The 56,534-nt window shown below is 65.8% G+C and carries 49 protein-coding genes, 4 tRNA genes and 1 pseudogene (1 of these 54 running past the window's edge); 21 read left to right on the top strand and 33 right to left on the bottom strand.

Annotated features, from left to right (window positions below; translation table 11 throughout):
- The 3 genes from rpmI to uvrA form a co-directional block, all read right to left on the bottom strand.
- On the bottom strand, positions 1-91 hold the 5' end (the start) of the coding sequence (rpmI, locus tag HMPREF2791_RS05640; RefSeq protein WP_034999913.1) for a 50S ribosomal protein L35. 104 nt of this gene lie to the left of the window's left edge; only the first 91 of its 195 coding nucleotides appear in the window; it begins with the start codon at positions 89-91; its stop codon lies off the left edge, out of view.
- A 33-nt stretch (positions 92-124) separates the two neighbouring features.
- Positions 125-697 carry a translation initiation factor IF-3 gene (gene infC / locus HMPREF2791_RS05635; RefSeq protein ID WP_082855650.1) on the bottom strand — a complete coding sequence of 191 codons (573 nt, stop codon included), beginning with the start codon at positions 695-697 and terminating at the stop codon, positions 125-127.
- Positions 698-947: 250 nt separating this feature from the next.
- Positions 948-3,806: an excinuclease ABC subunit UvrA gene (gene uvrA, locus HMPREF2791_RS05630; protein ID WP_070844686.1), complete on the bottom strand. Its 2,859-nt coding sequence runs from the start codon at positions 3,804-3,806 to the stop codon at positions 948-950.
- Between the two features lie 85 nt (positions 3,807-3,891).
- On the opposite strand from uvrA, the gene HMPREF2791_RS05625 reads away from it, so the two are divergent.
- The 3 genes from HMPREF2791_RS05625 to HMPREF2791_RS05615 all read left to right on the top strand — a co-directional run bounded on the left by HMPREF2791_RS05625 (position 3,892) and on the right by HMPREF2791_RS05615 (position 7,841).
- Positions 3,892-4,485: an MBL fold metallo-hydrolase gene (locus HMPREF2791_RS05625; protein WP_070844685.1), complete on the top strand. Its 594-nt coding sequence runs from the start codon at positions 3,892-3,894 to the stop codon at positions 4,483-4,485.
- 86 nt (positions 4,486-4,571) lie between these two features.
- Entirely contained in the window at positions 4,572-5,612 is a 1,041-nt protein-coding gene (locus tag HMPREF2791_RS05620) for a DoxX family protein (protein WP_070473155.1), read from the top strand.
- 75 nt (positions 5,613-5,687) lie between these two features.
- A complete protein-coding gene (locus HMPREF2791_RS05615; protein ID WP_070844684.1) occupies positions 5,688-7,841 on the top strand; it encodes a HelD family protein in 2,154 nt (717 codons plus the stop codon).
- 4 nt (positions 7,842-7,845) lie between these two features.
- Here the strand turns inward: HMPREF2791_RS05615 and HMPREF2791_RS05610 are convergent, their stop codons facing one another.
- The 6 genes from HMPREF2791_RS05610 to rpsA form a co-directional block, all read right to left on the bottom strand.
- Positions 7,846-8,289, bottom strand: coding sequence for a universal stress protein (locus tag HMPREF2791_RS05610; protein WP_070473149.1), 444 nt, complete (start codon positions 8,287-8,289; stop codon positions 7,846-7,848).
- A gap of 59 nt (positions 8,290-8,348) precedes the next feature.
- Complete coding sequence (locus HMPREF2791_RS05605; protein ID WP_070473146.1) at positions 8,349-8,807, bottom strand: universal stress protein; 459 nt, start codon at positions 8,805-8,807, stop codon at positions 8,349-8,351.
- 15 nt (positions 8,808-8,822) lie between these two features.
- Positions 8,823-10,922, bottom strand: coding sequence for an excinuclease ABC subunit UvrB (uvrB, locus tag HMPREF2791_RS05600; RefSeq protein WP_070844683.1), 2,100 nt, complete (start codon positions 10,920-10,922; stop codon positions 8,823-8,825).
- A 41-nt stretch (positions 10,923-10,963) separates the two neighbouring features.
- Positions 10,964-11,314, bottom strand: a complete 351-nt coding sequence (locus HMPREF2791_RS05595; RefSeq protein ID WP_070844682.1) for a DUF4259 domain-containing protein — start codon at positions 11,312-11,314, stop codon at positions 10,964-10,966.
- Positions 11,315-11,382: 68 nt separating this feature from the next.
- Positions 11,383-11,976, bottom strand: a complete 594-nt coding sequence (gene coaE, locus HMPREF2791_RS05590; protein WP_070844681.1) for a dephospho-CoA kinase — start codon at positions 11,974-11,976, stop codon at positions 11,383-11,385.
- Positions 11,977-12,082: 106 nt separating this feature from the next.
- Entirely contained in the window at positions 12,083-13,546 is a 1,464-nt protein-coding gene (gene rpsA / locus HMPREF2791_RS05585) for a 30S ribosomal protein S1 (protein ID WP_070844680.1), read from the bottom strand.
- 300 nt (positions 13,547-13,846) lie between these two features.
- Between rpsA and HMPREF2791_RS05580 the strand changes: the two genes are divergently transcribed.
- Positions 13,847-15,079 carry a YkvI family membrane protein gene (locus tag HMPREF2791_RS05580; RefSeq protein ID WP_070473138.1) on the top strand — a complete coding sequence of 411 codons (1,233 nt, stop codon included), beginning with the start codon at positions 13,847-13,849 and terminating at the stop codon, positions 15,077-15,079.
- Between the two features lie 414 nt (positions 15,080-15,493).
- Here the strand turns inward: HMPREF2791_RS05580 and polA are convergent, their stop codons facing one another.
- Positions 15,494-18,097: a DNA polymerase I gene (polA, locus tag HMPREF2791_RS05575; protein WP_246815259.1), complete on the bottom strand. Its 2,604-nt coding sequence runs from the start codon at positions 18,095-18,097 to the stop codon at positions 15,494-15,496.
- Positions 18,098-18,249: 152 nt separating this feature from the next.
- Between polA and HMPREF2791_RS05570 the strand changes: the two genes are divergently transcribed.
- Positions 18,250-18,323 (top strand) — tRNA-Leu (locus tag HMPREF2791_RS05570).
- A gap of 153 nt (positions 18,324-18,476) precedes the next feature.
- On the opposite strand, the gene HMPREF2791_RS11575 is transcribed toward HMPREF2791_RS05570, so the two are convergent.
- Positions 18,477-18,698, bottom strand: a complete 222-nt coding sequence (locus HMPREF2791_RS11575; RefSeq protein ID WP_210383731.1) for a hypothetical protein — start codon at positions 18,696-18,698, stop codon at positions 18,477-18,479.
- A 117-nt stretch (positions 18,699-18,815) separates the two neighbouring features.
- Here HMPREF2791_RS11575 and HMPREF2791_RS05565 point away from each other — a divergent pair, with 117 nt between their 5' ends.
- From HMPREF2791_RS05565 to HMPREF2791_RS05530, 8 genes are all read left to right on the top strand, one after another.
- Complete coding sequence (locus HMPREF2791_RS05565) at positions 18,816-19,025, top strand: helix-turn-helix transcriptional regulator (RefSeq protein ID WP_063937319.1); 210 nt, start codon at positions 18,816-18,818, stop codon at positions 19,023-19,025.
- Positions 19,025-19,528 (top strand): hypothetical protein, encoded by a 504-nt coding sequence (locus HMPREF2791_RS05560; RefSeq protein WP_070475566.1) that lies wholly within the window; start codon positions 19,025-19,027, stop codon positions 19,526-19,528. The genes HMPREF2791_RS05565 and HMPREF2791_RS05560 overlap by 1 nt, the downstream gene beginning before the upstream one ends.
- Before the next feature lie 82 nt (positions 19,529-19,610).
- On the top strand, positions 19,611-20,066 hold the full coding sequence (locus HMPREF2791_RS05555) for a MarR family winged helix-turn-helix transcriptional regulator (RefSeq protein WP_070475569.1): 456 nt from the start codon (positions 19,611-19,613) through the stop codon (positions 20,064-20,066).
- Entirely contained in the window at positions 20,063-21,274 is a 1,212-nt protein-coding gene (locus tag HMPREF2791_RS05550) for an MFS transporter (RefSeq protein ID WP_210383732.1), read from the top strand. The genes HMPREF2791_RS05555 and HMPREF2791_RS05550 overlap by 4 nt, the downstream gene beginning before the upstream one ends.
- A gap of 22 nt (positions 21,275-21,296) precedes the next feature.
- Positions 21,297-21,932, top strand: a complete 636-nt coding sequence (locus HMPREF2791_RS05545; protein ID WP_070475572.1) for a hypothetical protein — start codon at positions 21,297-21,299, stop codon at positions 21,930-21,932.
- 116 nt (positions 21,933-22,048) lie between these two features.
- Positions 22,049-22,948: an ABC transporter substrate-binding protein gene (locus HMPREF2791_RS05540; protein ID WP_070475575.1), complete on the top strand. Its 900-nt coding sequence runs from the start codon at positions 22,049-22,051 to the stop codon at positions 22,946-22,948.
- Positions 22,949-22,950: 2 nt separating this feature from the next.
- Positions 22,951-23,916: an amino acid ABC transporter permease gene (locus HMPREF2791_RS05535; RefSeq protein ID WP_070475577.1), complete on the top strand. Its 966-nt coding sequence runs from the start codon at positions 22,951-22,953 to the stop codon at positions 23,914-23,916.
- Positions 23,916-24,689 carry an amino acid ABC transporter ATP-binding protein gene (locus tag HMPREF2791_RS05530; RefSeq protein WP_070844678.1) on the top strand — a complete coding sequence of 258 codons (774 nt, stop codon included), beginning with the start codon at positions 23,916-23,918 and terminating at the stop codon, positions 24,687-24,689. The genes HMPREF2791_RS05535 and HMPREF2791_RS05530 overlap by 1 nt, the downstream gene beginning before the upstream one ends.
- A 2-nt stretch (positions 24,690-24,691) precedes the next feature.
- Here the strand turns inward: HMPREF2791_RS05530 and HMPREF2791_RS05525 are convergent, their stop codons facing one another.
- From HMPREF2791_RS05525 to HMPREF2791_RS05495, 7 genes are read right to left on the bottom strand one after another with little or no spacing between them, the layout of a single operon-like run.
- Positions 24,692-25,429, bottom strand: a complete 738-nt coding sequence (locus HMPREF2791_RS05525) for a TSUP family transporter (protein WP_246815255.1) — start codon at positions 25,427-25,429, stop codon at positions 24,692-24,694.
- On the bottom strand, positions 25,429-25,905 hold the full coding sequence (gene coaD, locus HMPREF2791_RS05520) for a pantetheine-phosphate adenylyltransferase (RefSeq protein WP_070844677.1): 477 nt from the start codon (positions 25,903-25,905) through the stop codon (positions 25,429-25,431). Before coaD ends, HMPREF2791_RS05525 begins: the two co-directional genes overlap by 1 nt.
- Complete coding sequence (gene rsmD / locus HMPREF2791_RS05515) at positions 25,906-26,484, bottom strand: 16S rRNA (guanine(966)-N(2))-methyltransferase RsmD (RefSeq protein ID WP_070844676.1); 579 nt, start codon at positions 26,482-26,484, stop codon at positions 25,906-25,908.
- Positions 26,485-26,502: 18 nt separating this feature from the next.
- Positions 26,503-28,605, bottom strand: a complete 2,103-nt coding sequence (locus HMPREF2791_RS05510) for an ATP-dependent DNA helicase RecG (protein WP_070844675.1) — start codon at positions 28,603-28,605, stop codon at positions 26,503-26,505.
- Positions 28,606-30,138, bottom strand: coding sequence for a DAK2 domain-containing protein (locus HMPREF2791_RS05505; protein WP_070844674.1), 1,533 nt, complete (start codon positions 30,136-30,138; stop codon positions 28,606-28,608). It lies immediately after the preceding gene.
- Positions 30,139-30,162: 24 nt separating this feature from the next.
- Positions 30,163-30,804 (bottom strand): uracil-DNA glycosylase, encoded by a 642-nt coding sequence (locus HMPREF2791_RS05500; protein ID WP_210400159.1) that lies wholly within the window; start codon positions 30,802-30,804, stop codon positions 30,163-30,165.
- Positions 30,804-31,766, bottom strand: a complete 963-nt coding sequence (locus HMPREF2791_RS05495; RefSeq protein WP_070475593.1) for a thiamine-phosphate kinase — start codon at positions 31,764-31,766, stop codon at positions 30,804-30,806. Before HMPREF2791_RS05495 ends, HMPREF2791_RS05500 begins: the two co-directional genes overlap by 1 nt.
- Positions 31,767-31,800: 34 nt before the next feature.
- Here HMPREF2791_RS05495 and HMPREF2791_RS05490 point away from each other — a divergent pair, with 34 nt between their 5' ends.
- Entirely contained in the window at positions 31,801-32,730 is a 930-nt protein-coding gene (locus HMPREF2791_RS05490; protein ID WP_070844673.1) for a DUF3515 domain-containing protein, read from the top strand.
- Positions 32,731-32,944: 214 nt separating this feature from the next.
- On the opposite strand, the gene HMPREF2791_RS05485 is transcribed toward HMPREF2791_RS05490, so the two are convergent.
- Positions 32,945-33,985 carry a D-alanine--D-alanine ligase family protein gene (locus HMPREF2791_RS05485; protein WP_083290305.1) on the bottom strand — a complete coding sequence of 347 codons (1,041 nt, stop codon included), beginning with the start codon at positions 33,983-33,985 and terminating at the stop codon, positions 32,945-32,947.
- Between the two features lie 21 nt (positions 33,986-34,006).
- On the bottom strand, positions 34,007-35,005 hold the full coding sequence (locus HMPREF2791_RS05480; protein ID WP_070844672.1) for an NAD(P)H-dependent glycerol-3-phosphate dehydrogenase: 999 nt from the start codon (positions 35,003-35,005) through the stop codon (positions 34,007-34,009).
- A 102-nt stretch (positions 35,006-35,107) separates the two neighbouring features.
- On the opposite strand from HMPREF2791_RS05480, the gene HMPREF2791_RS05475 reads away from it, so the two are divergent.
- From HMPREF2791_RS05475 to HMPREF2791_RS05465, 3 genes are read left to right on the top strand one after another with little or no spacing between them, the layout of a single operon-like run.
- Positions 35,108-36,118 (top strand): NUDIX hydrolase, encoded by a 1,011-nt coding sequence (locus HMPREF2791_RS05475; protein ID WP_070475604.1) that lies wholly within the window; start codon positions 35,108-35,110, stop codon positions 36,116-36,118.
- 27 nt (positions 36,119-36,145) lie between these two features.
- Positions 36,146-36,610 carry a YbjN domain-containing protein gene (locus tag HMPREF2791_RS05470; RefSeq protein WP_070844671.1) on the top strand — a complete coding sequence of 155 codons (465 nt, stop codon included), beginning with the start codon at positions 36,146-36,148 and terminating at the stop codon, positions 36,608-36,610.
- A 5-nt stretch (positions 36,611-36,615) separates the two neighbouring features.
- Positions 36,616-37,077 (top strand): hypothetical protein, encoded by a 462-nt coding sequence (locus HMPREF2791_RS05465; protein WP_070475610.1) that lies wholly within the window; start codon positions 36,616-36,618, stop codon positions 37,075-37,077.
- Positions 37,078-37,080: 3 nt separating this feature from the next.
- Here HMPREF2791_RS05465 and leuD read toward each other — a convergent pair whose 3' ends face one another.
- Together leuD and leuC are read right to left on the bottom strand one after the other, a co-directional pair.
- On the bottom strand, positions 37,081-37,671 hold the full coding sequence (gene leuD, locus HMPREF2791_RS05460) for a 3-isopropylmalate dehydratase small subunit (protein WP_070475613.1): 591 nt from the start codon (positions 37,669-37,671) through the stop codon (positions 37,081-37,083).
- Between the two features lie 12 nt (positions 37,672-37,683).
- Entirely contained in the window at positions 37,684-39,105 is a 1,422-nt protein-coding gene (leuC, locus tag HMPREF2791_RS05455; protein ID WP_070844670.1) for a 3-isopropylmalate dehydratase large subunit, read from the bottom strand.
- 61 nt (positions 39,106-39,166) lie between these two features.
- On the opposite strand from leuC, the gene HMPREF2791_RS05450 reads away from it, so the two are divergent.
- Positions 39,167-39,856: an IclR family transcriptional regulator gene (locus tag HMPREF2791_RS05450; protein ID WP_070844669.1), complete on the top strand. Its 690-nt coding sequence runs from the start codon at positions 39,167-39,169 to the stop codon at positions 39,854-39,856.
- A gap of 37 nt (positions 39,857-39,893) precedes the next feature.
- On the opposite strand, the pseudogene HMPREF2791_RS11835 reads toward HMPREF2791_RS05450, so the two are convergent.
- A pseudogene (locus HMPREF2791_RS11835) lies at positions 39,894-40,064 on the bottom strand (Y4yA family PLP-dependent enzyme); the annotation flags it as partial.
- Positions 40,065-40,247: 183 nt separating this feature from the next.
- Here HMPREF2791_RS11835 and HMPREF2791_RS05445 point away from each other — a divergent pair.
- Both HMPREF2791_RS05445 and HMPREF2791_RS05440 read left to right on the top strand, forming a co-directional pair.
- The gene (locus HMPREF2791_RS05445; RefSeq protein ID WP_083327912.1) at positions 40,248-42,839 is read left to right on the top strand and encodes a YhgE/Pip domain-containing protein; all 2,592 of its coding nucleotides are present in this window, start codon (positions 40,248-40,250) and stop codon (positions 42,837-42,839) included.
- A complete protein-coding gene (locus tag HMPREF2791_RS05440) occupies positions 42,836-45,025 on the top strand; it encodes a YhgE/Pip domain-containing protein (protein ID WP_070844668.1) in 2,190 nt (729 codons plus the stop codon). Before HMPREF2791_RS05445 ends, HMPREF2791_RS05440 begins: the two co-directional genes overlap by 4 nt.
- Before the next feature lie 87 nt (positions 45,026-45,112).
- On the opposite strand, the gene HMPREF2791_RS05435 is transcribed toward HMPREF2791_RS05440, so the two are convergent.
- Positions 45,113-46,807 (bottom strand): alkaline phosphatase D family protein, encoded by a 1,695-nt coding sequence (locus HMPREF2791_RS05435; RefSeq protein WP_070844667.1) that lies wholly within the window; start codon positions 46,805-46,807, stop codon positions 45,113-45,115.
- A 136-nt stretch (positions 46,808-46,943) separates the two neighbouring features.
- Between HMPREF2791_RS05435 and HMPREF2791_RS05430 the strand changes: the two genes are divergently transcribed.
- Complete coding sequence (locus HMPREF2791_RS05430) at positions 46,944-48,782, top strand: purple acid phosphatase family protein (protein WP_070844666.1); 1,839 nt, start codon at positions 46,944-46,946, stop codon at positions 48,780-48,782.
- 73 nt (positions 48,783-48,855) lie between these two features.
- Here the strand turns inward: HMPREF2791_RS05430 and HMPREF2791_RS05425 are convergent, their stop codons facing one another.
- The 9 genes from HMPREF2791_RS05425 to gltX form a co-directional block, all read right to left on the bottom strand.
- A complete protein-coding gene (locus HMPREF2791_RS05425; protein WP_070844665.1) occupies positions 48,856-50,298 on the bottom strand; it encodes an FAD/NAD(P)-binding protein in 1,443 nt (480 codons plus the stop codon).
- Positions 50,299-50,308: 10 nt separating this feature from the next.
- Positions 50,309-50,884 (bottom strand): HD domain-containing protein, encoded by a 576-nt coding sequence (locus HMPREF2791_RS05420; RefSeq protein ID WP_070844664.1) that lies wholly within the window; start codon positions 50,882-50,884, stop codon positions 50,309-50,311.
- Positions 50,885-50,964: 80 nt separating this feature from the next.
- On the bottom strand, positions 50,965-51,786 hold the full coding sequence (locus HMPREF2791_RS05415; RefSeq protein WP_246815257.1) for a PhzF family phenazine biosynthesis protein: 822 nt from the start codon (positions 51,784-51,786) through the stop codon (positions 50,965-50,967).
- A 63-nt stretch (positions 51,787-51,849) separates the two neighbouring features.
- Positions 51,850-51,922 (bottom strand) — tRNA-Glu (locus tag HMPREF2791_RS05410).
- A 64-nt stretch (positions 51,923-51,986) separates the two neighbouring features.
- Positions 51,987-53,120 (bottom strand): alpha/beta hydrolase, encoded by a 1,134-nt coding sequence (locus HMPREF2791_RS05405; RefSeq protein ID WP_246825447.1) that lies wholly within the window; start codon positions 53,118-53,120, stop codon positions 51,987-51,989.
- 162 nt (positions 53,121-53,282) lie between these two features.
- On the bottom strand, positions 53,283-54,515 hold the full coding sequence (locus HMPREF2791_RS05400) for an alpha/beta hydrolase (protein ID WP_083327911.1): 1,233 nt from the start codon (positions 54,513-54,515) through the stop codon (positions 53,283-53,285).
- A 63-nt stretch (positions 54,516-54,578) separates the two neighbouring features.
- Positions 54,579-54,651 (bottom strand) — tRNA-Glu (locus HMPREF2791_RS05395).
- 30 nt (positions 54,652-54,681) lie between these two features.
- Positions 54,682-54,753, bottom strand: a tRNA-Gln gene (locus tag HMPREF2791_RS05390).
- Positions 54,754-54,910: 157 nt separating this feature from the next.
- Entirely contained in the window at positions 54,911-56,398 is a 1,488-nt protein-coding gene (gene gltX, locus HMPREF2791_RS05385; protein WP_083327910.1) for a glutamate--tRNA ligase, read from the bottom strand.
- Positions 56,399-56,534 lie beyond the last annotated feature (136 nt).

The following is a 56,534-nucleotide window of genomic DNA, read 5'->3' as shown; positions in this document are numbered from 1 at the left end:
GGTGGCGCTTACCAGCCTGCTCGCGGCGCAGCTTGCCCTTGCCGTTGACCTTGATGCGCTTTGCGGTGCCCTTGTGGGTCTTCTGCTTCATGGTGAAAGCCCTTCAGAGTGTCGATTGTTGGAACTACTTTTTGCCCTTGCGAGCCGGTCCGAAGACCATCGTCATGTTTCGGCCGTCCTGCTTCGGACGGGACTCGACAACGCCGAGCTCCCCGATGTCCTCAGCCAGACGCTCCAGCAGGCGGTAGCCCAGCTCGGGGCGGGCCTGCTCGCGGCCGCGGAACATGATGGTGACCTTGACCTTGTTGCCCTTCTCCAGGAAGCGCTCAACATTGCCCTTCTTGGTCTGGTAGTCGTGCTCATCAATCTTGGGGCGGAACTTCTGTTCCTTGACCACGGTCTGCTGCTGGTTCTTGCGGGCCTCGCGGGCCTTCTGATCCTGCTCGTACTTGAACTTGCCGTAGTCCATGATCTTGGCCACGGGCGGCTTGGCCTTCGGGGCTACCTCAACCAGGTCGAGGTCCGCCTCGTACGCCAGCTTGCGGGCGTCGTCCGTGCGGACGATGCCCACCTGCTCGCCGGACGGGCCGACGAGGCGAACTTCAGGGACGCGGATTCGTTCATTGATCCGAGCTTCAGCGCTGATGAGAACTCCTAGAGACTTAAAGAAACAATGCGTGCCGCACTTGAACCGCAATCGGACTCATCCCACGCGAAAAACCCGCTCACCCTGAGGGGTGGCGGGAGTTCGTCCATGGCACACGAAGACACAGTTGTGTCTTGCGCACCGTTTGACCCGTATCCAACTCATTTGCACGAGCGGCTTGGGGTGGGATTCACTCCTCTTGCGGCCCCCGCACCCGCATGACACGGGCGCGCTGGGCGGTGTAGGCAGCAATATACATGCTCATGCCTGCACAAACCAAATCGGCGCGCCGCAGGATGCGTTAGGCCTTCGCCAGAATGTCTTGCAGGAACTGTCCGGTGAAGGAACCGGGCACCTTTGCGACGTCCTCCGGCGTGCCCTGCGCGACCACCGTGCCGCCGCCGGAGCCGCCCTCGGGCCCCATGTCCACGATCCAGTCCGCGGACTTGATCACGTCGAGGTTGTGCTCGATGACCAGCACGGTGTTGCCCTTCTCCACCAGGCCGTTGAGCACCAGCATGAGCTTGCGGATGTCCTCGAAGTGCAGTCCCGTCGTCGGCTCGTCCAAGATGTAGATCGTGCGGCCGTTGGAGCGTTTCTGCAGCTCCGCCGCGAGCTTGACGCGCTGCGCCTCGCCGCCGGAGAGCGTGGTCGCGCTCTGGCCAAGGCGGAGGTAGCCCAGGCCGACGTCCACGAGCGTCTGCAGGTAGCGGTGGATCGAGGTGATCGGCTCAAAGAATTCCGCGGCCTCGGAGATCGGCATCTCCAGCACCTCGGCGATGTTCTTGCCCTTGTAGCGCACCTCGAGCGTTTCGCGGTTGTAGCGCGCACCTTCGCACACCTCGCACGGCACGTACACGTCCGGCAGGAAGTTCATCTCGATCTTGATGGTGCCGTCGCCGTGGCAGGCCTCGCAGCGCCCGCCCTTGACGTTGAAGGAGAAGCGCCCGGCTTTGTAGCCGCGCACCTTTGCCTCCTGGGTCTCGGCGAACAGGTTGCGAATCTTGTCGAACACGCCGGTGTACGTCGCCGGGTTCGAGCGCGGGGTGCGCCCGATCGGGCTCTGGTCCACCTGCACGAGCTTGTCCAGGTGCTCGAGCCCCTCGACCTTCTTCACCCGGCCGGGCACCTGGCGCGCGCCGTTGAGCTGGTTCTGCAGCGTCTTGGCCAGAATCTGGTTCACCAGCGTGGACTTGCCGGAGCCCGACACGCCGGTCACGGCCACCAGCACGCCGAGCGGGATGTCCACGCTGACGTTGTCCAGGTTGTTCTCGCGTGCGCCGATGATCTGCAGTTGCCTTTGCTTATCGACGTCCCTCCGGCGCTCCGGCACTTCGATCACCTTGCGGCCAGACAGGTAGTCGCCCGTGATGGAGTCCTTGGCCTTGAGGATGCCCTCCGGCTTGCCCTGGTAGACCACTTCCCCGCCGTACTCGCCGGCGCGCGGGCCGATGTCGATGAGCCAGTCGGCCTCGCGGATAGTGTCTTCGTCGTGCTCCACCACAACCAGGGTGTTGCCCAAATCGCGCAGCTTCTTCAGAGTGGCGATCAGGCGCTGGTTGTCGCGCTGGTGGAGGCCGATGGACGGCTCGTCCAGCACGTAGAGCACACCGGCCAGACCGGAGCCGATCTGGGTGGCCAGGCGGATGCGCTGCGCCTCGCCGCCGGACAGGGTGCCGGCGGAGCGGGCCAGGGTGAGGTAGTTCAGCCCCACGTCCAAAAGGAAGTGCAGGCGCGCCTGGATCTCGCGCAGCACCGCACCGGCGATCATCTCCTCGCGGTAGCCCAGCACCAGGTTGTCCAGGTACTCGGAGGCCTCCTCGATGGACAGCTGCGTCAGGCCCGCGATGGACTGCTCCCCGTGCGTGGTGGACGCCAGGCGCACAGCCAGGATCTCCGGCTTGAGGCGCGCACCGTCACACGTCGGGCACGGCACCTCGCGGGTGTAGGCCAGCAGGCGTTCCTTCTGTGTTTCGGACTCGGTCTGCTCCAGCTTGCGCTCCAGGTAGCCCACGATGCCCTCGTAGGCGGCGGTGTAGGAGCGCTGGCGCCCGTAGCGGTTCTTGTAGCGCACGTTGACCTTCGTGGACGAGCCGTGGATCAGGTGCTTTCGCTGCGTCTTGGTCAGCGAGCTCAGCGGCGCGTTGGCGTCGAACTTTTCTTCCTTCGCCAGCGCCTCGATGAGTTTGGTGAAGTACTTCTTGTTCGGGCTGGAATTCCACGGCTGGAACGCGTCCACCGCGGGGGCGTCCGGGTCCGGAATGACCAGGTCCACGTCGATCTCTTTGCGCACGCCAAGGCCGTCGCACGCCGGGCAGGCGCCGAACGGCGAGTTGAAGGAGAACGCGCGCGGCTCGTACTCCTCCACGTTGAGCTTGTGGCCGTTCGGGCAAGCCATCTTCTCGGAGAAGATCTGCACGCGTTCCGGGTCGTCGGCGTCCAGCTCCACAAAGTCGAAGCCGACCAGGCCGTCCGCAAGCTTGAGCGCCGTCTCCACGGAGTCCGTCAGGCGCTGCTTTTGGCTGGCCTTGACGGTGAGGCGGTCCACCACCACGTCGATGTTGTGCTTGATCTGTTTTTCCAGCTTCGGCGGGTCCGAAAGCTGGTAGGTCTCCCCGTCCACGTTCACGCGCGAGTAGCCCTGCGAGGACAGGTCTGCAAACAGGTCCTGGAACTCGCCCTTGCGCTTGCGCACAATAGGCGCGAGCACCTGGAACTTCGTGCGCTCTTCCAGCTCGAGCACGCGGTCCACAATCTGCTGCGGGGTCTGGCGCTCAATCACCGCGTCGCACACCGGGCAGTGCGGGGTGCCTGCGCGCGAGTACAACAGGCGCAGGTAGTCGTAGATCTCCGTGATGGTGCCCACGGTGGAGCGCGGGTTGCGGTTGGTGGACTTCTGGTCGATGGACACCGCCGGGCTCAACCCGTCGATGTAGTCCACGTCCGGCTTGTCCATCTGTCCCAGGAACATGCGGGCATACGAGGACAGCGATTCCACGTAGCGGCGCTGCCCTTCGGCGAAGATGGTGTCGAAGGCGAGCGAGGACTTGCCGGAGCCGGACAGGCCGGTAAACACCGCCATCTTGTCGCGGGGCAGCTCAATGTCCACGCCCTTGAGGTTGTGCTCGCGCGCGCCGCGCACTGTCAGCTTTTCGGCCACGTCACTCTCGCTTTCGTCGGTTAGTACTCCCAAGACGCTACCAACGCGCGAATGCGGGGAAACATTCCTGAGTAGCCTTAGCCGCATGCTTTCTCTACGTCACATCTCTGTTTCCGACATGGACAACAACTGCTACCTCCTCTGCAGCGAAGGGCAGGGGTTGCTTATCGACGCAGCTTCGCACGCCCCCGAACTCCTGGCCATGGCCGACGACGCCGGTGTGAAGATCACCGCGGTGCTGACCACGCACCGGCACTACGACCACACCCGGGCGCTGAAGGAAGTGCTCGAGGCCACCGGCGCGAAGCACTACGCGCCGTTTCTGGATGCCCCAGCGATCCCGGTGCCAGCCGATGTGGAGCTCAACGACGGCGACACGATCGAGTTCGCCGGCCACACGCTCCCCGTGACCATCCTGCGCGGGCACACCCCGGGCGGCGCTTGTGTTGCTGCGGAGATCGACGGCACCGTCAACCTGTTCGTCGGCGACTCGCTGTTTCCCGGGGGCTTGGGCAAAACCCAGTCCGAGGGCGACTTTGTCCGCCTGTTCAACGACGTGAAAGAAAAGGTCTTCGATGTGTACCCGGACGAGGCCGTCGTGTGGCCGGGCCACGGCAAACCCACCACGCTCGGCGAGGAGCGCCCACACTTGGACGACTGGTGGGATCGCCGCTGGTAAGCGGAAAGCCCGCCACCGCGGCGTCGCAAAATCGCTACACTCGGCAGGAGCACATTCAGCTACAAAAGTAAGGATTGGGTAAAAGTATGATCCGGAAAATCGCACGCCCGATGCTGGCTTCGGTCTACGTGATCGACGGTGTCGAGACCCTGTTGAACCCGGCTGGCCACAAGGACAGCGCGGACAGCGTTTTGAAGAAGCTGCGCGCGGTCACCCCGCGCGAGTACCGCGGTTTCCTGCCGAAGAGCCCGGAGACTGCCGCGCAGATCATCGGCGCTACCAAGGCTGGCGCCGGCGCATCTTTCGCCATTGGCAAGTTCCCCCGCCTGTCCGCCACGCTTCTGGCTGCCACCGCGCTGCCGACCGTTGTTGGCCGCCACGCGTTCTGGGAGGCAGAGGACGACGACGAGAAGGCACGCCGCCGCACCGGCGCCCTGACGGACCTCGGCCTCGCCGGCGGTGTCCTGCTGGCCACCGTGGACAACAACGGCAAGCCCGACCTGAAGTGGCGCGCTCAGCACGCTGCCCAGGCCGCGCAGAAGAACGTCAAGCAGGCGCTGCCCACCAAGTCTGAGACCGAGAAGGCTTGGGACAAGGCATCCGACTGGTTCTCCGACGCCACCGACCAGGTCACCGATTACGTCGACGACAACAAGGGCGACTGGAAGAAGAAGGCCAACAAGGCCAGCGACGCTGCGAACGACTGGCTGGGCGACGCTAAGAAGCAGGCGTCCAGCTTCCTGTCCGACGCGGGCGACTGGCTGGACGACGCTGCCGAGAAGGCCTCCGACAAGGCCGAGGACGCGTACGGCGACATCAAGCCGTCCAAGATCCAGCAGTTCAAGGCGAAGCGCAAGGTCAACAGCATCGTCGGCGATCTGCAGGGCCAGTTGGACGACCTGCAGCCGTCCGCCCTGGACAAGTTCAAGGCGAAGCGCAAGGTCAACAAGGCTTCCGCCAAGGCCCAGGACAAGGCGCAGAACGCGGTCGACTCCCTGCAGGACGCGTGGGACAAGCTGGACGCTGACCCGAACTGGATCACCAAGCTCAAGTGGAAGCGCAAGGCCAAGAAGGCTGAGAAGAAGGCCCAGAAGCTGGTGAAGAAGGCGCAGAAGAAGTTCGCGTAAGCACCGTAACACTCGGACTACTTGGCGGCCCTGAGGCTGGGAATAATCCCAGCCCCGGGGCCGTTTGTTGTGAGGATGCAGGAAACAGAACAGACGTACGTGGATCAGCTTTTCGCGCACCTGGACAGCGAGGTGGCGCGGGCGCAAGCGCGCCTCGAAGAGGTGCAGCGTGACGTGGACCCGGACAACCCGGATTCGGACGCGCTGGTGCGCCGCGAAACGGAGTATCACGGGCTCAACGCGAAGCTGGATGCGCTCAACGTGGCAGAGACCGGCTTAGTCTTCGGCCGCATCGACGTCGCCGACGACGACCCGGAGAACCCGGTGCCGGGGCGGCCGGATTTGGAGCGGCGCTACATCGGACGCATGGGCATCGACGACAGGGAGGACAACTACCGCACCCTCCTGCTGGACTGGCGCGCTCCCCTCGCCCGCCCATTCTACCTGGCAACCACGGCGCACCCGGAGGGCGTTGAAACGCGCCGCAACATCCGTATGCGCGGCCGCACTGTCACCGCTGTGGACGACGAGGTGCTCTCCGGCGACGGCGCGGAAACCTCCGACGCGGGAGTTGGATCCGAGGCGGCTCTGAGGCGCGCGATGAACGAGGCCCGCACCGGCCACATGCGCTCCATCGTGGAGACCATTCAGCGCGAGCAAGACGAGATCATCCGCGACGCCACCCGCGGTGTCATGGTGGTCCAGGGCGGCCCGGGCACCGGCAAGACGGCGGTGGCGCTGCACCGCATTGCGTACTTGCTCTACACGTGGCGCGAGCAGCTCACCCGCACCGGTGTGCTGGTGGTCGGCCCGAACGCGACGTTCCTCGAGTACATCTCACGCGTGCTGCCAGAGCTGGGCGAGACTGGCGTGGTGCTGGCCACCGCCGACCAGCTCGTGCCGGGCTTTGCCCCCACCGGCGAGGACTCGATCGCCGCGCGCGAAGTGAAGGGGTCGGAGGAGATGGTGGCCATCCTCAAGCGCGCGGTACAGGCCTACGAGACGGTGCCGGATGCGCCTGTGCGCCTCACCTTCGATTCAGTGCCGGTGGATGCCACCCCGCAGATGGTCAAGGCCGCCCGCACCAGGGCCCGTCGCTCGCGCCGCCCGCATAACCAGGCACGCGCCCACTTCGCGGAGCACCTCACCCAGCTGCTCGCGGAGGCGCTGGCGAAGCGCATCGGCGAGGACCCGCTCGGCGGGGCGAACCTGCTCTCGGATGCGGATGTGGACCAGCTTCACGACGACCTCGCGGACGATCCCCAGGTAGAGCAACTCATCGACACGCACTTCCCGGAGCTCGACCCCGTCGAGGTGCTGGGCGCGCTGCTGACCGACAAGGACGCCATCGCCGAGGTAGCGCACGACTACGACGACTACACCCGCGACGCCTTGTACCGCGCGCCCGGCTCCCCGTTCAGCTACGGGGACACCGCGCTTGTGGACGAGCTGGCCGTGCTCATCGGCACCGTCGACCCCGAGGAGCAGCGCCGCAAGGAAGAAGAGGAATGGCGCGAGCTCGTCGCCGAGGCAGAGGGCGCGCTCGACGTGCTGTCCTCGTCGGAATCCACGGACAACGACGACGACCAGTTCGAGGCAGAGATCCTCTCCGCGGCCGACGTCATTGACGCGGAGACGCTCGCGAGCCGCCAGCGGGAGACGGACACCCGCTCCACCGCGCAGCGCGCACGCGCCGACCAGACGTGGGCGTACGGGCACGTCATCGTCGACGAGGCCCAAGAGCTGTCGCCGATGGAGTGGCGCATGGTGTTCCGCCGCTGCCCGTCGCGATGGATGACGCTCGTGGGCGACACCGCCCAGACGTCCTCCCCCGCCGGCGTGGACGACTGGACCAACGCGCTGGAGCCCTTCGTGGGCAACCGCTTCCGCCTGCATGAGCTGACGGTGAACTACCGTACGCCGAAGGAGATCGCGGACTACGCTGCCGAGATCCTCGCTGAGATCGACCCGGAGGCCACCGTCCCGGAGGCGATCCGCGAATCCGGGGTGCCGGTGCAGTTCGTTGAGGACTTGAGCCTCGTCGAGAAGCGCGACGGCTTAACCGCCGTCATCGACGCGGACAATGTCGGCGAAATGAAGGGCCTCGAATTCGACAACGTCGTCGTGGTGGAGCCGAGCAAAATTAAAGAGGCCTCGCCACAGGGGTGGCAAGACCTCTACGTCGCCGTCACCCGCGCCACGCAGACGCTGACAGTGGTCGGCGAATAGCGCCTTAGTTGACCGTGTGAACGATCATGACGTCGCAGTCGGACTGACGCGCGACGTCTGCCGGCACGGAGCCCAGCAGGCGGCCGGTCAGCGAGTTGATGCCGCGGTTGCCCACGACGAGCAGGTCCGCGTTGTTGTCGTTGACAATGGCCATCAGTGCCTGCACCGGGGTGCCCGGGCGGGTTGCGGTCTGCACGTCCGGTGCGCCAGCGGCGCGGGCGTGCTCAGCTGCGCCCTCGAGGTTCTCCAGCGCCTTCTGGTCGCCCAGAATGGTCACGGAATCCTGACGCAGCGTCTTCGCGGCCTCTTCCTCGTTCTCGTAGTACGCGGTACCGATGACGAGGGTGGAACCGAACGCGGCTGCAATCTTCGCGGCGCGCTCAACGGCCAGCAGGGAGGACTTGGAACCGTCGGAGCCGACGACGATGGTCTTGTAGTTATCGGCCATGTGAAATCACCTTTCAAAAATGCGACGCGGTTAGCGTGGTCAGTGTACCCCTTGCGGGTTTAGTCGTGTCCCTCTGCCCGAGTATCCACGAGCATGACGTCCACCGGGGCCTTCTTGGCCACGTTGCCGGGGATGTTGCCGAAGATGCGGCCGGCCATCGAGCGCATGCCCTTGTTGCCCACCACAAGCAGGTCGACGCCGTACTCGTCGACGGCCTCCACCAGCACATTCGCGGGCTGGCCACCCTTGGACACCAGGTTGACCTTGCCGGCCTGCTCTTCCTTGGCAATCTCGTCCGCCTTGCGCAGAATCTCGCGCGCGTTGGTGGCGGTGACGATGTCCACGCGGGACAGCTCCGCGTTGGTGGAGTTCAGCATCGAGCCGGACGCGGTGTAGTGGGCGCAGATGATGGTCAGCTCGGCACCGTAGACGCGGGCGAGGCTGGCTGCGGCACGCACAGCGACCATGGAGGTGGCGGAGCCGTCGGTGCCGACAGCGATCGACTTGTAGGTGTGCAAGGCAGGTTCCTTTCGCTAATTGCCTGTGTCTTTAATACCACGCAGCTCCCGTTTGAGATCTGCAATCTCGTCCCTGAGTCTTCCGGCGAGCTCAAATTTGAGTTCGCCGGCGGCGTCGCGCATTTGGACCGTCAGGTCGTCGATAAGCTTTTGCACCTCGTCAGAGGCCATGTTGGACACATCCGCGCGCTCGGCGACGGCCGCATCGGAGCTCAAGCTTGTCGACGCATCCGCGTCCGCGTTGTCGTGCACCTGGTCCAAAATGTCCGCGATGGCCTTGCGCAGCGGCTGCGGATCGATGCCGTGCTCCTCGTTGTAGGCGATCTGCTTCTCGCGGCGGCGCTCGGTTTCGTCGATGGCCTCCTGCATGGATTCGGTGACCTGGTCGGCGTACATGATCACCTCGCCGGAGACGTTACGCGCGGCGCGGCCGATGGTCTGGATGAGCGACTTGGTGGAGCGCAGGAAGCCCTCCTTGTCCGCGTCCAGGATGGCAACCAGGGAGACCTCAGGCAGGTCCAGGCCCTCGCGCAGCAGGTTGATGCCCACGAGCACGTCGTACTCGCCCAGGCGCAGCTGGCGCAGAAGCTCCACGCGCTGCAGGGTGTCGATGTCCGAGTGCAGGTAGCGCACTTTAATGCCGTTATCCAGCAGGTAGTCCGTGAGGTCCTCGGCCATGCGCTTGGTCAGGGTGGTCACCAGCACGCGCTCGTTCTTGTCGGTGCGTTGGCGGATCTCGTCGATCAGGTCGTCGATCTGGCCCTTGGTGGGCTTGACGGTGACCTTCGGGTCCACCAGGCCGGTCGGGCGGATCACCTGCTCCACAAACTCGCCCTGGGCGGCCTCGAGCTCGTAGTCGCCGGGGGTGGCGGACATGTAGACGGTCTGGCCCAGGCGGGCCTCGAACTCGTCGAAGGTCAGCGGGCGGTTGTCTACCGCGGACGGCAGGCGGAATCCGAACTCCACCAGGTTGCGCTTTCGGGACATGTCGCCTTCGAACATGCCGCCGATCTGCGGCACGGTGACGTGGGACTCGTCGATGATGGTGAGGAAGTCTTCCGGGAAGTAGTCGATCAAGGTCGCCGGCGCGGAGCCGGCCGGGCGACCGTCCATATGGCGCGAGTAGTTCTCGATGCCGGAGCAGAACCCGACCTGCTGAATCATCTCCAGGTCGTATTCGGTGCGCATGCGCAGGCGCTGCGCCTCGAGCAGCTTGCCCTTGTTCTCCAGCTCCTCGAGCCTGTCGGCCAGCTCTTCCTTGATGGCCTCGATGGCCTTTTCCATGCGCTCGTCCGTGGCCACGTAGTGCGTGGCCGGGAAGATGCGCACCTCGTCTTCCTGGCTGATCACGTCGCCGGTGAGCGGGTGGATGTAGTACAGCGAGTCCACCTCGTCGCCGAAGAACTCCACGCGCACGGCCACCTCTTCGTAGGCCGGGATGATGTCCACCGTGTCGCCCTTGACGCGGAAAGTGCCGCGCTTGAAGTCGATGTCGTTTCGCTCGTACTGCACGTCCACCAAGAGGCGCAGGAATCGGTCGCGCTCCACTTCCTCGCCCACGCGCAGCACAATAGAGCGGTCCAGGTATGACTGCGGAGTGCCCAGGCCGTAGATGCAGGACACCGAGGACACCACGACCACGTCGCGCCGGCTCAGCAGCGCGGAGGTGGCGGAGTGGCGGAGGCGCTCCACATCGTCGTTGATGGACGAGTCCTTCTCAATGTAGGTGTCCGTCTGCGCGATGTAGGCCTCCGGTTGGTAGTAGTCGTAGTACGACACGAAGTACTCCACCGCGTTGTTGGGCAGCAGCTGGCGCAGTTCGTTGGCCAGCTGTGCCGCCAGCGTCTTGTTCGGCGCCATGACCAGCGTGGGCCGCTGCTGCTTTTCAATCAACCACGCGGCGGTGGCGGACTTGCCTGTGCCGGTCGCGCCCATGAGCACGACGTCGCGCTCGCCGCGGTTCAAGCGCTCATCCAGCTGCGCAATCGCGGAGGGCTGATCACCGGAGGGTTCAAACTCGGAGACGACCTCGAAGGGCTTCTCGCGGCGCTCAATCTCGCCGACGGGGCGAAACTCAGACTGCGCGAGGACAGGATGTTCAGCAGCAAAAGCCATGCCGAACAGTCTACGCGTCAGCACAAACCGCAGGCGGCACCTTAGGCGGCGTACCTGCGGGAGGTTTCCAGCCACTCCTGCAGCTCGCCCGCTTCCTCCCACATGGAGTACAGCGCGGAACCGCCCGGGCGCAGCACGGCTTGGGCTCGGCGACGAATCCACTGCCTGTCGTCCAACGTGAACGGATAGTCGATTGTGCCCTCGAGCCCATCCGGCAGATGGCCGTTGATGAGTGCGGCGAGTGCGATGACAGATTCTGCCTCCGCTGTGCCCAGGGAACCCAGCCCGCACTCGAACCGGAACTGATCCATGCAGAACGTGCCGTTGACCAGCGCAGTCACGGCATCATGTGCAGAGTCGTTGTCGAACGGCCCCGTGTTCCACGTTCCCATGCACCGCAAGGTAAATCAGCAAGGTAAATGAAACGTGTCACACCGGTAAATTTCACCGGTACAGTTCACTAACCTTTGATTTTCTCAGCAAGCGCATCCACCTGCGGCTCGAGGTCTTCCAACGGTCCGTTGTTGTCGATCACGACATCTGCCGCCGCGAGCCGCGCCTCATCGTCGATCTGCTGCGCCATGCGCGAACGGGCATCGGCCTCATCGAGCCCTCGCGTATCGACGAGCCTTCGGATCCTCTCCTCCTTGTCCACATCCACGACAACGGTGAGGTCCATGCCCTTATGCAACCCAAGATCCACCAGCAGCGGCATGTCGTAGATGACGGCCTGCTCCCCCGCTTCTTCCGCGGCGGCGAAGCGACGCTCGGACTCGGCCCGGATGGCGGGGTGTGTGATGGCGTTGAGTCGCTGCGTGTCTTCAGTGGTGGCGAACGCGCGCCGCGCGAGCTCCCCGCGGTTGAGCGCCCCGTCGTCTCCGATGAGGTCCGCGCCGAACTCTGCAGCAACCTCCTCCAGCACTGGTGAACCGGGTTCCATGATCTCGCGTGCGATTTGGTCGGCGTCGACCACGGCGAAGCCCGCGCTGCCAAGCATCCGCGCCACTGTGGATTTTCCGCTGCCGATACCGCCTGTCAGGCCCACTTTCTTCATGGGGCCGAAGATAGCAAACCGCCCCGCATACCTACGTGGTGTGCGGGGCGGTTCGTCGCTAAGCAAGATGCTTAAGAGTTTCTCCTAAGCACGAGCCTGCGAGTGCTTAGTTGCCGGCGAGCTTGTCGCGCAGAGCCGCAAGCTGCTCGTCGGAAGCCAGCGAGCCGATGTTCTCCTCAGCCTGGTCAGCTGCCGGAGCTGCAGCTGCAGACTCGGAGGAGTAGTTGGCCTGCTCGCCCTCCTGCTCCGCGGCCTCGGCGGCAGCGGCGCGGTGGCGCTCGATCTGAGCGGTGTGGGCCTGGTGGCGACGCTCTGCCTCGGCGTAGCGCGCCTCCCATGCCTGACGAGCCTCGTCGTAACCTTCCATCCACTCGTTGGTCTCCGGGTCGAAGCCCTCCGGGAAGATGTAGTTGCCCTGCTCGTCGTAGGAGTCGGCCATGCCGTAGCGGGACGGATCGAACTCCTCGACGTAGTCCTCGTCAGCCTGCTTGAGGGACAGGGAGATGCGGCGACGGTCCAGGTCGATGTCGATGACCTTGACCATGACCTCTTCGCCGACGTTGACAACCTGGTCCGGGACCTCCACGTGGCGCTGAGCCAGCTCGGAGATGTGGACGAGGCCCTCGATGCCCTCTTCGACGCGGACGAACGCGCCGAACGGGACGAGCTTGGTGACCTTGCCCGGGACGATCTGGCCCACAGCGTGGGTGCGGGCGAACACGCGCCACGGATCCTCCTGGGTCGCCTTCAGCGACAGGGAGACACGCTCGCGGTCCAGGTCGACGTCGAGCACCTCGACGGTGACCTCGTCGCCCACTGCAACAACCTCGGACGGGTGGTCGATGTGCTTCCAGGACAGCTCAGAGACGTGCACCAGGCCGTCGACGCCGCCGAGATCGACGAACGCACCGAAGTTGACGATGGAGGACACGACGCCCTTGCGGACCTGGCCCTTCTGCAGCTGGTGCAGGAAGTCGGAGCGGACCGCGGACTGGGTCTCCTCCAGGTAAGCGCGACGGGACAGGACCACGTTGTTGCGGTGCTTGTCCAGCTCGATGATCTTCGCCTCGAGCTCCTGGCCGATGTACGGATCCAGGTCGCGGACGCGACGCATCTCGACCAGGGATGCCGGCAGGAAGCCGCGCAGGCCGATGTCGAGGATGAGGCCGCCCTTGACGACCTCGATGACGGTGCCGGTAACCGGCTGGTCGTTGGCCTGCAGCTCCTCGATGGTGCCCCAAGCGCGCTCGTACTGAGCACGCTTCTTGGACAGCATCAGGCGGCCTTCCTTGTCCTCCTTGGTCAGGACAAGTGCGTCGATCTCATCGCCGACCTCGACCACGTCTTCCGGATCGACGTCGTGCTTGATGGAAAGCTCGCGGGTGAGGATGATGCCCTCGGTCTTGTAGCCGATGTCGAGCAGGACCTCGTCGTGGTCGACCTTGACCACGGTGCCGGTGACGATGTCGCCATCGTTGAAGTACTTGATGGTCGCGTCGACTGCGGCGAGGAATTCCTCAGGGCCACCGATGTCGTTGATGGCTACCTGGGGTGCGTTGGAAGTGCGCATAAGTTCTATGTGCTCCGAAAAATAGGAGATCGTGATTGGACAGAAGCGTCTCTCTCGGCCACGTAAACCCGCAGCTAGATGCCGTAAGCTCGCGTGCGCCGATCTCGCGCCGCGACGGCTACCTCACCCTCCTATTACGATGGGCACCGTGCTCGCGCGTAGACACGCCCGCACGAGTGTAGACACTTTGCCCAGCTAGAGCAAATGATTCGCAGGTGCTCTCCGACGTCCCTCCGGTTTGCCCCAACCACTAGCATAAGCGGAGTCTGATAGATACCACCGTTTTGGGAGCAATCGTTTATGTGGAAACGCAGCCTTGCAGTCGCTGCATCATTCGTCGGCATCGTCGTCGGTGCCGGATTCGCCTCCGGCATGGAGGCCCTGCAGTATTTCGTCGCCTACGGCGCAAACGGGTTCTACGGCGTGGCTTTGGCCAGTGTGACCATGCTCTTCGCCGCGACGGCGTTCATGACCTTCGGCTCGTACTTTTTGGCGCGCGAGCACAATGAGGTTTTTTACAACGTGACCTCTAAGCCCGCGGCGTTCATCATGGACTGGTCCGCGGTGGCGTGCATGTTCTCCGTGGGGTTCGTCATGTTCGCCGGCGCCGGGTCGAATCTGCAGCAGGCTTTTGAGTGGCCCATCTGGATCGGCGCCGTGGCCATGCTCGCGCTCATGCTCGTTGTCGGACGTTTCGACGTGGACAAAGTCTCCTCAGTCATCGGCTGGGCCACCCCGCTACTTGTGGTGTTCGTTCTCATCGGCAGCATCTACTCCTTCACCCAGGTGGACGTGAACTGGAGTGAGGTGGGCGACTATGCCCAGCAAGAGGTTTCCCGCGCTGACGGGACCCCGTTCTGGTGGTTGGGCGCGCTGAACCACACTGGATTGAACGCGCTGTGCGGCGTCTCGATGGCACTAGTGATGGCCGGCGACGAGTTCGACACCAAGAGCACCCGTTTGGGCGGAATCCTCGGCGGGGTGATCTACGCAGTCATGCTCGCGCTTCTGGTGGCCTCGCTGCTGATTCAGGTGGAGTCCGTCAACGGCACCGACATGCCGCTGCTCGCCGTGATCGACAATGTGGACCCGGTGCTCGGCTTCATCATGACGTGGGTGATCTTCCTCATGGTCTTCAACACATGCCTGGGCATGTTTTACGCGCTGGCAAAGCGCCTGACCAGCAAGAAGCCGGAGCGCTTCTACCCCACCTACGCCATCGCCTGCATCGTCGGTTTTGGACTCTCTTTCGCAGGCTTCCAGCCGTTGGTGAACAGCCTGTACCCGATCCTGGGCTACCTCGGCCTGTTTGTCATGGCAGTGATGACAGTGACCTACCTGCGCCACCGCGACGAACTGAAGGACGAGGGCGAACGCCGCGCCGACGCTGTCGAAGCTGAAGACGGCAAGGAAGTCGACGACCTCGCCAGCGACTCGAACCTCGACGAGGACGAGTTCAAGGACGCACTCCAAGAGGAAGTGGAAGCTTCCGAAGACGACAACAAGCGGCGATCACTCAACGATCTCCTTTAGCAAAACGGGGGTGCAAATCGGGGGCGAAACACTCGGTTACACAGAAGTGAACTGCACGTGACCGAGTTTCGTTTATTGCTGGCCAGCTGTCCAACTATCCGTGTGATCCAGTTAACGGAATGTTCGATTCTGGGGTTACCCTGTGGGTCCATTGAGCGTTTCCTTACCCGTCGGTAAGGTCGCGCTTGGCTTTCGGGGAACGACCCGGCCAGGGGTGAAATATAAGCCCCAGCCAGGTCATGGCCACCCCGGTGGCCCCTTCCCCCGAGGGGAGGTTCACAACTGAATACGCAATCGGAGCTGCTGGGGGAGGCTCCATGGGGGAACACGGCCATGGGCGGGGTGCCGTGCGCGAGGCGGGTAGGAACCGATTCCGTTCCTACCCGCCTTAGTGCTGCCGCAGGTCGTGGAGTGTTAGTGCGCGGCAGCGTCCCAGTTAGCGCCAGTGCCAGCGGAGACCTCCAGTGGCACCAGCAGCTCGATGGCATCGTCCATCTCGCGCTCCACAATCTCGCGGACCTCGTCCAGTTCGCCCGGGGCGATCTCCACAACCAGCTCGTCGTGGACCTGGAGCAGCACGCGGGATTGCTTGCCTTCCAGGGCGGCGTCCACACGCAGCATGGCCACCTTGATGATGTCCGCGGCCGTGCCCTGGATCGGCGCGTTCAACGCGGCGCGCTCGGCGTTCTCGCGCGCCACGCGGTTGTCGCTGGTCAGCTCAGGAAGGTACCGGCGGCGGCCGAACACGGTGGACGTGTAGCCGTCGCGACGCGCCTGCTCCACCACCTCATCCAGGTAGCGCTTCACGCCGCCGAAGCGCTCGAAGTAGCTGGCCATGATGTCCTTCGCCTCGCCCGCGGAGATGGATAGCTGGTTGGACAACCCGTAGGCACTCAAGCCGTAGACCAGGCCGTAAGACATCGCCTTGACGCGGCGGCGCAGTTCCGGGGTGACCTGGTCGATGGGCACGTCGAACACGCGCGAGCCGACAAAGTTGTGCAGGTCCTCCCCTGCCCTGTACGCCTCAATCAGGCCCTCGTCCTGGCTCAGGTGCGCCATCACGCGCATCTCAATCTGCGAGTAGTCGGCCGTAAGCAGGCACTCGTAGCCCTCGCCCACAACGAACGCGGAGCGGATGACGCGGCCGGCCTCGGTGCGCACCGGGATGTTCTGCAGGTTCGGCTCCGCGGAGCTTAAGCGGCCTGTCGACGCCACGGTCTGGTTGAACGTGGTGTGGATGCGCTCGTCCGGCTGCACCGTCTTAATCAGGCCCTCGATGGTGGACTTGAGCTTCTGGTGCTCGCGGTGCGCCAACAGGTGGTCCAAAAACGGATGCGGGTTCTTCTCCGCCAACGCCTCGATTTCGCCCGCGGCCGTGGAGTACCCGGTCTTGGTCTTCTTCGTCTTCGGCAGTTCAAGTTTGTCGAAGAGTACTGCGGACAGCTGCTTGGGGGAAGACAGGTTCAGCGAAGGCTCGTCCACAAGCGCCCGCGCCTCCTCCTCGATCTGCTCGACCTTGAGTGTGAGCTCCTTGCGCTGATTCTCCAGCACGTCCAGATCCACCGCGATGCCGGTGTGCTCCATCTCCGCGAGCACGGTGACCAGCGGCAGCTCCAGGTCCGCGTAGAGCTCGTAGGAGTCGATCTCACGCAGCTCCTTGGTCAGCTCCGCGGACAGTTCCAGGATCGCCGCGGCGGCGTCGACGTCGGCGGTGTCGCCGAGCAGGCTCATCTGGTCGGAGCCGACGTTAAGCTGTCGCTGCAGGTGGCGCTGGTAGATGTCCTCCAGCGCGTAGGTGCGCTGACCCGGGCGCAGCAGGTAGGCGGCGATCGCGGTGTCGTGCGCGATGCCGTTAAGCTCGATGCCCCGGCCGCGCAGCATGTGGTACGCCGCCTTCGCCTCGTGCATGAACTTCGGCGCGTCCGACTCCAACCACTGCCTGAGCGCGGCGTCCTCCTCGGCGCTCAAGTCAGCGGCGAGCTTGGATATGCCGCGCCTTTGCTTATCGACGATCGCCAGCGCCACCACATCCCCCTGCCCGGGAGTAGCGTTGCCCGAGACGTAGACGGCAAGGCCGTCGGTGTGACGCGGCTTAAGCCAGACGTCCAGCGGCTCGTCGTCGATAGTGACGTCTTCGAGTTCGACGGTTTCCGGCTCGGGGGCGGTGCCGTCGGTAGGCACGGCAGCGAGGACGCGCTCGCGCAGGTTCACGCCGAACTCGAGGTCGTCGAAGCGCGACGCCACCTGGGTGACGTCCGCGGGCTTGAGCTCCAGGTCGTTCGGGGCAACGGGCAGCTCGACGTCGGTGACCATCTGGGTCAGCTCGCGGTTGAGGCGGACCTGGTCGATGCGCTCGCGGAAGTTGTTGGCGGCGACACCCTTGAGCTCGTCGGCGCCTTCGATCAGCCCTTCCAGCGAGCCGTACTGCGAGATCCACTTCGTGGCGGTTTTCTCCCCCACCTTGGGTACGCTGGGCAGGTTGTCCGACGGGTCGCCGCGCAGCGCCGCGAAGTCCGGGTACTGCTCAGGCGTCAGGCCGTATTTGTTCTCCACTTCCTCGGGCGTGAAACGGGTCATGGTGGACACGCCGCGGGTGGGGTACATCAGCGTGGTGGTGCCGTCCACGAGCTGGATGTAGTCGCGGTCGCCACTGACCAGCACGATCTCGAAGTCGCCCTCGGCGCGGGCCTGGGTGACCAGCGTGGCGACGATGTCGTCCGCCTCGAAGTTCTCCTTGCTCAAGGTGGTGATGCCGAGATCGCCCAGAACGTCCTCGATGATCGGCACCTGGCCCTTGAATTCCGGCGGTGCCGCCTCGCGCTGCGCCTTGTACTCCGGGAAACGCTCCGTGCGGAACGTCTTGCGGCCCACGTCGAAGGCGACGGCGGCGTGCGTCGGCTTCTCGTCCGCCAGGATATTGGCGAACATGGATAGAAACCCGTAGACCGCATTCGTGTGCTGGCCGCCTGAGGTGGAGAAGTTTTCCGCGGGCAGCGCGTAGAAGGCGCGGAAGGCCATCGAGTGGCCGTCGATAAGCAACAGTCGCTTCGTGTTCTCGGGTGTATCGCTCACGGTTGGCCAGTCTAGCGGGCAGCCCGACATGGCCCGGCTCGCCCATTAGCGAGGTGATTTCGTGGCGGAGGCTGCGCTGGGATAAACTTTCGCCCGATGCCCCAGTAGCCCAATTGGCAGAGGCAACGGATTCAAAACCCGTCCAGTGTGAGTTCGAGTCTCACCTGGGGCACAATTTCGTAACACTCCGCGCAGCGAAACCGCTGGTGGCGGGGTGTTTTCTTATTTTCCGAGAACACCAAAGTTTTTGGTTGATCCGCGGTTTCCAGGTTTTTGTAGTCAAAATGCAGCCACGAAAGCTGACCGTTTCCAGAAACCGAAGTCACTAGTGCGTGGCTAATGGCCAGTTGGCCTGTCCACCAGCCGGCACTCGAGCTGTCTTCACCTGCACCTCGATCATTCGACGCCACTCCGGCTCAGTAAAAACCGCGAGGATGTCCGTCCGCTCCAAACCATCTCGCGTGAGGGCCGGCGCCCAACCACGACGTGCAAGCTCCGAGGCCACATGATGCTCGCCGATGGTTTTTGTCTGTTTTGTATCCACCACACCCCGAGACTACCTGGGAATTGAGCGACCAGATCGACAAGTTTCATCACCACTATGTAAACCACTCTTGACATCAGGAACTCTTCGCTTTACATTCTGTAAATGGAAGGAGACCACATGGGCGACCACACCAACACAGTTCGCAAATGGCGGCGCTGGCACGAGTTGTCGCAACAGGAGCTCGCTGACCGCGTCGGCGTTTCCCGGCAGACCATCGCGAACATCGAGCGGGGCAACTACTCGCCTTCCGTCTACTTAGCGCTCGACATCTGCCGTCAGTTTGAAAAGTCAGTTGAAGAAATCTTTGGCCAAACCAAGGAGGAATGATGTTCAAGAATTTCGGAGACTCAATCGTCAATTACGTCGACGGCACCGCCACCGACGAGTTCGAGGCCGCGACGTACCACAAGGCGAGCTCGGTCGGCTTCTACACCTCGCTGATCGGCATGGCGCTCGTCGGCGCGATCCTCGCGTGGGTTCTGCCTGGCCGCCAGGCCCTGTGGTCCGCCATCGTGCTCCTAATCCCGCTCATTAGTAGTGCGGCGAGCACACAGTGGATGCGCAACTACGTCGCCTCACCCGTCATCCGCCTGCGTGATACTCCCCGTGGCGTGCTCGTCATCTACTTCGCATTGTGCGCAGTCTGGCTGGCAGGACTCATCGTCACCGGCGGCTTCGACCCCTCTGGCGGCTTTGATAGCGCTGGAGCAACTGGCGCGATCGTCGGCGCCATCATCGGCGCAGTGGTGGCAGGAGTAGTCAGCCAGCGCATCAGCAAGAGGCGCCGTCAGCGCGACCAGGCCCGCCTCGACGCGGAGGCCGGGGACTAGCGCCCGCACCTCTCGCCGACCCCGCAGACCGTTTCTGGCCTGCGGGATTTTCACATACATAGGCAACCTATATAGTCTCCCTATGCACTCCAACGAGGACCTCGCCGTGCTCGCCGTTGAACTAATTGCGGCGGGCAGCCACTTCACTCGAGCCGCTTACCAGGCGTCCGGGATGGAACTTTCCAACGTGTCCATGCGCGCACTTGCGGCACTCGAGCGTGAACCGGGGCTCCGCATTGGAGAGCTCGCAGCACGGGAAGGCATCCGCCAACCCTCCATGAGCCAAGCCATGAAGCGACTTGTGGACGACGGCTACGCCGCCAGGCACACCGCCGACGACGATGCTCGCGCGACAGCGCTCACCATCACCGACGCTGGTCGCCAGGTGCTGCACGACTACCGAGCGGCCGTAGCCGAGGCGCTTGCCCCAGTCTTCGCGGGGTTGAAACCGGAGGACGTCGCAACGCTTCAGCGCGCGGCGGAGCTCCTGCCGGAGCTGACAACAGAATTGAGACAACGAGAAGGAGGACGCGCGTGACAGACACGCCACACGAAAGATCCGCATCCCATTCCATTCTGAAACAGCCGGTGGCGGTATGGGCCCTCGCCTTTGCTTGCGCCGTCTCGTTCATGGGCATCGGGCTGGTGGATCCCATCCTGCCCGCGATCAGCCGCGAACTGGACGCCTCCCCGACGCAAACGATGCTGCTGTTTACCAGCTACCTCCTGATCACGGCGCTGGCGATGTTCTTCAGCGCGTTCATCTCATCACGTATCGGCGTCAAGACCACACTCTTGATCGGTTTGGCACTGATCGTCGCCTTCTCTGCCTTGTCTGGCGCCGCAGGCTCCGTCGACGCAATCATCGGCTTCCGCGCCGGCTGGGGGCTAGGAAATGCACTGTTTATCTCTACGGCGCTGGCTGCCATCGTCGGCACGGCGGCGGGGCACGCGGGCCAGGCAGTGATCCTGTACGAGGCCGCGATCGGCGTCGGTATGGCCATCGGCCCCCTCGCCGGTGGTGTGCTGGGTGAGATCAGTTGGCGCGCACCCTTCTACGGCACTGCAGTGCTCATGGCGGCCGGCTTTATCGCGATTGCGACGCTGCTGGCCAAGGCGCAGCGCAAACCGGAGCCTGTCGCGTTGACGGCGGGGCTCGCAGCAGCCAAGGACCCAGCTCTGCTCACTCTCGGCTTGGTGGCGTTTTTCTACAACTTCGGGTTTTTCACCCTGCTCGCCTACTCGCCCTACCCCATCGAGGAAGCTGCCGCGCTGAGCGGGCGCAACTTCGGCGCGACTGAGCTGGGCTACGTATTCTTCGGCTGGGGCCTGGCGCTGGCCGTCTCTTCAGTGTTCATCGCGCCTCGCCTGACCCGCGCCTTCGGCCTGATTCCGGTGGTGGTGACCGTGCTCCTCGGCTTCAGTGCAGTTCTCACCGGCCTCGGCTTCGGCGCTCACCGGTTAGGCGTCGTAGTGGTCCTGGTCATTCTCGCGGGCTTCTTCAGTGGCGTTTTCAACACCGTGCTCACTGAAGCCGTCATGGAGGCGACGGAGATGCCGCGCAACGTGGCATCGTCGAGCTATTCGGGCATGCGCTTCCTCGGCGGCGCTGTGGCGCCGGCTGTATCCGGCCCGCTGGCCGCGTCGATGGGCGCTGGCGTGCCGTACTGGTTCGGTGCAGGTTCTCTCGTGTTGTCGCTGTTGATCCTCTTCGCAGGTCGAAAGACTCTGCATCGCATTCTCTAACGGATTGGTTAAGATACGCCCCATGCGCAAGTCTCTCATCGCCGGCGTGACCGCCGGAGCACTCGTCCTTGCAGGCCTGAACGCGCCGTCCGCCACCTCGCAGACGAAGCCGGAAGGCACCGGCATCAACGCTGAAGACGCCGAGGTTTTCCGCAAGACCGCGGACGCGTTTGAAAAACTTTCGGCTGAGGGCACCTCATCCAGCAGCGAGGAGAGTTCCTCGAGCAAGACCGACAATAAGAAGAAGGGCCCGCGGAAGCCGGGCGACCCGTCGCCGGACCTGGAGTGGCTGGACCAGGACCCGGAGAACGATCCGCTCTACATCGACCCGGAAAAGAACCCGCTCAAAGAGGTCTCCTCTTCCGACATGTTCCTGGAGTGGACCGACGGCATGGAGGAAGGCGACGGCAAGGACTTTGTCCAGGCATGGGCGCGAAACTCGTCTGTCCCGGACACCGCCAACCCGGTCGAGCTGTGGAAGCAGGAGGCACAGGGCTCCGCGATGATGTCGTCCGGTTTCTTCACCGGCGATTTCGCGCAGTCCTCCGCGGGTTCCAGCCAGGCCACCTCCGTGCTCATCCCCGTGTTCTTGGGCATGCTGGTCATCGGCTCGCTGATTGAGCTGGTCATGCGCGGCATTCGCATGGCGCAGCAATAACCGAAAACATTTGCCTATCGACGGCCCCAGGGGTGACCCCGGGGCCGTCGATACGCATTTGCACCCCGGTGTAATATACGATTCCTTGTAAATATTCATCGTGTATTGGAGCCGGTATGCAACACACCACCTCCCTGCGCGTCGCCGCGTGCCTGAGCGCGACAATGCTGCTCGCGGGTTGCGTGACCAACGAGGAGGGCGGCACCCCCGACGGCTGGGAACCGATCGTCCCGGACGCTGTGCCTGAGATCGCGGCGATGGTGCCGCCGGAGGTCGCAGCGGACGGCGTGCTCAACGTGGGCACGAACCCGCCGTTCGCCCCCTTCCAGTTCAAAGACTCCCACGGCGAGCTCATCGGCGTGGAACTCGACCTCGCCCGCGCCGCGGCAGGCGTGATGGGCATGGACTTCCAGGCCGAAGACATGGACTTCGCCATGATCCTGCCCGCCGTGTCCGCCGGCAGCCTGGATGCGGGCGCGTCCGGCTTCACGGACAACGCGGAACGCCGCCAGTCCTACGACTTTGTCAATTTCCTCTACGCGGGCGTGCAGTGGGCAGCCCAGCCAGGCGCTGACGTGGACCCCGAGAACGCCTGCGGACTGACGGTGTCGGTGCAGCGCACCACCGTCTCCGACACCGACGACGTGCGCCCGAAGTCCGAGGCCTGCGAGGCCGCCGGCAAAGACCCGATCACAGTGCTGGCCTTCGACACCGCCGACAACGCCGCACTCGCGGCGCTGGTGGGCCGCGCCGACGCATACAGCGCGGACTCGCCTGTCACCGCCTGGGCCGTGGAGCGCTCCGACGGCGTGCTGGAAATGGTAGGCGAGATGTTCGACGCAGCCCCCTACGGCTTCGCGGTGCCGAAGGGCTCGCCGCTGGCCGACGCGATGGCGGCGGCGATGCAGCACCTCATCGACACCGGCGACTACGAGCGGATTCTCAAGCAGTGGAACATCGAAACCGGCCTCTTGGACGAGGCCCTGAAAAATGAACAACCCCTGGGAGGACAGTGAGCATGAGCACCCCCTATTCCAAGTACGCGGCGAGCCAAAAAGAGCGCACCCGCCCCGAGCGCATCCAGGCCAAGCCGCTGCGCCACCCGGGCCGCTGGGCGCTGGCCGCCCTGCTCGTCGTCCTGGTGGTCTGGTTTGTCATCGGCGCCGCGCGTAACGAAGCCTACGGCTGGGATACGTACTTCACCTACCTACTGGACACCCGCATCGCCACCGCTGCGCTGCACACCATCGCCATCACCGTGCTGGCCATGCTCCTCGGCGTGATCGGCGGCGTGCTGCTCGCCGTGATGCGCATGAGCCCGAACCCGGTGTTCAAAACCGTCGGCTGGATCTTTCTCTGGATCTTCCGCGGCACCCCAGTCTACGTCCAACTGATGTTCTGGGGCCTGATCGGCGCGATCTACGACACGATCAACCTCGGCTTCACCGAGATCCCTCTGGACCCGTTCACCTCGTCAGCCTTCGCGCTCGCCGTGGTCGGCCTGGGCCTGAACGAGGCCGCCTACATGGCCGAGATCGTCCGCTCCGGCATCTCCGCCGTCCCGGAGGGCCAGGTGGAGGCCTCCAAGGCGCTGGGCATGAGCTGGGGCCAGACCATGCGCCGCACGGTGCTGCCGCAGGCCATGCGCATCATCATCCCGCCCACCGGCAACGAGTTCATCTCGCTGTTGAAGACGTCCTCGCTCGTGGTGGCCATCCCCTACTCGCTGGAGCTCTACGGCCGCTCCATGGACATCGCCGCGGCCCTGTTCGAGCCGGTGCCGATGCTCTTGGTCGCTGCCACCTGGTACCTGGTGATCACCTCGCTGCTCATGGTGGCGCAGCACTACCTGGAGCGCTACTTCGACCGGGGTGCCACCCGCCAGCTCACCGCCCGCCAGCTGGCCAGCCTGGCGGATGCCGAGGGCACCATCCCCAACAACGTTGAAATCGTGGAAGAACCGCAGAAGAAGGGGCAGCGCTAATGACCGTCAAGCAAAAGCCAATGATTCAGGCCGTGGACGTGTGGAAGTCCTTCGGCAACCTCGACGTGCTCAAGGGCATCGACATGGAGGTCTACCCCGGCGAGGTCGCCTGCCTGATCGGCCCGTCCGGCTCCGGCAAGTCCACCCTGCTGCGCTGCGTGAACCACCTGGAGAAGGTTAACGCCGGCCGCCTCTACGTCGACGGTGAGCTGATCGGCTACAACGAGCGCGACGGCGTGCTGCACGAGATGAGCGAGAAGGACGCCGCCAAGCAGCGCCGCGACATCGGCATGGTGTTCCAGAACTTCAACCTCTTCGGCCACCGCACCGTGCTGGACAACATCATCGAGGCCCCCGTGCACGTCAAGGGCCAGCCGGCGGACCAAGCCAAGGCCCGCGCGATGGAGCTGCTAGAGATGGTCGGCCTGGGCACCAAGGCGGACGCCTACCCCATCCAGCTCTCCGGCGGCCAGCAGCAGCGCGTGGCCATCGCACGTGCGGTGGCCATGGACCCGAAGCTCATGCTTTTCGACGAACCCACGTCCGCCCTCGACCCCGAACTCGTCGGCGAAGTGCTGCGCGTGATGCGCGAGTTGGCGCAGCAGGGCATGACCATGCTGGTGGTCACCCACGAGCTGGCGTTCGCCCGTGAGGTGGCCGACAAGGTTGCCTTTATGGACGGCGGCCAGATTATCGAGTACGGCACCCCGGAGCAGGTGCTGGACAACCCGCAGCACGAGCGCACCAAGGCGTTCGTGTCCACCCTGTTCTAGCGCTAGGCCAGAAGTCCGCGCACGAGCGCGGTCACCCCGCCGGCGAAGGCCAGGCCGAGCGCGATACGGTGGGCGATCGCTGGAGGCACGTGCGGCGCCAGGCGCTTGCCCGCCGCGATCCCAATTGCCAGGGCGGCCAGGGTGGCGACCCACAATTCAGGCTCGATGCCGGTGACATCGGCGGCGCCTGCGAACACCTTCACCGTGAACGACAGCGTGCCGCCAACCAAAAAGATTGGCTGCAGGGTGGCGGCGTAGACCCGCTGCGGCCAGCGCGCCGCCTCCGCGTACACCGTGATCGCAGGCCCGGCCACCCCGGCCAGGGTGTTCATGAACCCGCCGATCACACCGGACGCGGCCGCGGGCACCACCCCCTCGACGCGCGGCACATAGCGCTTGCCAAGGGTGACCACGGAAAGCGCGAGCAACAGTAGCGCTCCGACGAGCACAAGCAGCACATTGGTCGGCGCGTTCGCCACCACCCAGGTTCCCGGGACCACGCCAAAGACGAGCGCGGTCGCGATAGGGGCAAACTTTTTCCAGTCCACGTCTGCGCGCATGCCCCAGGTGTTTGTCGCCGCGTTGATGACGGCGAGGAGGTTGACCAGCAGGATGCCGTCGACAGGCCCGAGCAACAGCGACAGCACCGGTGCGGCGATAAGCCCCACGCCCATGCCGGAGATGCGCTGCATGGCGGCACCCAGCGCGACAGCCATGCCGACGCCCAAAGCAACGAGCACTAGCGGTACTTCTCCGCCATCGCTTCGCGCACGGAATCCGGCACCAAGCCGGTGACGTCGCCGCCGTACTTGGCCACTTCCTTGGTCAGCGAGGACGAGATGTAACCGTACTTCTCGTCCGTGAGCAGGAAGTAGGTGTCCACCCCGGTGAGGCGTCGGTTCATCTGCGCCATGGGCAGCTCGTACTCGTAGTCCAGCGAGGAGCGCAGCCCCTTGACCAGGGCGGTGATGTGGTGGGCGGAGGTGTAGTCCACCAGCAGCCCGCCCCAGCTGTCCACGCGCACGTTGGGCAGGTGCGCGATCACCTCGCGGATCAGCTCGACGCGCTCGTCGATGGAAAACAGCCCCGAGGTCTTCGTCGGGTTACCGGTAACCAGGATCACCACCTCGTCGAAGTGGCGCGAGGCGCGGGTGACAATGTCCAGATGGCCGTTCGTGATCGGATCGAACGAGCCCGGGCACACTGCGGTAGTCATCTACTCCTCCACCTCTGCTTCCGAGTACACGGCCATGTCCATGCGCGCGATGCCGTAGAGGCGCTTCTTCAACTTCTGGCCGGTCGGAGTGAACTCCTCCGGCCAGGCCGTCTCGGGGCTTTCGCGGTGGCGCTCGACGACGACCACGGCGCCGTCGTGAAGCGTTGGCTTCAGCGCCTCCACCATCTCCGCGACGGCCTCATCCGCGAGCTCGTACGGCGGGTCCGCGAGCACGATGTCGAAGTGGTTGCGCGGCGCGCGGGCGAGGTACGTCGACGCCTTCACCGGTTCGATGGTCACGTTGGGGTGGCCGACCACACCGGCGTTGTACTCGATGACGCGCACGGCCTCCGGGTTGTTTTCCACCAGCACCACCTCGGCTGCGCCACGCGAGGCCGCCTCCAACCCCAGGGCGCCGGAGCCGGCGAATAGGTCGAGCACGTTCATGTCCACAAACCCGAATCGGACCTGCAGGGAGGAAAACAGGCCCTCGCGCGCTCGGTCCGAGGTGGGACGTGTGCCCTCTGGCGGCACCTTGATCTTGCGGCCGCGGGCCTCGCCGGAAATGATGCGGTTCATGGCCACAACTCTAACGCCCTAGCTCTTGTCCAAGTACTCGAAGTCCTCCGGAATGAAGTCCGCGGTGGCGGCGCGGGCGAACTCGAGGTTGTCCGCCACCAGGCGCTCGGCGTCGTCGTAGGCCCGGCGCACCAGCTCGAAATCCTCCACCAGGTTCAGCAGCTTCAGCGTGCGGTGCATGCCGGACTGCTGGGTGCCCAGCACGTCGCCCTCGCGGCGGTTGAGCAGGTCAAGCTCCGCCAGCGCGAAGCCGTCCGTGGTGGACGCGACCTGGCTCACGCGCTCAAACGACGGGGTGCCCTCCTTCGCCAACGTGTGGAAGAGACACAGCGACTGGTTGCCGCCGCGGCCCACGCGGCCGCGCAGTTGGTGCAGCTGGGAGACGCCGAAGTGCTCAGACTCGCGGACCATCATCACCGTCGCGTTGGGCACGTCCACGCCGACCTCGATCACCGTAGTGGCCACCAGCACGTCCACCCCGCCGGCGGCGAAGTCTGCCATGACGGTGTCTTTCTCCTCGCCCTTCATCCGGCCGTGCAAGAACGCTACGTTGAGCCCCTCGAACTCGGTGGACGCGAGCTCGGCGAAGACCTCGAGCACGCCGCCCTCGCCGTCGATGCGCGGGCACACCACGTACGCCTGGTGGCCGGCGGCGACCTCCTCGCGGATCTTCTCCCAGGCGCGCGCCACCCAGCGCGGCTTGAACTGCGGCACCACCGCGGACTGGATGGGTTTTCGCCCGCCGGGCAGCTCACGCAGGGTGGACACGGTCAAATCGCCGAAGACGGTCATGGCGATGGTGCGCGGGATCGGCGTCGCCGTCATCACCAACAGGTGCGGGGTGGTCTCCCCCGCCTTGGCCCGCAGCGCGTCGCGCTGCTCCACGCCGAAGCGGTGCTGCTCATCCACCACCACTAGCCCCAGGCGGAAAAATTCCACGCCGTCCTGGATCAGCGCGTGGGTGCCCACCACGATGTCGGCTTCGCCGGTGACGATCTTCAGCAGCGCGTCCTGCTTCTGCGCCGCCGTCATGGACCCTGTCAGCGCCACTACGCGCGTGGGCAGCCCGGCGTTCATCAGCACCTTCGTCATGGAGCGGGCGTGCTGCAGCACCAGCACTTCGGTGGGCGCGAGGAATGCGCACTGCGCGCCGTTGTCCACGGCCTGGAGCATCGCGATCAGCGCCACGATGGTCTTGCCGGAACCGACCTCGCCCTGCAGCAGCCGGCTCATCGGCACGGTGCGCGCCATGTCGCGGGTGATTTCCGCGACCACCTCGTCCTGCCCGGAGGTCAGCGGGAACGGCAGGCGCTGCACCAGCAAATCCTGGTCGCGGCCCACGACTCGCGGCAGGGCTTCGGCACTCCGGGCCTCCGCGTCGGCGCGGCGCACGCCCATCGCCAGGGCCACGGACAGCGCCTCGTCGTATTTCAGACGCTCGAGTGCACGCGCAGGTCCCGGCGGGCCCGGCTCGTGGATCTGGTGCACCGCCGAGTTCAGGGGCAAAAATCCTATCGGGGTGAAACCGAGAGGCTCGTCGATAGGCGGAAGCTCCTTGAGCACCGCATGCACCGCGCCCATGATGGTCCAGGTGCTGACGTTTTTCACCGCCGGGTAAATGGGCAGCCACTCGCGCCCGCTCATGATCTGCTCGATGTCGCCGAAGTGGCCGAGCTGCCGCAGCGCGCCGGTGGCCTGCGTGGGGCCGTCCAGAAGCACGAAGTCCGGATGCGACAGCTGCGGCTGGTTGCGGAACACGTCGTACTTGCCGGTCAACATCACCCGCCGGCCCTCTTTGAGCACGCGCTGGGCGTAGTGGGAGCCGAAGAAGGCGGCCAAAAACACCTGGCGGCCGTCGTCCACGTACACCTTGTAGATGGGCCGCTTCGGCTGCTTTTTCGACGTGAACTGCTCGGTGCCCACCACGGTGCCGATGACGTTGAGCGTGTCGCCCGGTTTCACCCCGGCGAGATCGGCGCCGGTGCCGTAGTGCAGGTAGCGCCGCGGGTAGTGGCGCAGCAGTTCGCCGCAGGTGTGGATGTCGAGGTGCTTGCCTATCGCCTTGGCCTGTTTCAGAGGAATGACCAGGTTGAGCGGGCGCGTGTCCTCGAACCCCAGCATCTACTCCACCCCAATCTCCGCGCAGGCTTGCAGTCCGTCCGCAGGATAGACCATCACGTCGACATTAAGCTTGCCCGCGAGTTCCTCCAGCGCGTCCGCGCGCAGCTCGTTGGGGTCGAACAGGATGCTCACCTGCTCCCCGCCGTGCTCGAGCAGGCGGCGGCAGGCGCGCTCCACGGCCTCCATCGGCTCGTCCGCGATGAGCATGTGCTCGCCGCGTGAGGTGACCACCACGTCGCCCTTCGCAACGGCCCCGCCCAAGGTCAGCGCGCCCTTCTCGGCGCGGAACGCCAGCGCGGTGCGCATCTCGCCGGCGGCCTCGGACATGGTGAAGGCGGCGGTGGCCAGCGGCTGCGCCGGGTCGTGCACGGACAGCGCCGCGATGCCGGAGACCAGCCGCACCGTGGGCAGGATGGTGATGGACTGCTCCACCGCGCGCGCCGCGTTTTCCACCGCCGCGAGCTCGCTGTTGCTCAGCTGCCCGTTCGGCAGCACGATCACTTCGTTGCTGCCGGAGCGCGTGATTGCGTCGAGCATGTCCGCCGCCACGTTCGGCCCCGGCACCACGGTCACCGCCCCGGAGGCGGCGTACAGGCTGGTCACGGACCCCGGCGGGGTCACCGCGATGATCAGGCGCTCCGGCGCGCCGGCCGCCACCGCGCTCGTGAGCACCTCCAGGCGAAGATCGGACACCTCACCCGCGGCGAAGGCGGTCTCGATGACCTTGCCGGCGTCGCGGGAGTGGATGTGCACCGTGGCCTCGCCGTCGTTCAGCGGCGCGACAATCAGGCTGTCGCCCAGCCCCGCCAGCTCGCCTTTCAGCGCCTCCAGGTCCCCGCGGAAGCTGAACATTACCTCCAGCTCGCCCTGGGTGCCGTGCGTTTCGGGCACCTGCCTATCGACGTCCTCCGGTTCCCCCGCACCTTCCCCTTCAGCCGTCAGCGTGTTCAGCACCGCCACCAGACCCGCCCCGCCGGCGTCGACCACCCCGGCCTCGCGCAGCGCCGGCAGCTGGGTCTGGGTCAGCCGCAGCGCATCCTGGGCGGCGGCGGTGGCGGCGGACGCGACGTCCACAAGCGGCAGGTGCGCGTTGGGGCGCGCGGCGTCGGCGGCGGCACGCAGCACCGTGATGATGGTGCCCTCGACCGGCTCCGCGATGGCGCGGTCCACGAACCCGACGGCGTTGGTGAGCGCGACGGCGAGCATCTCCCCTTCCGTCGCACCGTAGCTGGCAGCCTGGGCGAGGCCGCGCAGGATCTGGGAGAGCACGACCCCGGAGTTGCCGCGTGCGCCGCGCACCGCGCCGACGGCCAGCGCCTCAGCGACCTCGGTCAGGCCCGCGCCCTCCGGCAGCTCCGAAGCGGCCTCGACCGCAGCGGCCATCGTATGCGCCATGTTGGAGCCGGTGTCCCCGTCCGGAACTGGGAACACGTTGAGCTCGTTGATCTCCGCGCGCTTGCGCTCCAGCTCGCCTAAGGCGCGGCGGGCCCATGCGAGCAGGCGTGCGCCGTTAGAAAGCGGAGATGCAGACATGCTGAGAGAGTTTACAGGTTCTGCTTAGAGTGCCCAGTTGACCGGCTGGGCACCCATCTTCTCCAGCTCCTGATTCGCACGCGAGAACGGCCGGGAGCCGAAGAAACCGCGGGAGGCGGACAGCGGCGAGGGGTGCGGCGACTCGATGCGCGGAGTGTCGCCCAAAAACTTCGCGGCCGTTTGCGCGTCACGGCCCCACAGGATGGCCACCAGCGGGGTGCCGCGGGCCACCAGCGCTTCAACCGCCGCCTGGGTCACGGCCTCCCAGCCCTTGCCGCGGTGCGACGCCGGCGCGCCCGGGCGCACGGTGAGCACCCTGTTCAGCAGCAAGATCCCCTGCTTCGACCAGGAGCTCAAGTCCCCGTCCTTGCGCGGCGGGACGCCCAAGTCGTCTTGCAGCTCCTTGTAGATGTTCACCAGCGAACGCGGCGCCGCGACACCGGGCTGGGTGGAAAACGCCAGGCCCATCGGATGCCCCGGCGTCGGGTACGGGTCCTGGCCCAAGATAAGCACGCGGACGTCCTCGAACGGGTCCGCAAACGCCCGCAGGATGTCGTTGCCGCGCGGCAGGTACTCGCCCTCGGCGCGCAGGAAGTCGCCCATCGCGTGGATCTGGTCCTCCACGTCTGCCAGCGGCGCTTGCCAGGATTCGTGCACGGGCAACATCAGAAACTCTCCCATCCTGTGTCGGTGGCGGGCGCGGAGCCGTCGATACGCACGCCTTGCTTCCTGGATACCGCACCGATGGAGCGGAAGCCCACCGGCGCAGAGCCTTCGATGGTGCCGATGAGCGTGTGGTCCTCGCCGCCGCCGAGCACCCACTCCCACGGGTCCACGCCGAGCAGCTCGCCCGCCTCCACGAGCAGCCGGTCGGGGGCGATCGCGTTGGACGCCAGGTCGACGCCCACGCCGGACGCCTCCGCGAGCTGGGTGAGGTCCCGGATCAACCCGTCCGAGTTGTCCGTCATGGCGCACGCACCCGCCGCGCGCGCCACCACGCCGCGGCCCGGGGTGAGCTCCGGCACCTGGTGCGCGGCGACCAGTGGCTCGAGCTGTTCGGGCACGTCCACATCCGCCTGCAGCAGCGCCAGGCCAGCCGCGGAGTAGCCGATGCGGCCGTGCGCGATCACGCGGTGGCCCGGTCGCGCCCCGTCCAGCGTCAATGGCGGGCGGTTGCCGCCGAGCGCCCCCATCGCCGTGACTGAAACCACCAAGTAGTCGCCGCCGGTGACATCGCCGCCGACGAGCTCGCAGGCGTAATCGGACGCCATCTCGCCCACGCCGCGCCCGAGCTCTTCCAGCGCCTTCGCCGGTGTGTCCGGGTGCGCGGAAACCGCCATCAGCGCCGCGATAGGGCGCGCGCCCATGGCCTCGATGTCCGCGAAGTTCTGCAGCGCCGCCTTGCGCCCCAGCAGGTACGGCGTGGTGGTCTCCGCGGTGAAGTGGCGGCCTTGGACCAGCATGTCGGTGCTGGCCACCACCCGCGAGTTCGGCGCCGCCGGGGCGAGCACCGCGGCGTCGTCGCCGTTGAGCGCGGACGGCGCCTGAGCGCGGATCAGCGCAATGACTTCGCGCTCGCCGAGCTCGCCCAGCGTCGGCCCGCCGGTGGGAAAGCCTGTCTCGATCACGTCTTAGCGCACCCTTTCACTAGACTCAGCCGCCATGGGTTCCACGGCGCATGATGCTCAATTTAACCGCACCACCATCTACATCAGTCTTGGGCTGGCGGTGGCGCTGGTGCTCGGCGTGCTCGTCGGCGCGCGCGTGTTCTTCAACCGGGTGGCGTTGCAGCCGGTGGCGATGACGCAAGTCCCCGCGCCCGAGGCGTCTTCCGCGGAGTGCACTTCGCTTATCGACGCCCTCCCGGCCACCCTCGCCGACCTCAAACGCGCCGAACTGGCCGAGCCCGCCCCCGAAGGCGCCGCCGCCTGGCAGGCCTCCTCCACCGAACGCATCACCCTGCGCTGCGGCGTGGACGCGCCCGCGCAGTATACCCCGTATTCGCAGCCCGAGGACCTCGACGGCGCGCGCTGGCTGCGTGTCAACGACGCCACCCCGGGCTCCACCCTGGCCACCTGGTTCACCGTGGACCGCTCCCCCGTCCTCGCCGTCACCGCCGATGTGGAGCAGCTTCGCGACGGCGCCGCCCCCGTTGCCGGCATCGACACCTCCGCGTTGACCGGTCCGGCCCCCGAGCAGCACCCTGCCCCGCTCGCAGACCTCGCCGGCGCCGGCGACGTAGCGAAGTGCGACAGCCTGCTCGCCGCGGCGCCCGACTCCATCGCCGACGGCTACACCCGCGTGGACGCGCTGAGCGAGCAAACCGTCGCGTGGTCCGCCGCAGGTCAGGACGCGATCGTGCTGCGCTGCGGAGTCGCCGACCCGGAGAACTACGGCCCGGGCGCGCGCCTGGACCAGATCAACGGCGTGCCCTGGTTCGAGGACGTGAAGCTGGCCAACGGCACCACCGCCTCCACCTGGTACGCGATGGGCCGCGACGTCCAGGTGGCGGCGTCGCTGCCGCAGGCGGAGAGCAACGAGGCGATCACGAACCTGACGAACCTCATCGCCGAGCACACCGGCGAGGCTTAGCCGAGCCCCGCCGACCTGCCCCCTCTGTTCGCCCCCGTCCGCACCCTTTCCGCACCCTTTCCGCGGATCCAGCTACTAAGACCCAGCTATTCGCTTCTCAGAGCCGATTAGCTGGACCCTGATAGCTGGATTTGGCTCCTAGGCGGCGGTTTGGGCCATGTCCGGGGGGCGGGCTGGGCTGCGCGGGACGGGCGATGGGGCGCGCCGAGTGCACCTACCGCAGTGCGGTGCGCACCAAGGTGCCCAGCAGCTCCGGGTAATCCACGCCCGTGGCGGCCCACACCTGCGGGTACATGGAGATGGCGGTGAAGCCGGGCATGGTGTTGACCTCGTTGAGCACAGGGCCGTTGTCGGTGACGAAGAAATCCACGCGCGCCAGCGACTTGCAGTCCAGTGCCCGAAAGCAGGTCACCGCCAACTCCTGCAGCTGGGCGATCAGTTCGTCCGAGTACGGCGCCGGGATCGTCGCGGTGACGCCCTCTTCGAGGTACTTGGTCTCAAAGCCGTAGAAGCCCTCCGCGGAGTCCTCGGTGCCGTTGAGCTTGGCGGGCACGGACGCGGCGATGGTGCCGTCGGGGCGCTCCAGCACACCGACTTCCACCTCGTCGCCGACCAGCTCGGCCTCGACGATGACTTTGCCGTCGGACTCCAAGGCCAGCGACACCGCCGCCGGCAGCGCCTCCCAGCTGGTCACCTTGGACACGCCGATGGAGGACCCGCCGTTCGCGGGCTTCACAAACACCGGCAGCCCCAGATGCGAACGCTCTGCCTCGGTGAGCTCGCGCGCGCCGTCCAGGATCACCTCGCGCGTGACCGGGATGCCAACCGCGGAGACGAGCTTTTTGGTGTACTCCTTGTCCATCCCGCACGCGGAGGCGAGCACGCCCGGGCCGACGTACGGCACACCTGCCAGCTCCAGCAAGCCTTGGACTGTGCCGTCCTCGCCGTACTTGCCGTGGAGCACCGGGAAGACGGCGTCGATGGTGGTGATGGGCTCGCCGGAGGTGACGTCGTAAAGCAATCCCTTGCGCTGCGGGTTCAAGGAGAGCGCCACTTCGCGCCCAGGCTTGACGACGGGAAGCTCCGCCCCTTCCGCCGGATTCGTCACACCCTCAACCCAGACACCTTCCTGCGTGATGCCGATGGGAAACACCTCGTAGTCTGCGGGCATGTGGGACATGACCGAGTCGGCGGAGATGCAGGAAATCGAGTGCTCGGTGGACATGCCACCGTACAAAACAGCTATGCGGATCACGGGGAGCTAGCCTACCGGGAGCTACTCCGCTTTCTTGCTGCGACCCATCAGCGCGGCGATCACGTCGGCGACTTTCATGCCTTCGTGGCACACCGAGTACACGCCCTGGGTGATCGGCATCTCCACGGAGTGCTCTTCGGCGAGCTGGAAGATGCTGCGCGAGGACACCACGCCCTCCGCGACCTGGCCCTTGGTGGCGGCGCGAGCTTCGTCCATGGTGGCGCCACCGCCGAGCGCGGCTCCGAAGGTGCGGTTGCGCGACAACGGCGAGGCGCAGGTGGCCACCAAATCGCCCATGCCCGCAAGACCGGCGAAGGTGCGCGCGTCCGCCCCGAGCGCTGCGCCCAGGCGGGTGATTTCCGCCAGGCCGCGGGTGATCAGCGTGGCCTGGGTGTTGTCGCCCAACCCTTGGCCGGCCGCCATGCCGCACGCGAGCGCGATGACGTTTTTGGTGGCGCCGCCGATCTCGCAGCCCACCACGTCGGTGTTGGTGTACGGGCGCAGGTAGGTGGTGGCGCAGGCAGCCTGAACCAGCTTGGCGCGGTTTTCGTCGGCGCAGGCGATCACGGTCGCGGCGGGCTGTTCCTCGGCGACCTCGCGCGAGAGGTTGGGGCCGGACAGCACCGCGATGCGCTCGCTTTCCACCCCGGTGACTTCCGCGATGATCTCGCTCATGCGCATGTGCGTGCCGGATTCCACGCCTTTGGAGATGGAGACCAAGGTGGCGTCGCCGGGCAAGTGCGGCGCCCAGTGGGTGAGGTTGTCGCGCATCGTCTGGCTGGGCACGCCGAAGACGGTGATCGCCGCGTTTTCCAGCGCTTCTGCGGCGTTGGAGGTGGCTTGGATGGCCGCGGGCAGCTCGATGCCGGGCAGGTACTCGGGGTTTTCCCGGGTGTCTTGGATCGTGCGGGCGAGCTCCTCGCGCCGCGCCCACAGGCTCACGGGGTTGCCCGCGTCCGCGAACACCTTGGCAAGGGTGGTCCCCCAGGAACCGGCACCCAGTACTGCCACGTTGACCATCAGTGCGTCCTCCCAGCGTTTTTCAACCGCTACAACGTACCACCCCGCCCGGACCCTGACCGGACCTAGCGCGCCCGCCGAGTCTGCGACACAATGGAACGTATGCCAAATGACGACCGCCAACTGCACGAGCAGGACAAGGACACGCGCGGCGAGATGTTCCTCACCGGGCGCCTGCAGGAAATCCCCAACCATCCGCAAAGCGAGTTCAAGCGCACCACGCTTGCCGCCGGCGCGGTGCTGTGGCGCGGCGACCTGAAAAACCCTGACTCGCTGGAGGTGGCGTGCATCCACCGCCCGCACTACGACGACTGGTCTTTGGCCAAGGGCAAGCTGGACCCGGACGAGTCCCTGGTGCAGACCGCGGTGCGCGAGATCAAGGAAGAAACCGGCTTCGACGTGCGCCTGGGCAAGCTTCTGGGCAAGACCGTCTACCCGGTGAAGAAGACCACAAAGGTGGTCTACTACTGGACAGGCGAGGTCATCGGCGGCGAGTTCGAACCTAACGACGAGGTGGACGAGATCCGCTGGCTGCCTATCGACGATGCCTGCGAGCTGATGACCTACGACTTAGACCGCCAGGTGCTGCGCAAGGCGCAGAAGCGCTTCGGCACCCCGGCGGACGCGCGCGTGCTGTATGTGCGCCACGCCCGCGCGCACGACCGCGAGAAGTGGTCGGGCGACGACAACTACCGCCCGCTGGACAAGAAGGGCCGCCGCCAGTCCGAGATGCTGGTCCCGCTGCTCAGCGCGTTTGCACCTGAGCGGATCTACTCCGCCGCGCCCGAGCGCTGCCAGACCACCGTCGCCCCGCTTGCGGACGAGCTGGGCATCGACGTCGCCGTAGACGAGCGCTTCGGCGACGAGGCGTGGCTGTCCGACATGGTCGGCGCGCAGCGCGCGTTCACGGAGGTGATCGAGCAGGGCGGCACCTCCGTGGTCTGCGCCCAGGGCGATGTCATCCCCGGCATGATCGCCTGGCTGTCTGCGCAGGGCACCCTTCCCATCGACAAGGAGATCCGCGCGAAGAAGGGCTCCGTGTGGGTGTTGAGCTTCCACGGCGGCCAGCTCACCGGAGCCGACTACGTCCCGTCCGCACTGCCCGTGCTGTAGCTGAAAAGAAAGGAACGGATTTTTCACATGACTTCCCCCACCCCCACCGCATTCCCGCCGGTGACGCAGGAACGCATCGCCTCCACCCTGGAAGGCATGGATCTGAAGTACTTCCGCGAAGACGGCGGCGAGGTCCGCACCGCGTTTCCCGGCCTGGTGGTCTTCTTCGAGGTCGAACGCGAGGGCTTTAAGGCCACGTCCAGGTGGATGGCGGTTGTGGATGCACCGGAGGACGTCGAGAAGCTTCGCGAGTTCGCGAATGTGACAAACCGCACCCTGCCGCTGGTGCGCGTGCACCCGGTGAAGCGCGAAGATGGCACCGCCATCGCGATCATGGAGGCGCCGTTCTTCTCCGGCGACGGCTTCGCGGACACCCAGCTGCGCGAGATGTGCGAGTACTTCTTCTCCGCCATCCACCACGTGGCCGGCGAACTGCGCGCGACCTTCCCGGGCCGCGAAGAATCCTTCAACGACGGCGCTAAGGAGGCGTAACACCAATGAGCAACGACACTTTGAAGCCCCTGTCCATCCAGCGCGTCAAGGACGTCTTTGCCAAGCAGGGCTGGCAGTACGACGAGGCGAGCGAGTTTGCCATCCGCACCGGCTTCGCCCGCATCGGCCTGGAAATCGCGCACATCGCGCCGAACATCAACGTGATCTCCTCGGTCGCGGTGGATTCCATCGGCGCGGACCGCTACGAGGACATCCGCAACTGGGCCGAGCAGTACAACTACACCAAGGCCTACCCCACCGTCACCGCGCTCAAGGACGAGGAGCGCGGCATCACCGCCCTGGGCGTGGCCTACAGCCTCCCCGGCCACTGGGAGTACACGGACAACCAGTTCGAGTCCCACATCCTCACCGGCATCCAGGGCGTGGTGGCCGCCTCGCGCGACTTCCTCACCGAGTTCGCGCCGGAGGTCACCCAGCGCCTCGACGAGGAAGCGGCGCAGGACTAGCGCTTAACGCACGGCCGGCTTGAACGCCGGCCGTTTCGCTTCGAAGGCCTCGATGGCGTCTTCGTCGCGCAGCGTCAGCCCGATGTCGTCGAGGCCTTCCATGAGGCGCCAGCGGGTGTAGTCGTCCACCTCGAAGACGAACGTGTTGTCGCCGACGGTGACCGTGCGGTCTTCCAGCGACACGGTGGCGGTCTCGCCCGGGTGCTGCTCCAGGTGCTTCCAGATCAGCTCGATGTCGCTTTCCGGCAGGTTCGCGGCCAACAGCCCGGCCTTGCCGGAGTTGCCGCGGAAGATGTCGGCGAAGCGCGGGCTGAACACGACGCGGAAGCCGTAGTCCATCAGCGCCCACACGGCGTGCTCGCGAGAGGAGCCGGTGCCGAAGTCGGGCCCGGCGAACAGCACGGAGCCGGACTTGTAGGCGTCCTGGTTGAGCACGAATCCGGGTTCACTTTCGCGCCAGTTGGAAAACAGGCCGTCTTCGAAGCCGGTGCGGGAGACGCGCTTGAGGTAGCGCGCAGGAATGATCTGGTCGGTGTCCACGTTCGAGCGCGTCAGCGGCACAGCGACACCGGTGTGGGTGGTGAATTTCTCCATCTGAGTGCTCCTTTACAGGTCTGCGGGGCTAGCAAGGTGGCCGGTGACAGCGGTCGCTGCGGCGACCAGCGGGGAGACAAGGTGGGTGCGCCCGCCGGGGCCCTGGCGGCCTTCGAAGTTGCGGTTGCTTGTCGACGCACTCCGCTCCCCCGGTTGCAGCTGATCCGGGTTCATGCCCAGGCACATCGAACACCCGGCAGTGCGCCACTCGGCGCCGAAGTCCGTGAAGATCTTATCCAGGCCTTCCTCTTCCGCCTGCTGTTTGACCAGCGTGGAGCTGGGCACCACCAACATGCGGGTGTGCTCTGCGATGGTGCGGCCCTTGACCACCTCGGCGGCGGCGCGCAGGTCCTCGATGCGGGCGTTGGTGCACGAGCCGAGGAACACGGTGTCGATGGCGATGTCGCGCAGCGGCGTGCCCGGGGTCAGGTCCATGTAGTTTAGTGCCTTGGCGGCGGCCTGCTTGGAGGTTTCGTCGGTGAAGTCCTCCGGGTCCGGCACGTTTTCGCCCAGCGGCAGCCCCTGGCCGGGGTTGGTACCCCAGGTGACAAACGGGGTAAGCGACGCGCCGTCGATCTCCACCACGGAGTCGAACGTCGCGCCCTCGTCGGTGGGCAGCGTCTTCCAGTACTCCACTGCCGCGTCCCAGTCGGCGCCCGTTGGCGCGTACCCGCGGCCTTCGACGTAATCGAAGGTCTTCTGGTCGGGCGCGACCATGCCGGCGCGCGCGCCTGCCTCGATGGACATGTTGCAGATGGTCATGCGCGCTTCCATGGACATTTTCTCGATGGCCTCGCCGCGGTACTCGATGATGTGGCCCTGGCCGCCGCCGGTGCCGATCTTTGCGATGATCGCCAAGATCAGGTCCTTCGCGGTGACGCCTTCCTGCAGCTCGCCGGTGACCTCGATGGCCATGGTCTTAAAGGGTTTCAGTGGCAGGGTCTGGGTGGCCATGACGTGCTCCACCTCGGAGGTGCCGATGCCCATGGCAATCGATCCGAACGCGCCGTGGGTGGAGGTGTGCGAGTCACCGCAGACGATAGTCATGCCCGGCTGGGTGATGCCCAGCTGCGGGCCGACGGTGTGCACAATGCCCTGCTTGACATCGCCCATCGGGTGCAGCGTCACGCCGAACTCCTCGCAGTTCTCGCGCAGCGTGGCAACCTGGGTCCGCGAGGTCGGCTCCGCGATCTCGAGGAGCTGGCCGGAGACGATCCCCTCGGTGGGCACGTTGTGGTCCTCGGTAGCCAGGTGCAGCTCCGGGTGGCGCATGGTGCGCCCGGCCAAGCGCAGCCCCTCGAACGCCTGCGGCGAGGTGACCTCGTGCAGGAGTTGGAAATCGATGAAGATGAGGTCGGGCTCGCCGTTTTCGCCCTGCTTGACCACGTGGTCGCGCCACACCTTCTCTGCCAACGTTAACGGTCTATCCGCCATAGCAAACTCCTTCGCGTTTCCTCCCCGCCTTCCCACATAATGAGATGGTAGGATTCGAACTGTGAGACAGTATAACGAAGGATCAGGCATCAAAGTGCTCGACCGCGCAGTAGCAATCGTGGCCGCGGTGGCCAGCGGCGACAAATCGCTCGCAGAGCTCAGCGACGCCACCGAGCTACCCCGGGCCACCGCACACCGCATCGCCACAGCCCTCGAGGTGCACCATGTGCTCGCCCGCAACGAACGCGGCGAATGGTCGCTCGGACCCGCACTGCCCAGCTACACCGGCGGGCCGTCGCCGAAGCTGCTCGCGGCCGCGGCCCCGGTGCTGCGCGACCTCGTCGAGACCACCGGCGAGTCCGCCCAGCTCTACCAGCTCACCGGGACCACGCGCACCTGCATCGCCGCCGAGGAACCTGAAAGCGGCCTGCACAACGTGGTCCCGGTCGGCTCCCACCTGACCTTATCCGCCGGCTCCGCCGCCCGCGTCTTCGCCGCCTATTCGCTTATCGACACCACCGCCTTTCCAGCCGACGAGCTCGCCACCGTCACCGACACGGGGCTCGCGGAATCCGTCGCCGAGCGCGAAGTCGGGCTCGCCTCGGTCTCCGCGCCGGTGTTCGGGCCAGACCGCCGCGTCGCCGCCGTGCTGTCCGTCTCGGGCCCGGCCGAGCGGCTCGGACCGAGCCCCGCAGCCAAGTGGGGCGCCGCGCTCAAGGACGCCACCGCTCGGCTGAGCGCCGAGCTCTAGCCGAGCTCCGGCCTGGTGCTGGGGGCGCCAACGGGCCTCAGCGAACGTCGATGTCGTCCAAGCACCCCGCGGGCCACACCACGTTCTTCGCCAGCGGGATCTGCTGCGACGCGCTCTCCAGGATGTGCATGAAGTACCCAGCGGTGTTCGGGAGCGCGACGAGGTCTCCCGCCGCCACACCGCGGGGCAAGCGGATCTTCCGCCGCAGTTAGGCCCAGACCTTGGCGTTCCCGCCGCCGAGTTGGGGAAGGTAAACGAGGGGCGTGCCGCCCATGGCGGCGGGCAGGCCCAAGGATAATGGAAAGCATGAACGCCAGCTTATGCGTTTCGGGCCGGCGGGGCCGCCGCGGGGCGTTTCCCTTAACGCTCCATTGGAGGGTACGCTCGCCACGTGAGAAAGAGCGGGCAGATTCTTGTACGGGACATTCAACGCCTGCTGCGCGTTCCCCGGGCCTTCATCATCATCGTCGGCGTGCTCATCATCCCCGCGCTCTACGCGTGGTTCAACATCAACGCCTTCTGGGACCCCTACTCCCACACCCAGAACATCCGCATCGCGGTGGTCAACAACGACCGTGGCGCCTCCGCCGAACGCGTCGGCGAGGTCGACGTCGGCGAGCAGATCACCGAGCAGCTCAAGGGCAACGACGAGATCGGGTGGGTGTTCCTCCCCGAGGACGAGGCCCGCGACGGGCTCATGCGCGGCGACTACTACGCCATGTTCCTCATCCCTCCCGAGTTCAGCGAGGACCTGCTGAGCCTGGTCAGCGGCACCTACACGCAGCCGGTGCTGGAGTACTACGTCAACGAGAAGAGCAACGGCGTCGCCCCCTCGATCACCGACGCTGGCGCCTCCGCCGTCCACACGGCGGTGTCCGAGGCCTTCAAGAAGAAGGTCGGCGAGGCCGCGGCGACCGAGCTGCGCAACAAGGGGTTCGCGGCGCGCGATGACGCCGAGGAGGCCCGAGGCAAGGCCTCCGGGAGCTTCGGCCAGATCGCCGCCGACCTCGACGCCGCCCAGGGGCGGGTGGCCACGATGAAGCAGAGCATCAGCGGGGCACGCCCGGTCGTCGCCGAGCTGAACACCCTCGTCGGCTCCGTCGACGACACCCTCGTGTCCGTGGACTCCTCCCTCGGCGAGGCCGAGGGGATCATCGCCGAGCTGCAGAAGTCCTCCGCCGGTTTCAGCGCCGACACGTCGACCGCGCTCGCCGAGTCCACCAACGCGCTCAGCCTCGGCGCCGCCTCCGCCAGCGCCTCCATCGCGGAGGCGACGGGCCAGCTCGGCACCGCCCAGGGGCGGGTGCGCTCCGCCGTCGGAGAGGTCGACGGCGTGGTCAAGCAGGGCGAATCCGCCGCCGCGCAGCTGCACGCCATGTCGGCCGGGGCGGCCCTATCGCCCGAGGTCCGCGCTCAGCTCGACGCCGCGGCCAGCGCGCTGGAGGAGCGTACCGCCGCCTCCCGCGCCGTCCTCGACGGCCTGAACAACGTGGACCGCAGCGCCGGCGCCGCGCTGGCGTCGATAGGCGAGCTCGGCGACTCCCTCGAGGCCGCAACCGCCAACTCCAACGCCGCAGCGCGCGACGCGAGCACGCAGCTCGGCGAGTCCGTGCCCGCGATCAACGCCTCGCTCGCGCAGGCCTCCGGCAGCGTCGCCTCCGTACGCGGCGCGCTGAGCAGCCAGCGTGCCCTGCGCGAGGAAACGACCTCCCTGCTCGCCGGGGTGGACAACCAGCTCGCGGCCAGCCTCGGCATCCTCGACGAGGTCTCGGGCAACCTCGGCACGCTTGCCGACGGCGCCCGCTCCGCCCAGTCCGACATCAACGCCCTCCTGGCCACCTCCGACTCGAAGGCCCTCAACACTGTCACGAACCTCAACTCCGCGAAGATCGGCGAGTACATCTCCTCGCCCGTCACCGTCGAGCAGCAGGACGTCTTCCCCACGGAGAACTACGGCAGCTCCATGGCCTCCTTCTTCACCAACCTGGCCCTGTGGATCGGCGCGTTCGTGCTAACGATCATCTTCCGCGTCGAGGTCGACACCGAGGGCTTCCGCCGCCTCACCGTCGGCCAGGCCTACCTCGGCCGCTTCCTCCTCTTCGCCACGCTCTCGGTGCTCCAGGCCGTCGTGGTGACGCTCGGCAACGTGGCCTACGGGGTGCAGATGCAGTCCGTCACGGCCTTTCTCGCCACCGCAATCGCCATCGGGGTCGCCTACACGGGGATCATCTACTCCATCGTCTCCGCGCTCGGCCACATTGGCCGCGGCATCGCCGTCTTCCTCGTCGTCATCCAGATCCCGGGCGCGTCGGGCCTCTACCCCATCGAGCTCATGCCCGACTTCTTCCGCCACATCTACCCCTTCCTCCCCTTCCGCTACGGCATCGACGCGATGCGCGAGACCATCGCCGGGTTCTACGGCCACCACTACCTCCGCTTCATGGCGGCGCTTCTCGCCATGTCCGCCGCGGCCTTCGCCCTGGGGTGGCTGTTCCGACTCACCTCCTCGCACGCCAACCTCCTGTTCAACCGCCAGCTCGCGCGCACGAACCTGATCACCAACGAGAAGGTGGAGGTCATGGGCTCGCCCTACCGCGCGTCCGACATCATGGCCGCCCTGTCGGACCGGGATGAGTTCCGCGGGGGCGTCGAGAAGCGGGCGCGGATGCTGCGGGAGAACTACCGCACCCTCATCTTCGGCGGGATCGTCGTGGGCGTTGTCGGCATCGCCATCATCACCCTGCTCACCATGCTCCTGCCCACCGACAAGACGATCATGCTGGCCATCGTCGTCGCCTGGTCGCTGCTGATCACCCTCTACCTCGGCGCAGTGGAGTACTTCACGCAGAGCCTCGTCGACGCCGAACAGGTCTCGCGCCTCGGCGAGGCCGAGCTGCGCGACGCCGTGATCCACCGCCACGACTCCGCCGGCACCAGCGTCACCATCGGGCCCGCGGACGCCGAAAGCGAGGACACCAAGTGAGAACCGTCTTCTCCATCGCCTACAACGATCTGCGCCGGCTCTACACCAACGTCATGGCGGGCATCGTCATGGTCGGCCTGATCGCCATCCCCTGCCTCTTCGCCTGGTTCAACGTGCTGGCCGCGTGGGACCCATTCGGCAACACCGAGCGCCTCGAGGTCGCGGTAGCCAACACCGACCGCGGCCACACGAGCGATCTCACCCCGCTGGCCGTCAACGTCGGCGACATGGTCCTCTCCCAGCTCTACCGCGACGACTCTATGGACTGGGTCATCACCGACGCCGACGACGCCATCGAGGGCGCGAAGTCCGGTGAGTACTACGCCGCCATCGTCTTGCCGCCCACGCTGAGCGACGACATGTTCACCTTCTACGCCGGAAACGCCGAACCCAGCCGCATCGACCTTTACGTCAACGAGAAGAAGAACCCCATCTCCCCGCTGCTCATCTCCAGCGGCACGCAGGGCGTCAGCACCCAGATCAGCGCGTCGTTTACTAGAGTCCTCGCCGAGGTGTCCTTCGGGTTGATCGAGACGACCTCGGACTTCTTCAACGAGGCGCAGACCAAGCAGGCACTCGACTCCATCGAGACGCGCACCGCCAGCGTCCGCGACCAGCTGCTCTCCAGCGCCAGCACCGTGGACGCGCTCGCCTCGCTCACCGAGTCGAGCGTGCCGCTCGTCGACAGCGCCGAGCGGATCTCCGGGGCGCTGGGCGACTCCCTCGGGCAGGTCCGCCCCGTCGACTTCGGGGTCACCGGGGCGAGCCTCGGCGGAGACGGCGCGGCGCTTGCGGCGGCGCTGGGGGCGACGTCGGTAAGCTTCGCCGCCGTGAGCGACCGTGTCGACCAGCTGCTGGCGGACTCCTCCGCCACCTCCCAGGCCACCGCCGCGAACCTGACGGACATCGCCGCGCGCATCGATGTCCAGGTGAAGCAGTACACGGCGCTGCGCGACACCATCAACGGGCATGTCGCCCCGGTGCTTCCCCCCGACGCCCAACCGGGGGTGCGCGCGGTGGTCGGCGACCTCAACGACGCTATCGCCCGCCAGACGGCCGTGCGCGACCGACTCAACGACGCCGCCGCGCGCCTCACCACCGGGCAGGGCGGCCGGGACGGGAAGAACGCGGACCGGCAGGAGATCGAGGACTCGATCGCCCGGGCCCGCGAGGCGATGGACTCGGCCAAGAATTCCTACGACACCGGGATCCGCCCGCGCCTCGAGGCGCTGTCGGGCTCGCTGGACAACGTCCGGGCGAACGTCGACAAGGCCCGCTCGGACATGGACGGCGTCTCCTCTGCCCTGGCCAACCGGCCCGGCTCGCTGCGCGACACCCTCGCAGCCTCCGGTGCGGACCTGCGCGACACGGCGGAATCCCTGCGCGCCAACGCGGCGAGGATGCAGGAGGCGCAGCAGTCGATCGCGCAGGCGCGCTCGAGCGGGGACCTGACGAAGCTGGCCGACCTCGTCTCCAGCCACCCGGAAGTGCTCGCCGACGCCCTCGTCGACCCAGTCAAGGTGGAGCGCAAGGAGGTCTTCCCCCGCGTCAGCTTCGGCGCCGGCATGGCCCCGCTCTACACGGTGCTCGCCCTGTGGGTGGGCGCCCTGTTGACGTCGGTGGCCGTGCGCACGGACGATCGCTCCATCGAACAGAACGTGGTCGATCCCGACCGCCTCACCGCGGGCCAGAAGTACTTTGGCCGCTACCTGACGTTCGTGACCACCGGCCTGGCCCAATCCACGCTCCTCATGGCGGGGCTCATCGTCTACGTGGGCATCGAGCCCGCGCACCCCTTCCTCCTCTTCGTGGCGGGGTGGGTCTCGAGCCTGGTCTTCCACCTGATCTGCTACACGCTGGTGCTCTCCTTGAGCAACGCCGGCAAGGCCGTGGGCGTGCTCATCCTGGTGCTCCAGGTCTCGGCGGCGGGCGGCGCCTACCCGCTGCAGCTGCTGCCGGGCTGGACGCAGGCGATCAGCCCCTGGCTGCCCGCGACCTACTCGATCCGCGCTATGCGCGCCGCGGTCTTCGGCACCTACGGCTGGGACTTCTGGCGAGACCTCGGCATCCTCGTCCTCTTCGCGCTGCCCTTCCTCTTCCTCGGCCTCTGGCTGCGCCACCGGCTGCACCACGCGATCAGCCGCATGGACGAGGCGGTCGCCCAGACCAAGGTGATGATGACGTAGGCCGCCCCCTACAGCTCGATGGTGCCGCGCACGCGCGCGGTGACCAGCCCGCCCACCCAGATGTCGCGGCCGTCGTCGATAAGCAGCTTATGCCTCGACGAACCCCTCGCCGATGCGCCACTGGCGCTGCTCGCCCAAGCTGACGGAAGCGTCCGGGTCCTCCACATCCGAGACGCGGTAGTAGAGCATGTCCACAAAGTCGCGGTGGATGCTGGCCACGCCGTAACCGTGCGCGTCGAAATCGATGTGGCTGACCCACGGGTTCGCGTCCCGGATCGCCTGCTCCACCAGCAGCGACGTGGAGTTGTCCTCCTTGTGGTACGTGCCGAAGGCGCTGGTGAGGATCTCGTCCACATTGGGTGCGGAGATCGAGGTGGTGACCATCTCGCAGCCGATCTCGCCGAAGCCGGACGGCGAAGCGATCGAGTTCGCCCACTCCGAGTGGATGTCGCCAGTGAGGAACAGCGCGTTCGACTCCTGCTCGTCCAACATGGTGAGCAGGCGGTCGCGCTCCGCGGCGTAGCCGTCCCACTGGTCCGAGTTCACCGCAATGCCCGTCGCGCGCTCCTTCATGTAGCCGGCCGCGATGTTGGCCTTCTCGTTGTCCGGGATGGTGACAAAACGCATCGGCGAGACCATCACCGAGTTGCCCAGCACATCCCAGCGCGCGGTGGACTCTTGCAGCTGCTGCGCCACCCAATCGAACTGCTGCTTGCCCAGCATTGTGCGGTCGTCGTTGGCGAAGTTCGCGCCGGTGGTCTCCGCGTCGCGGTAGGTGCGCAGGTCCATCATGGTCAGTTGCGCCAGGTCGCCGAACTTGAAGCTGCGGTAGAGCAGCTGCTCCTCGCCAGCAGACTGCGCGCGCACCGGCAGCCACTCAAAGTAGGCCTGCTTCGCGGCACTCAGACGCTCCGGCCACTCGCCCTCCACGCGGCCGTCGGTGTGGTTCTCCGCGCCCTCGAACCAGCTGTTGTTGGCGGTCTCGTGGTCGTCCCAGATGACGATCCACGGGCACGCCGCGTGCGCGGCCTGCAGGTTGAGGTCCGTGCGGTAGCGGCCGTGGCGCTGGCGGTAATCCTCCAGCGTGGTGATCTCCCACTCTGGGTGGTGCATGCGCGCGACACCGCTCTTACCGGCGTACTCGCCGGTCGGGTACTCGTAGATGTAGTCGCCGAGGAAGACCACGTGGTCGATCTCGCCTGCGCGGGTGCGCTGCGCCATGTCGCCGTATGCGGCGAAGAAGCCGGACTCCCAGTTCGCGCAGGAGGCGATGGCCAGGTTGAGGTTGTCCAGGCTCTCGTCTTCCTTCGGTGCTGTGAGGGTGCGGCCGACCGGGGAGGTCGCACCCTCGAACTCGCCACTCTTGACGATGAAGCGGTAGAAGTACTCCGTCGCCGGCTCCAGGCCGTCCGGGTCGACGTGGACGGTGTGGTCCGAATCCGCCAAGGTGGTCACGGAGCCTGTCTGCGGGTTGGTGAAGTCTTCCGAGGTGTCGATCTGCCACTCCAGCTCCACATCCTCACCGAGACCGGAGCCCGGCAGCGCCTCGCGCGACGGGGTCACTCGAGTCCATAGCACCACGCGGTCTGGCAACGGGTCGCCGGATGCGACGCCGTGGAGGAACGGCAGGTCCCACTCGCTTGCCGGGGCCGGTTCTTCCGGAGTGGACACCGTGCCGCGCCGCGCGGCGTAGGCGCCGCCGGTGCCGATGGCGGTTGCGGCGGCTGCCGCTGCGACAGTTTGCAGGAACACACGACGATTGACACGGAACTTTGAGCTCATGGAGCTAACTTTCAACCAGCAGTAAGCCCGGTGCAAGAACAGCAGACCAATGTCACCTGAAATTCATTTTCAATTCACCGAGGTGTCCGATCACTTGTAACCGCCTGTTAAAAGCGGGTGATTTAAGTGGGCAACCATGACTCTCCTGCGTACCCACCGTTCCCTGCGCCGCAGCGCTGTTGCCACCACCGTCGTTGTCTCCCTGTTCGCACCGGTGACCGTCGCCGTCGACGCCACCGCCCAGGACGACGCGGTCAACACCAAGATCAGCCGCATCGTGCTCGGCATCGGTTCCGACGCCACCGAGGCCAACCTGGCGTGGCAGTCCAAGACCAACGAGCTGCAGTACCTGGAGTACTGGCCGGCGGACAACCCGGGCGAGGTCACCAGCGTCGAATCACCGCACGGCCCTTACAACGCGGCAATCTTCTACCCTCACGAAGCGACGATGACGGGCCTGAAGCCGGACACGGAGTACGTCTACCGCGTAGGCGACGACGACCGCGGCTGGAGCGAGGAGCGCACCTTCACCACCGGCACCGATTCCGACACCTGGAACTTCCTGGCCATGGCCGACGCGCAGATCGGCGTCGACGCGAAGATCGCAGAACAGTCTGCGGCATGGAACAAGGCGGTCAACGTCGCCACCGGCGAGCACCCGGATTCCGCATTCCTCATGCACCTGGGAGACCAGGCTGAGGGCTGGGGCGCGCCGGTCAAGCAGCTCGAGGAGTTCACCGCTCCGGAGGCCCTGCAGAAGTACCGCCTGGCGGTACTGAAGGGCAACCACGAAACCTACGCGCCAGACCGCCATTTCCAGGACACCTACTTCCTGCCCAACGAAGACGGCGCCAGCGCCAACTACTTCTTCAACTACAACAACGTCCTGTTCATCGGCCTCGACGGCAACCGCTCCAGCGCTGCGGACATCGAGGCGCACGCGAAGTTTGTCAACGACGCAATCGCCTCCAACGGCGCCGACGCGGACTGGATAATGGTGGGCATCCACCAAGCCCCGTTCTCCCAGGGCACCCACTACACCGACTCCGACGTGGTGCGCCTGCGCGAGCAGCTCACGCCGAAGCTTTCCGAGGCCGGCGTGGACCTGGTGCTGAGCGGCCACGACCACATCTACACCCGCACCCACCTGATGAACGGCTTCGATCCGGTGATCCCGGAAGGCGCCGCCAAGTCCGGCGACGTGCTGATCCCGGAGGACGGCGAGGTGCTTTACCTGACCTCCACCACCGCCACCGGCGGCAAGTACTACGACTTCCAGGACGAGTCTGGCGAGACGCACCCGCACGTCCGCGAGGAGCGCGCCCGCGACCTCGCACACGATTCCACCGCCCGCTGGCGACAGGACTACAACCCGGACTACACCAGCATCGACGTCTCCCCGACCGAGCTGAAGCTGACCACCTACAACATCAACACCCCGTACGTGGTGGACCAGGTCACGCTGCAGAAGAGGGACGCGCAGAAGCCGGAAGAGACCACCAAGCCGTCGACCGAGCAGAAGCCGACCACCGAGGAGAAGCCGGCGCCTGAGGTCGTGACCACGACGCAGACCTCCGAGAAGCTGGTCACCACGACGAGTACCTCCGTCGGCACCGCCACGGTGACCGAGACGTCCGTGCAGACCGCGCCTGCAACCAAGACGGTGGAAAAGACCAAGGAAATGCCGACCACGGTGAAGGAAACCGTGACGAAGACCGAGACGGTTGAGGTGCCGACCACCATCACCAAAGGCGCTGAACCGGAGGTCACCACCAAGAACGCCGAGCCGCAGGAGCCGGCTGAGGATCAAAACACTGACAAGGACGCCGCGGGCAGTGTGTCCGGCAGCAGCACCGGCGGCATCATCCTCACCGTGTTGGCGATCCTGATCGCGGTCCTGGGCGCGATCTTCGCGGCACTGTCCTACGTCCACCCGCAGTGGATCCAGGACATCCGCAAGCAGTTCAACATCTAGCGCCAAACAATCAACCCGCCACCGCGATCACCCGGATCGCCGTGGCGGGTTCTGTGTCTTTCAGCAGCCGTTTCTAGCGCTCTGCCGCAGCGGCACTCACGCGGTCTGCCCAGCGTTCAATGCCGTGCTGCTTGGTGCGTTTCAGCGTGTCGTGGCCGAGCACCAGCCCCTCGTTCATGCGGCCAGCCGCGGCGAGGTGTTCCTGCCCCACGAGCGTGGCGTCCGGCTTCACATGCAGCGCATTCGTGTCGGCGTAGCGCAGTCCGATTCCGGCCTCCACCAAGTTGCCCACCAGCGTGCCTTCGACAATCCCGGGCGGCGCCTGCACCGCGTCGATGACGACGGTCGCGCCAACCTCCTCGGCCAAGTCGCGGAGGTCCTCTTCTCCGCGGGCGATGAGCTCGGTGCGGATCCGGCCTTCGTCGATAAGCTCGAGCATGATCTGCGCGGACTCCACCGGCGGGCCGAAGCCGACGCGCTCCAGCGTGGACACGAAGGCGTCGAAGTTCTTCCCGCCCAGGGTGTGGCGCCCGCCGTAGGAGGCGCGGTCGATCACCGCGTCGTAGGTGTCGCGGAAAGCCAGCGCCACCGCAAGGGCCGGCGTCCACGGGCGTTCCCCGCGCGCCGCCGCGACAGATGCGCGGAGCTCCGCCACCGGGTCACCGGTGAAGTCTTCGCCGCGCAACACCTTCCGGATGTCGTCTTCCCCGCCGTCGCCGTCAGCGATGCGGAGGATCTCCGTGGCACAGTCCGCGAGTATGTCTTCTAGCTCGTCGAGGCCTTCGCACTCGAGGATCTTCTGCGACGCCGCCTCAATAGACGGTTCAGCGGCCTCCTTTGCCTCGCCTTCGAGGTACGCCTTGACCTCCATGAAGCGGCCCGACCGGGTCACGGGATAGAAGACTTTCGCGTCGGCGTACTTGACCACGTCAATAAACGTCAGCGCCGCGCCGCGGACCAACGCAACATCGTCCGGGCTCACCGCGTCCAGGTTCGACGCCGGGTAGACGGGAGCAATCACCTTGAGGTCGCCGAGGTCCGCATGCGCGAGCGAGCCGGGCCAGTCATGCGCATGCCCGGTGACCATGAGCACCTCGTCGAAGTGCTCGCCGAGCACGTCTACCCCGCTGTCGGTGGGCTCGACCATCTCGATGTTTTCCACTCGGTGGGTGAAACTGCAGCGCGGCGGCAGATTCTTCTCGAGAGCGCGCCACGATTTGTCCAGGTGCTCGCCGACATGCTTTCGGCTGGGAAAATCGCCGGGAAGCTCATCGTTCGGGTCGAGCGGGCCGAGTTTCGTCTCCACGATCGACTTCGGTGCATTAAGGATGAACTCCTCCGGCACCGAATCCCGAAACGCCCCGGGCGCGGAGGACTCCTCCAGCGGCTTGGCGTCGAACACCGTCACGTCGATAGCCGCGCCACGCTCCCGCGCCCGTTCCATGAGCTCTTCTGACGCCCACAGGCCGCGCGGGCCGGCGCCAATAATCGCTACCTTCATCACCGAATTTTGCATGCGCTCCAGCTTATGCGCTGCGTGCCTCCAGCTGCTCCACCTGGCGCGCCAGCTCCTCGCCCAGCGGATTTCCCGGCAGCCGTTCCTGCACCAGGTCCGCCACGGAGCGGTACCACCACAGCTGGCGCTCCTTGCCGGAGTTGAAGCGGCCCCACAGCTCGTCGCCGAGCGTATCGAGGTCCGCATGGATGGACAGCAGGTTGTGCAGCTTGTCCGCGGCGGAGATGAGGACGCTGCCGTCGTCTGCCTCCCGCAGGTGCGCCAGATAGGCGTCCGAGCGGTCCTGCCAGCTGGAAAGCGAACTGTCCTTGGTCACCCCGCGCACCAGCTCCACCACCCGGTCGCCGAACTCCTCGGCCATGCGCTGCGGGCTGTACTCTTCGGGCACGTCCTCCAAAATGTCGTGGAACAGCGCCGCGATAAGCACGTCCTCGTCGTCGGTGACCTGGGAGACGAGGTGCATCACACCGACAACGTGGGAGACGTACGGGATGTCGGTGCCTTTGCGCACGTGGTCACGGTGCGCCCACGCTGCGGTGTTGATTGCTTTGATAAGTCGCGGGGACGCGACGGGAGCATTGGTCATGCCAGACCCCTTTCTGCCGGGAACGCTTCACACGATACGAGCGCGTCCGACATCGCCACCCCACAATTCGAACGCGCGTTCTACTCGACGTCCAGCGTCCCACGCACCCGCACCCGCGCGCGGCCACCAACCCAGATGTCCTCCCCGTCGTCGGTGATCTCCACCCGTCCGTCGCGCCCGAGCGCCGTGCCCTGCGAAACCGTGTACTCTGCCGGCACATCTCCCCTCCCGCGCAGCCACTGCGCCATCGCACCGTTCGCGCTGCCAGTCACGGGGTCCTCGAACGTCGGCGTGAAAGCGCGCAGCTCATAGGCCGGATCCGACCCACCCGTCAGCGCCGCAAACGCCACCTTCAGGTCGCTATCCGCCGGCTTCTCCAACACCCGCAGCGCGTCCAGGTCATCTAGCAGCGCCAGCTTCCAGCCGGGGCCGTTGTCGCCGAAGGCGGCGTCGACAAGCAATTGCTTCTCGACGCCAAAGGTGTCGCACACCTCATCCTTTTCCTCTGCCGAGAGCCGGTCGTCGCGCTTGAGCGGCGGAGTGGCGAACGCAAGCGAGTCGCCTTCGATGCGGACCTCGACGTTGCCCACGCCGCACTCCTGAATCACGCGGCCCTGGTTGCGCGGCGTGTTGCCGAGCTCCAGCCACGCGCGCGCCGTGCCGAGCGTGGGGTGGCCGGCGAAAGCGTACTCCTCCACCGGAGTGAAAATGCGCACCCGGTAGTCAGCTTCGAGATTCGTCGGCTCGAGCAGGAATGTCGTCTCCGAGAAGTTGGTCCACGACGCAATCTGCTGCATCTGCTCGTCGCTGAGATTATCCGCGCCGCAGATGACGGCGAGCGGGTTGCCGGTGAACGCGCCGGTGGCGAAGACGTCGATTTCAAAGAAGTCCAGGGAAGTCACCCCGCCAAGGCTACCAACGCAAAAACTCCCGACCCGGAGTCCGGATCGGGAGCTTTTGCTTTGTACCCCGTACGGGATTTGAACCCGTGTTACCGCCGTGAGAGGGCGACGTCCTAGGCCGCTAGACGAACGGGGCGCGCTCGCTTGTTTGCGACTTGTTAAAGATAAAGGACGCTACCGCAAACTTACAAATCGCCTGGTCAGAGGCCGGAAACACCAAGCGCCGGGCCCAGCGTTTCCCAGCTTGCAACCAGCTCTCGGCGAAACAGCCCGTAGTTGTGGGTGCCTTCCTCGAACTCGTACCAGTCCGGGTTCAGCCCCTTGCGCCGTGCTTCGGAGAGGAAGTGCAGGGTGCAGGTGTAGGCCAGCTGCTCATCCGGCACGAGCAGCGGCTCCGGCGAGTCCTCCACTGGCACGTCCCACTTTGACGGCAATCCGCGCGAGGCGGTCAGGAACAGTGTCTTGCCCTTGAGGTCCTCGACGTTGCGCACCGGCGAGTGCGCCGCCCAGGCGCGGTCCCACGCCCGTCCCCACATTTTCGACGGGTCGCCCTTGTACTGCTTGACGGTGCCGTACGCGAAGGCCTGCCCTACTAGTCCTGTGGTCGACGGGCAGGACGAGTACGTGCCGGCGGCGACGAAGCGGTCCTCCATCGCCGCGATGTGCAGCGCCGGCCCGCCGGACATGGATAGCCCCGCGATTGCGTCGCGGCCGGTGCCGTGGAAATGCTCGTCGATGAGCGGAGGCAGCTCCTTGGTCAAGTAGGTGGTCCACTTGTACACACCGAGCTTGGGGTCCTTATCCGCCCAGTCGGCCTGCTGCGAGCCGACGGAGCCGCGCGGGGTGACCACGTTGATCTGCTTGTCCGCGAAGAACTCGGAGGCGCCGCCGTCTTTCCACCACGGAGTTTTCTCGCCGCCGCCCGCGCCGCCGAGCAGGTAGTACGTCGGCCGCGGCGTCGTGTTTTCCGGTCCACCGGCGGGCAGGATCAGCTCGTTTTCGACCTCTCGGCCCATGGACGGCGAGTACACAGTAAGGACCCACACGTTGTCTTGCACGTGCTCGAGTTTCCGGAACTGCGCGGGCGGCGCGTCCGAATCCGGGAACGTTCGGTCAATCACGGTGCTGGAGCCGAGCGCTTCGGCGGCCACGGAGCTGCCGCCGAATAGGTAGCGGCCGAACAGGAGGTCGCCCAACGCGCCGCTCATCATCGCACCAAGCAGGATGATCGGCACCGCAATCGGCGGGGTTCCTGGCCGCAGCTGCCCAAACCCGTCCGCGAGCGAGGATCCGAGCCCGCCGGAGCCGAAGATCGTGGCGATCGCAGAACTCAACGCAGGGGCATGTGCTGCCTATCTACGAGCCCAAGGTCTTCCCCACCTTCCACCGCCTGCGCGGGCTGGGCAACGAGCAGACTGACGGTGGCGACTGCGGCGCACAAAGATACGCCGCGACGAAAATGTTGTTTCACACCCGAAACTGTAGCCGAACACGTGTCAGCTACTCGATCTCGAGGACCCGCCGACGGGCTGCGGCGCCTCGTCAGGAAGCGGCGTCTTCGTCACTGGGGTCTCCCTAGCGAACGGTTGCACGTCAAGAGCCGGCCCGATTACACCCCAGCTTTTGCGCATGGACTTCTCAAACAGGCCCCAGCTGTGCGTGCCCTCTACCTGCGGGTACCACTGCACGTCCAAGCCTGCACGCTGCGCTCTATCCACGAAGTATTCCGAGCAGGCATATGATGCCGCCTCGATCGCCACGGGCGGGCCGATGCGTTCAGCGGAGGTCTTCGTGTCGTCGATGGCACCGGGCACTCCCTGCGCCGCGGAGACAAACAGCTTTGTGCCTTCGAGCGCCTCCAGGTGCAGCACGGGCGAGTGCGCCGCCCACGCCGGGTCGGAGGACATCCCCCACATCTTGCGGGGATCCGCCCCGTTGAGCTTCAGGGCCTGGCGCACGTACGTGTCACCGAGCACGCCGGAGGTGGCCGGACATCCGGAGTACGAGGCCGCGGCGGCGAACCGCTCCGGTTCCAGGGACGCGATGTTTAGGGCGGGCCCGCCCGACATGGAAATGCCTGCGATCGCGTCGATGCCGGTGCCGTGGAAATGCTCGTCGATAAGCGGAGGCAGCTCTTTGGTGAAGTACGTGAGCCACTTGTTGCGGCCAGTCGCCTTGTCCTCGCGGTACCAGTCGGCCTGCATCGAAGAGACCGAGCCGATCGGGGTGACCACATTGACCAGCTTGTCCTGGAAGAACTCCTGGTAGTCGGAGGAGTTGCGCCAGGACCAGCCGTTGGCGGCACCGTCCGCGCCCATCAGCAGATACAGCGTCGGCCGCGGGGCGTCGTTATCTGGCCCGCCGGGCAGGATCACCTCGTTTTTGACCTCCCTATCCATGGAGGGCGAGTACACGACGACCTCATAGACGTCGTTTTCTATGTGCGTCACCGATTTCAGGGTCGCGGGCTTCGCGTCCGGATCCGGGAAGGTGTCGGCGACGTTGCTGGAGCCATTGCTTAACGACGACCCGGTGCCACTCATCCCCTCATACAGCGGCGCACCGAATACTCCCCCGCCTAGCACCGCGAGAAACAGTGCCGGAACCGCGAGCAGCGGAATCGAAGAAGACAGGCTCGACGCCGCAGCTGGAACACTGAACGCATCGATGAGACTGGACCCACTTTGACGAATTTCACCGCTGAACAGCGACGACAACTTCCACACCATGCGATCACAGTACCGGAAGCGAAAAACCTCCGACCCAGAAACTGGATTGGAGGTTTTGCTTTGTACCCCGTACGGGATTTGAACCCGTGTTACCGCCGTGAGAGGGCGACGTCCTAGGCCGCTAGACGAACGGGGCATTAGGACACAGAACTAAAAAGCTCTGCAGCTGGCCTACCAGGACTCGAACCTAGAATGACGGTACCAGAAACCGTTGTGTTGCCAATTACACCATAGGCCATCGTTTTCCAGTCTGACCTGCGCTTTCCCTCTCGGTGTTGCGCCTGTCTGCTGAACAACGTGGATTACTATAACCATGGATAGCTAAAGCAACCAAATCCGCAGGCCACCGCACAAATCGCGGCGGCCTTTATTGCGCTATAACAACAGCGTTGTAACTACTCCGCGGCCTGGTATGGGGTTACCTCGCGTGCCGCGCGCAGACGCTTCAGCGTGGATTCGCGGCCGAGCAGCTCCATAGACTCGAACAGCGGCGGCGACACTGCAGCGCCGGTAGCGCCGACGCGCAGGGCACCGAACGCGACGCGGGGCTTCAACCCGAGGTCGTCGATAAGCGCCTTGTTCAACGCCGCCTCGATGTTGGGCGTGGTCCACTCCTCCACCGCTTCCAGCGCGGCGATACCGGCGTCTAGCGGCTCGATGGCGGTGTCCTTGAGGTTCTTCTTCGCGCTCTTCTCGTCCAGCTCCAGGTCCTCGTCGGCGGTGACCAGGAACTTCAGCAGGTTGTAACCCTCGGACAGCACCTTGATGCGTGTTTGCACCAGGTCCGCGGCAATAGCGAACTTGTCCGCCGGGTAGTCCTCCGGGAAGTCGGTGTGCTCGGTCAGGTACGCGCGCAGACGGTCGCGGAAGTCCTCCGGATCGAGCAGGCGGATGTGGTCGGCGTTGATGGCCTCGAGCTTCTTCTGGTCGAAGCGGGCCGGGTTGCCCAGCACGTCGTTGACATCGAAGGCCTTGACAAATTCGTCGACGCTGAAGATGTCCTGGTCCGCGGACAGCGACCAGCCCAAAAGCGCCAGGTAGTTGATCATGCCCTCCGGGATGATGCCGTTGTCGCGGTGGTTGAACAGGTTGGACTCCGGGTCGCGCTTGGACAGCTTCTTGTTGCCCTGGCCCATCACGAACGGCAGGTGGCCGAACTCCGGGGTGAACTCTGCGACGCCGACGCGCTTGAGCGCCTCGTACAGCGCCATCTGGCGCGGGGTGGACGACAACAGGTCCTCGCCGCGCAGGACGTGGGTGATGCCCATCAGCGCGTCGTCGACAGGATTGACCAGCGTGTACAGCGGCGCGCCGTTGGAGCGAGCGACCACGAAGTCCGGCTGCGTCTCGGACTTGAACGTCACCTCGCCACGCACAAGGTCGTTCCAGGTCCAGTCCTGGTCCGGCATGCGCAGGCGCCACACCGGCTTGCGGCCTTCCGCCTCGAACGCGTCGATCTGCTCCTGCGTCAGGTCGCGGTCGAAGTTGTCGTAGCCCAGCTGCGGGTCGCGGCCAGCAGCCTTGTGGCGCTCCTGGACCTCTTCGTTGGTGGAGTACGCCGGGTAGACCTCGCCGGCCTCAATGAGCTTGTTCAGCACGTCCGTGTAAATCTCGGAACGCTGGGACTGGCGGTACGGCTCGTGCGGGCCACCGACGTTGATGCCTTCGTCCCAGGTCAGGCCCAGCCACTCCAGCGACTCGATGATCGCCTGGTAGCTCTCCTCCGAGTCACGCGCGGCATCCGTGTCCTCGATGCGGAACACAAACGTGCCGCCGGAGTGGCGCGCCTGCGCCCAGTTGAACAGTGCCGTGCGCACCATGCCCACGTGCGGGGTTCCAGTTGGTGACGGGCAAAAACGTACGCGCATTGAAGAGTCAGTCATGTGCGCAATCGTAGCGCGCAGAGCCCCTCGCCTATCGACGTCCTCCGGTCCCCCGCCGAATCTCCCATTCTGCGGCCGCAGAATAACCAAAAACAATCGGATATTCCCGCAGAACCGGCAGAACATTACGCAGCCG

Source organism: Corynebacterium sp. HMSC034A01, assembly GCF_001838175.1.
Lineage (GTDB): Bacteria > Actinomycetota > Actinomycetes > Mycobacteriales > Mycobacteriaceae > Corynebacterium.
The sequence above is the reverse complement of the archived record's forward strand: the minus strand, read 5'-3'. Positions and strand labels throughout refer to the sequence as shown.

Coding starts and splice junctions, on each gene's coding strand:
- HMPREF2791_RS05625 (WP_070844685.1), top strand. CDS start 3,892: ATGCTTTCTCTACGTCACATCTCTGTTTCCGACATGGACAACAACTGC.
- HMPREF2791_RS05620 (WP_070473155.1), top strand. CDS start 4,572: ATGATCCGGAAAATCGCACGCCCGATGCTGGCTTCGGTCTACGTGATC.
- HMPREF2791_RS05615 (WP_070844684.1), top strand. CDS start 5,688: ATGCAGGAAACAGAACAGACGTACGTGGATCAGCTTTTCGCGCACCTG.
- HMPREF2791_RS05610 (WP_070473149.1), bottom strand. CDS start 8,289: ATGGCCGATAACTACAAGACCATCGTCGTCGGCTCCGACGGTTCCAAG.
- uvrB (WP_070844683.1), bottom strand. CDS start 10,922: ATGGCTTTTGCTGCTGAACATCCTGTCCTCGCGCAGTCTGAGTTTCGC.
- HMPREF2791_RS05595 (WP_070844682.1), bottom strand. CDS start 11,314: ATGGGAACGTGGAACACGGGGCCGTTCGACAACGACTCTGCACATGAT.
- coaE (WP_070844681.1), bottom strand. CDS start 11,976: ATGAAGAAAGTGGGCCTGACAGGCGGTATCGGCAGCGGAAAATCCACA.
- rpsA (WP_070844680.1), bottom strand. CDS start 13,546: ATGCGCACTTCCAACGCACCCCAGGTAGCCATCAACGACATCGGTGGC.
- HMPREF2791_RS05580 (WP_070473138.1), top strand. CDS start 13,847: ATGTGGAAACGCAGCCTTGCAGTCGCTGCATCATTCGTCGGCATCGTC.
- polA (WP_246815259.1), bottom strand. CDS start 18,097: ATGGCCTTCCGCGCCTTCTACGCGCTGCCCGCGGAAAACTTCTCCACC.
- HMPREF2791_RS05565 (WP_063937319.1), top strand. CDS start 18,816: ATGGGCGACCACACCAACACAGTTCGCAAATGGCGGCGCTGGCACGAG.
- HMPREF2791_RS05560 (WP_070475566.1), top strand. CDS start 19,025: ATGTTCAAGAATTTCGGAGACTCAATCGTCAATTACGTCGACGGCACC.
- HMPREF2791_RS05555 (WP_070475569.1), top strand. CDS start 19,611: ATGCACTCCAACGAGGACCTCGCCGTGCTCGCCGTTGAACTAATTGCG.
- HMPREF2791_RS05545 (WP_070475572.1), top strand. CDS start 21,297: ATGCGCAAGTCTCTCATCGCCGGCGTGACCGCCGGAGCACTCGTCCTT.
- HMPREF2791_RS05540 (WP_070475575.1), top strand. CDS start 22,049: ATGCAACACACCACCTCCCTGCGCGTCGCCGCGTGCCTGAGCGCGACA.
- HMPREF2791_RS05535 (WP_070475577.1), top strand. CDS start 22,951: ATGAGCACCCCCTATTCCAAGTACGCGGCGAGCCAAAAAGAGCGCACC.
- HMPREF2791_RS05530 (WP_070844678.1), top strand. CDS start 23,916: ATGACCGTCAAGCAAAAGCCAATGATTCAGGCCGTGGACGTGTGGAAG.
- coaD (WP_070844677.1), bottom strand. CDS start 25,905: ATGACTACCGCAGTGTGCCCGGGCTCGTTCGATCCGATCACGAACGGC.
- rsmD (WP_070844676.1), bottom strand. CDS start 26,484: ATGAACCGCATCATTTCCGGCGAGGCCCGCGGCCGCAAGATCAAGGTG.
- HMPREF2791_RS05510 (WP_070844675.1), bottom strand. CDS start 28,605: ATGCTGGGGTTCGAGGACACGCGCCCGCTCAACCTGGTCATTCCTCTG.
- HMPREF2791_RS05505 (WP_070844674.1), bottom strand. CDS start 30,138: ATGTCTGCATCTCCGCTTTCTAACGGCGCACGCCTGCTCGCATGGGCC.
- HMPREF2791_RS05500 (WP_210400159.1), bottom strand. CDS start 30,804: ATGTTGCCCGTGCACGAATCCTGGCAAGCGCCGCTGGCAGACGTGGAG.
- HMPREF2791_RS05490 (WP_070844673.1), top strand. CDS start 31,801: ATGGGTTCCACGGCGCATGATGCTCAATTTAACCGCACCACCATCTAC.
- HMPREF2791_RS05480 (WP_070844672.1), bottom strand. CDS start 35,005: ATGGTCAACGTGGCAGTACTGGGTGCCGGTTCCTGGGGGACCACCCTT.
- HMPREF2791_RS05475 (WP_070475604.1), top strand. CDS start 35,108: ATGCCAAATGACGACCGCCAACTGCACGAGCAGGACAAGGACACGCGC.
- HMPREF2791_RS05470 (WP_070844671.1), top strand. CDS start 36,146: ATGACTTCCCCCACCCCCACCGCATTCCCGCCGGTGACGCAGGAACGC.
- HMPREF2791_RS05465 (WP_070475610.1), top strand. CDS start 36,616: ATGAGCAACGACACTTTGAAGCCCCTGTCCATCCAGCGCGTCAAGGAC.
- leuD (WP_070475613.1), bottom strand. CDS start 37,671: ATGGAGAAATTCACCACCCACACCGGTGTCGCTGTGCCGCTGACGCGC.
- leuC (WP_070844670.1), bottom strand. CDS start 39,105: ATGGCGGATAGACCGTTAACGTTGGCAGAGAAGGTGTGGCGCGACCAC.
- HMPREF2791_RS05435 (WP_070844667.1), bottom strand. CDS start 46,807: ATGAGCTCAAAGTTCCGTGTCAATCGTCGTGTGTTCCTGCAAACTGTC.
- HMPREF2791_RS05430 (WP_070844666.1), top strand. CDS start 46,944: ATGACTCTCCTGCGTACCCACCGTTCCCTGCGCCGCAGCGCTGTTGCC.
- HMPREF2791_RS05425 (WP_070844665.1), bottom strand. CDS start 50,298: ATGCAAAATTCGGTGATGAAGGTAGCGATTATTGGCGCCGGCCCGCGC.
- HMPREF2791_RS05420 (WP_070844664.1), bottom strand. CDS start 50,884: ATGACCAATGCTCCCGTCGCGTCCCCGCGACTTATCAAAGCAATCAAC.
- HMPREF2791_RS05400 (WP_083327911.1), bottom strand. CDS start 54,515: ATGGTGTGGAAGTTGTCGTCGCTGTTCAGCGGTGAAATTCGTCAAAGT.
- gltX (WP_083327910.1), bottom strand. CDS start 56,398: ATGACTGACTCTTCAATGCGCGTACGTTTTTGCCCGTCACCAACTGGA.